Origin of the sequence: Salinivibrio sp. PR5 (assembly GCF_001996085.1) — a bacterium.
Taxonomy (GTDB): domain Bacteria; phylum Pseudomonadota; class Gammaproteobacteria; order Enterobacterales; family Vibrionaceae; genus Salinivibrio; species Salinivibrio proteolyticus.
Genome location: NZ_MUFK01000030.1, coordinates 1 through 57,671, shown reverse-complemented (window position 1 = coordinate 57,671; position 57,671 = coordinate 1). Strand labels below are relative to the sequence as shown.

General features: G+C 50.5%; 45 protein-coding genes (1 of these 45 running past the window's edge). 16 read left to right on the top strand and 29 right to left on the bottom strand.

Annotation, left to right across the window (positions count from 1 at the left end; translation table 11 throughout):
* The 4 genes from BZG82_RS11395 to BZG82_RS11380 form a co-directional block, all read right to left on the bottom strand.
* Nucleotides 1-30 carry part of the coding region annotated (locus tag BZG82_RS11395) for a transposase (RefSeq protein ID WP_158076005.1) on the bottom strand (this coding region is incomplete at its 3' end). Its footprint begins 87 nt before the window's first position, so 30 of the 117 annotated nt are shown.
* A gap of 185 nt (nt 31-215) precedes the next feature.
* Complete coding sequence (locus BZG82_RS11390) at nt 216-2,759, bottom strand: S8 family peptidase (RefSeq protein WP_077765879.1); 2,544 nt, start codon at nt 2,757-2,759, stop codon at nt 216-218.
* 11 nt (nt 2,760-2,770) lie between these two features.
* Nucleotides 2,771-3,751, bottom strand: coding sequence for an AAA family ATPase (locus BZG82_RS11385; RefSeq protein ID WP_046075173.1), 981 nt, complete (start codon nt 3,749-3,751; stop codon nt 2,771-2,773).
* Between the two features lie 155 nt (nt 3,752-3,906).
* On the bottom strand, nt 3,907-4,101 hold the full coding sequence (locus BZG82_RS11380) for an AlpA family transcriptional regulator (RefSeq protein WP_077673336.1): 195 nt from the start codon (nt 4,099-4,101) through the stop codon (nt 3,907-3,909).
* Between the two features lie 156 nt (nt 4,102-4,257).
* Here BZG82_RS11380 and radC point away from each other — a divergent pair, with 156 nt between their 5' ends.
* The 3 genes from radC (at nt 4,258) to dgt (ending at nt 8,007) form a co-directional block, all read left to right on the top strand.
* Nucleotides 4,258-4,761, top strand: a complete 504-nt coding sequence (radC, locus tag BZG82_RS11375; RefSeq protein ID WP_077676327.1) for a RadC family protein — start codon at nt 4,258-4,260, stop codon at nt 4,759-4,761.
* A gap of 305 nt (nt 4,762-5,066) precedes the next feature.
* Nucleotides 5,067-6,464, top strand: coding sequence for an alpha-amylase family protein (locus BZG82_RS11370; protein ID WP_077765878.1), 1,398 nt, complete (start codon nt 5,067-5,069; stop codon nt 6,462-6,464).
* 94 nt (nt 6,465-6,558) lie between these two features.
* A complete protein-coding gene (dgt, locus tag BZG82_RS11365; RefSeq protein WP_198928552.1) occupies nt 6,559-8,007 on the top strand; it encodes a dGTPase in 1,449 nt (482 codons plus the stop codon).
* A gap of 44 nt (nt 8,008-8,051) precedes the next feature.
* Here the strand turns inward: dgt and BZG82_RS11360 are convergent, their stop codons facing one another.
* The 3 genes from BZG82_RS11360 to BZG82_RS11350 form a co-directional block, all read right to left on the bottom strand.
* Nucleotides 8,052-9,296, bottom strand: coding sequence for a dicarboxylate/amino acid:cation symporter (locus tag BZG82_RS11360; protein ID WP_077640211.1), 1,245 nt, complete (start codon nt 9,294-9,296; stop codon nt 8,052-8,054).
* A gap of 248 nt (nt 9,297-9,544) precedes the next feature.
* The gene (locus tag BZG82_RS11355; protein ID WP_077765877.1) at nt 9,545-9,949 is read right to left on the bottom strand and encodes a hypothetical protein; all 405 of its coding nucleotides are present in this window, start codon (nt 9,947-9,949) and stop codon (nt 9,545-9,547) included.
* Between the two features lie 13 nt (nt 9,950-9,962).
* Nucleotides 9,963-11,858, bottom strand: coding sequence for a S8 family serine peptidase (locus BZG82_RS11350; protein ID WP_077765876.1), 1,896 nt, complete (start codon nt 11,856-11,858; stop codon nt 9,963-9,965).
* A gap of 453 nt (nt 11,859-12,311) precedes the next feature.
* Here BZG82_RS11350 and BZG82_RS11345 point away from each other — a divergent pair, with 453 nt between their 5' ends.
* The 3 genes from BZG82_RS11345 (at nt 12,312) to yjjX (ending at nt 14,819) form a co-directional block, all read left to right on the top strand.
* Nucleotides 12,312-13,241 (top strand): sensor domain-containing diguanylate cyclase, encoded by a 930-nt coding sequence (locus tag BZG82_RS11345; RefSeq protein ID WP_158076003.1) that lies wholly within the window; start codon nt 12,312-12,314, stop codon nt 13,239-13,241.
* 218 nt (nt 13,242-13,459) lie between these two features.
* Nucleotides 13,460-14,341, top strand: a complete 882-nt coding sequence (locus BZG82_RS11340) for a sterol desaturase family protein (protein ID WP_077765874.1) — start codon at nt 13,460-13,462, stop codon at nt 14,339-14,341.
* A complete protein-coding gene (gene yjjX, locus BZG82_RS11335) occupies nt 14,304-14,819 on the top strand; it encodes an inosine/xanthosine triphosphatase (RefSeq protein ID WP_077479908.1) in 516 nt (171 codons plus the stop codon). Before BZG82_RS11340 ends, yjjX begins: the two co-directional genes overlap by 38 nt.
* Before the next feature lie 58 nt (nt 14,820-14,877).
* On the opposite strand, the gene trpR is transcribed toward yjjX, so the two are convergent.
* Together trpR and sltY are read right to left on the bottom strand one after the other, a co-directional pair.
* A complete protein-coding gene (trpR, locus tag BZG82_RS11330) occupies nt 14,878-15,198 on the bottom strand; it encodes a trp operon repressor (protein WP_069589177.1) in 321 nt (106 codons plus the stop codon).
* Between the two features lie 41 nt (nt 15,199-15,239).
* A complete protein-coding gene (sltY, locus tag BZG82_RS11325) occupies nt 15,240-17,246 on the bottom strand; it encodes a murein transglycosylase (RefSeq protein WP_077765873.1) in 2,007 nt (668 codons plus the stop codon).
* 158 nt (nt 17,247-17,404) lie between these two features.
* Here sltY and ettA point away from each other — a divergent pair, with 158 nt between their 5' ends.
* The 3 genes from ettA (at nt 17,405) to BZG82_RS11310 (ending at nt 20,721) form a co-directional block, all read left to right on the top strand.
* Nucleotides 17,405-19,072 (top strand): energy-dependent translational throttle protein EttA, encoded by a 1,668-nt coding sequence (ettA, locus tag BZG82_RS11320; protein WP_077456225.1) that lies wholly within the window; start codon nt 17,405-17,407, stop codon nt 19,070-19,072.
* Between the two features lie 213 nt (nt 19,073-19,285).
* Nucleotides 19,286-19,666: a PilZ domain-containing protein gene (locus BZG82_RS11315; RefSeq protein ID WP_069589174.1), complete on the top strand. Its 381-nt coding sequence runs from the start codon at nt 19,286-19,288 to the stop codon at nt 19,664-19,666.
* Nucleotides 19,667-19,716: 50 nt separating this feature from the next.
* Entirely contained in the window at nt 19,717-20,721 is a 1,005-nt protein-coding gene (locus BZG82_RS11310) for a peptidoglycan DD-metalloendopeptidase family protein (protein WP_069589171.1), read from the top strand.
* Nucleotides 20,722-20,793: 72 nt separating this feature from the next.
* Here the strand turns inward: BZG82_RS11310 and radA are convergent, their stop codons facing one another.
* Nucleotides 20,794-22,170: a DNA repair protein RadA gene (gene radA, locus BZG82_RS11305; RefSeq protein ID WP_069589170.1), complete on the bottom strand. Its 1,377-nt coding sequence runs from the start codon at nt 22,168-22,170 to the stop codon at nt 20,794-20,796.
* 123 nt (nt 22,171-22,293) lie between these two features.
* Here radA and BZG82_RS11300 point away from each other — a divergent pair, with 123 nt between their 5' ends.
* Nucleotides 22,294-24,651, top strand: a complete 2,358-nt coding sequence (locus tag BZG82_RS11300) for a PilZ domain-containing protein (protein WP_077765872.1) — start codon at nt 22,294-22,296, stop codon at nt 24,649-24,651.
* Here BZG82_RS11300 and serB read toward each other — a convergent pair.
* Complete coding sequence (gene serB, locus BZG82_RS11295) at nt 24,648-25,619, bottom strand: phosphoserine phosphatase (RefSeq protein WP_077765871.1); 972 nt, start codon at nt 25,617-25,619, stop codon at nt 24,648-24,650. The genes BZG82_RS11300 and serB overlap by 4 nt on opposite strands.
* Before the next feature lie 130 nt (nt 25,620-25,749).
* Here serB and BZG82_RS11290 point away from each other — a divergent pair, with 130 nt between their 5' ends.
* Nucleotides 25,750-26,343: an AhpA/YtjB family protein gene (locus BZG82_RS11290; RefSeq protein ID WP_077479904.1), complete on the top strand. Its 594-nt coding sequence runs from the start codon at nt 25,750-25,752 to the stop codon at nt 26,341-26,343.
* Nucleotides 26,344-26,436: 93 nt separating this feature from the next.
* On the opposite strand, the gene BZG82_RS11285 is transcribed toward BZG82_RS11290, so the two are convergent.
* The 8 genes from BZG82_RS11285 to prfC form a co-directional block, all read right to left on the bottom strand.
* Entirely contained in the window at nt 26,437-27,657 is a 1,221-nt protein-coding gene (locus BZG82_RS11285) for a phosphopentomutase (RefSeq protein WP_077663308.1), read from the bottom strand.
* Nucleotides 27,658-27,668: 11 nt separating this feature from the next.
* A complete protein-coding gene (gene deoA, locus BZG82_RS11280) occupies nt 27,669-29,000 on the bottom strand; it encodes a thymidine phosphorylase (RefSeq protein WP_077765870.1) in 1,332 nt (443 codons plus the stop codon).
* A 64-nt stretch (nt 29,001-29,064) separates the two neighbouring features.
* Nucleotides 29,065-29,841, bottom strand: a complete 777-nt coding sequence (gene deoC / locus BZG82_RS11275) for a deoxyribose-phosphate aldolase (protein WP_077765869.1) — start codon at nt 29,839-29,841, stop codon at nt 29,065-29,067.
* 383 nt (nt 29,842-30,224) lie between these two features.
* Nucleotides 30,225-30,395, bottom strand: coding sequence for a XapX domain-containing protein (locus tag BZG82_RS11270; RefSeq protein WP_069589159.1), 171 nt, complete (start codon nt 30,393-30,395; stop codon nt 30,225-30,227).
* Between the two features lie 113 nt (nt 30,396-30,508).
* On the bottom strand, nt 30,509-31,795 hold the full coding sequence (locus BZG82_RS11265) for a NupC/NupG family nucleoside CNT transporter (protein ID WP_077479901.1): 1,287 nt from the start codon (nt 31,793-31,795) through the stop codon (nt 30,509-30,511).
* 209 nt (nt 31,796-32,004) lie between these two features.
* Nucleotides 32,005-32,775: a TatD family hydrolase gene (locus tag BZG82_RS11260; protein ID WP_077765868.1), complete on the bottom strand. Its 771-nt coding sequence runs from the start codon at nt 32,773-32,775 to the stop codon at nt 32,005-32,007.
* Nucleotides 32,768-32,911 carry a DUF5363 domain-containing protein gene (locus tag BZG82_RS16620; RefSeq protein ID WP_232112125.1) on the bottom strand — a complete coding sequence of 48 codons (144 nt, stop codon included), beginning with the start codon at nt 32,909-32,911 and terminating at the stop codon, nt 32,768-32,770. Before BZG82_RS16620 ends, BZG82_RS11260 begins: the two co-directional genes overlap by 8 nt.
* 148 nt (nt 32,912-33,059) lie before the next feature.
* A complete protein-coding gene (gene prfC, locus BZG82_RS11250) occupies nt 33,060-34,649 on the bottom strand; it encodes a peptide chain release factor 3 (RefSeq protein ID WP_077765867.1) in 1,590 nt (529 codons plus the stop codon).
* A gap of 419 nt (nt 34,650-35,068) precedes the next feature.
* On the opposite strand from prfC, the gene pnp reads away from it, so the two are divergent.
* Nucleotides 35,069-37,204 carry a polyribonucleotide nucleotidyltransferase gene (gene pnp / locus BZG82_RS11245; RefSeq protein WP_077479897.1) on the top strand — a complete coding sequence of 712 codons (2,136 nt, stop codon included), beginning with the start codon at nt 35,069-35,071 and terminating at the stop codon, nt 37,202-37,204.
* A 68-nt stretch (nt 37,205-37,272) separates the two neighbouring features.
* Nucleotides 37,273-38,145 carry a lipoprotein NlpI gene (gene nlpI, locus BZG82_RS11240; RefSeq protein ID WP_069589153.1) on the top strand — a complete coding sequence of 291 codons (873 nt, stop codon included), beginning with the start codon at nt 37,273-37,275 and terminating at the stop codon, nt 38,143-38,145.
* Between the two features lie 43 nt (nt 38,146-38,188).
* On the opposite strand, the gene BZG82_RS11235 is transcribed toward nlpI, so the two are convergent.
* Nucleotides 38,189-40,258, bottom strand: a complete 2,070-nt coding sequence (locus tag BZG82_RS11235) for a putative bifunctional diguanylate cyclase/phosphodiesterase (RefSeq protein ID WP_077765866.1) — start codon at nt 40,256-40,258, stop codon at nt 38,189-38,191.
* Nucleotides 40,259-40,600: 342 nt separating this feature from the next.
* On the opposite strand from BZG82_RS11235, the gene BZG82_RS11230 reads away from it, so the two are divergent.
* The 3 genes from BZG82_RS11230 to rimI are packed head-to-tail and all read left to right on the top strand — an operon-like array spanning nt 40,601 to nt 41,867.
* A complete protein-coding gene (locus BZG82_RS11230) occupies nt 40,601-41,002 on the top strand; it encodes a hypothetical protein (RefSeq protein WP_077640226.1) in 402 nt (133 codons plus the stop codon).
* A gap of 12 nt (nt 41,003-41,014) precedes the next feature.
* Complete coding sequence (locus BZG82_RS11225) at nt 41,015-41,407, top strand: DNA polymerase III subunit psi (protein ID WP_069589149.1); 393 nt, start codon at nt 41,015-41,017, stop codon at nt 41,405-41,407.
* Nucleotides 41,400-41,867: a ribosomal protein S18-alanine N-acetyltransferase gene (gene rimI / locus BZG82_RS11220; protein ID WP_158076002.1), complete on the top strand. Its 468-nt coding sequence runs from the start codon at nt 41,400-41,402 to the stop codon at nt 41,865-41,867. The genes BZG82_RS11225 and rimI overlap by 8 nt, the downstream gene beginning before the upstream one ends.
* On the opposite strand, the gene BZG82_RS11215 is transcribed toward rimI, so the two are convergent.
* The 9 genes from BZG82_RS11215 to BZG82_RS11175 all read right to left on the bottom strand — a co-directional run.
* Entirely contained in the window at nt 41,843-43,786 is a 1,944-nt protein-coding gene (locus tag BZG82_RS11215; RefSeq protein WP_077765864.1) for a bifunctional diguanylate cyclase/phosphodiesterase, read from the bottom strand. The genes rimI and BZG82_RS11215 overlap by 25 nt on opposite strands.
* A 22-nt stretch (nt 43,787-43,808) precedes the next feature.
* Nucleotides 43,809-44,414 (bottom strand): OmpA family protein, encoded by a 606-nt coding sequence (locus BZG82_RS11210; protein ID WP_077765863.1) that lies wholly within the window; start codon nt 44,412-44,414, stop codon nt 43,809-43,811.
* A complete protein-coding gene (locus tag BZG82_RS11205; protein ID WP_077479890.1) occupies nt 44,411-45,799 on the bottom strand; it encodes a TolC family outer membrane protein in 1,389 nt (462 codons plus the stop codon). The genes BZG82_RS11210 and BZG82_RS11205 overlap by 4 nt, the downstream gene beginning before the upstream one ends.
* Nucleotides 45,800-45,819: 20 nt before the next feature.
* Entirely contained in the window at nt 45,820-47,211 is a 1,392-nt protein-coding gene (locus tag BZG82_RS11200; protein WP_198536707.1) for an HlyD family type I secretion periplasmic adaptor subunit, read from the bottom strand.
* Nucleotides 47,211-49,376: a type I secretion system permease/ATPase gene (locus BZG82_RS11195; protein ID WP_077765862.1), complete on the bottom strand. Its 2,166-nt coding sequence runs from the start codon at nt 49,374-49,376 to the stop codon at nt 47,211-47,213. The genes BZG82_RS11200 and BZG82_RS11195 overlap by 1 nt, the downstream gene beginning before the upstream one ends.
* Nucleotides 49,377-49,439: 63 nt before the next feature.
* Nucleotides 49,440-53,267: a VCBS domain-containing protein gene (locus tag BZG82_RS16480; protein ID WP_077765861.1), complete on the bottom strand. Its 3,828-nt coding sequence runs from the start codon at nt 53,265-53,267 to the stop codon at nt 49,440-49,442.
* Nucleotides 53,177-53,848, bottom strand: coding sequence for a VCBS domain-containing protein (locus BZG82_RS16390; RefSeq protein ID WP_077765860.1), 672 nt, complete (start codon nt 53,846-53,848; stop codon nt 53,177-53,179). Before BZG82_RS16390 ends, BZG82_RS16480 begins: the two co-directional genes overlap by 91 nt.
* Complete coding sequence (locus tag BZG82_RS16325) at nt 53,751-54,509, bottom strand: Ig-like domain-containing protein (RefSeq protein WP_077765859.1); 759 nt, start codon at nt 54,507-54,509, stop codon at nt 53,751-53,753. Before BZG82_RS16325 ends, BZG82_RS16390 begins: the two co-directional genes overlap by 98 nt.
* On the bottom strand, nt 54,506-57,671 hold a 3,166-nt coding region (locus BZG82_RS11175), incomplete at its 5' end, for an Ig-like domain-containing protein (RefSeq protein ID WP_131826234.1). The genes BZG82_RS11175 and BZG82_RS16325, both read right to left, overlap by 4 nt.

Genomic DNA, 57,671 nt, shown 5'->3' with positions numbered 1-57,671 from the left:
TTGTGTTTCTGTGTAGCGTGATTTTTTCATCATGCGTTCTCCGTTTGTTTCAGTGTAAACGGAAAAACTCTAATTGCTAATGACCAGTTTTTTGGGGAGGGTTACAATTATTATACACTAGGTGATTGATTTTTTTCGATCGGTGTTGATTTTGAGATAATGGTACTAATGTTGAGAATTAGAGAAGGCCCTCAATAGGGCCCTCGAAGAGACATTTAGTTGACTACTTCCACCATAGTAGGGGTAGCAACCTCAGCCTCAATGATAGATTGCACTTCGCTATACAAATCCACATCAACCTCTGGAACAGAGAGTGACACTACTAACGCGTAGCGAGCTTTTGAATGGTACTTTTCATGAGCCGGTCGGGTCTTCCACCAGCCATTCGCAGGATAAACGGCTATCTTTCCTCGTGCAGCGAGATCTGCAGCACTACCTCGCCAAACATCTTTGTGAATTGATCCTCTATGACGTTGCTGCTTTCCCAGTAACCAATTTCCGTCGGCTAAGGATTCCGGTTTTTCACCCTCGGCCTTAGCATTAATCCTTAGCATGAACTGATGGTCAGATTCACCCTGGTGCTTAACGTCGAATCTTAACTGATGGCTGGCATAACTGTATTTGTCTAATGCATTGCGACTAGATGGATTTGGCTCAATAAAGTATGACAAAGTAATCGTGAGCTCTACATCCGCTTCACCAATTCTTTGCAGCTCATCAACGGGCCAAGGCAGGTCGTGTAGATGCATATCTTTAGTCTTGGCTTGTCCCGATTTAGGTCTTATGTATGGCTGCAGTTCATCCTGAACCACCATATATAACGAATTACTTGCACTGCTTAGTGCTTTGTCCAAATTGGGTACACCAAAGCCAACTTTGCGTACCAGCTTGGCCATATCAGTTTTTTTTATGTTGCCATTACCTCGCTCCGCAGAAATCAGTGAGTACATTTCATCCGTCCAATCGGCGGAGTGTACCGTTAGCGCCCTTACTGTTTCAGGCCAAAGCTTTGGATACTTCGATAGGATCTGAGCAGCAAACCTTGCAGCTAATGCAGTAGCAGCACTGGTTGCATTTGCACATCGAAAATGTCGTCTAGAGAAGTCATGATTGGTTGTGAGTAGCTCTAAATCTGGCATACCAGCACAACCAATATCGTCTCGCCCAATATTACCGCCCTCGAACACAATCTCTGGCTTAATCGGCGAATTTTTCCTTTCCCACTCAAGAGATGTAGTTGAATAGGGAGAAAGTCCCCCTTTGGGTGCCAATGGTTTATAGTCGCCTGGTTCTGTTATGACATCTTTCTCGGTATATGCGCCGACAGTTAACACATTCCAAGCTTGAGCAGGGTCATGTACATCGCTTAGATAATTACGCTGTGGATACTCAAAGCTTCCGACAGGGGCCGTATTCCCTGCACAAACAGTGAACAGCCTAGGAAGTGTCCCTTCGCCCAGAAAATCGACCGCAAGCATATCCATTGCACTCGACCACGATGACGCCCGGCCTCTATCCGTTCCTTTTCCTGATGACAGTGACATGGAATAAATTCGTGAACGTTCGGGTTCATAGATCTCTATTTCTGATACCGCATCTTCGGTTACTCTCCCCAGAGACTTCCCAGCATTATCACCATTAAATCTAATGGTTTTCACTGACTCTAGCCGATGGGTAATGGTTTCAGTATGTGTCGAGCTTAATTTATCAGTGAGATCTCCCCACATCGCTAAACCAGCCATACTTGTGCCATGACCTATCGCATCAGTAGGATCATCGTCATCTGTTATTGTTCTCTGATCTGGCAAATCAGCAAAGCAAGACAGCAATGGGTGCTCTACGTTCACGCCGGAGTCGATTATGCAAATATAAGGAGAGTCGGCTGTATAGGTATGATTTAGACGGTTAAGAAGCTCATCAGACCACATTCGCTGCTCTGTAGGCTCCATCGCATCAAAAAATTCCGCCGTGACCTTCGGGTAACGTATCTCTGATACCCTGAAGAGGAGTGTTGCATTTTCTTCAAGCTTTCTTTGACTAGCTTTTACTTGAACAACAGTGTGTTCAGGAAAACGAAGCTGAACTTCAGAGACCTCAATCTCAGCAAGATCCGCTAATCGAGAAAAATCAGAGACTATTTCAAGGTAGTGGTTATGGGTTTGTCGACTCTTCCTCGGTGTTGCTAACCATACTTCCCACCAAACATCCGCTTCTTTGTCTTCGGGCAGAAGACTGATATCGTCAGCCCATATAGCAGAGAAAGCAGCACGCTTGATAGATTTTATTGAATCAATCAGTTTTTGATGGTCAGCCGCGACACCATTCGAATTTTTTTTGTATTTTTCGTAATCATTCAGCTTTTTTTGATAGAAGCTTAACTTACCCTCTGGCACATACGCCGTCGCAAGAGTCGTATTCTGTCCATCTTGCTCCACTGTTTTAACATTGTGTAGCACAATACCTTGGGGATCATTAGCAAGACTCTGAACGGCCATGTCAACGTCTGGAAAGCTTTCAAACTCAACCTGAATACCAACGCCCATTGAGAGCTCCGATGCAGGAATGCTCCGTTTAAGGTCCGTTAAGTCAGTAGCAACATTTTGGATATCTTGGCGTAGCTTTTCGCTGTGAGAAGCCCTATCCTGAGCGGGAATCACTACCTTGTTTGAGCCTCCTTGGGAGCGAGACGTAAACTCATGAGGACTGCCGGAGGAGCTGAAAAAGAAGTGGGGTTTATCAAATTCGTTTTTTTTGGCCATTCAAAATCCTTTTACTCCATAAAGTGCTGGCTAATACTTTTCCTATCCTCAATGGCCTGCATCAGCATTTTAGTGCTAATTGAGCTGTAACCATGGATCAACATTTCTTTGATTGCATCATTTGCAGCTAAAGTTATCTCTGCATTGCTCAACCCTTGCGCAATCGTGGGAAGCCGCTTCCAAGAAAAATTCTTCGCTACGTATGGCTCTAAACGAGAACGAAACAGCTTTGTTATTTCGTCTTCCGACGGCAATTCATATCGAACCACATCATCAAAACGACGAAATAACGCATGATCTAGCGCTTCAATATGGTTTGTTGCGCAGACTATGACGCTATTGGAGTCATCTTGCTCAATCATCTGCAAAAAGCTATTCAGAATACGTCTGGCTTCACCAACATCATTGTTCGAACCACGATGCGACCCTAGGGCATCAAACTCATCAAAAAAGTAAACACCACGAACTTCTTTTATCGTATCAAATATTTGCCGAAGCTTAGCAGAAGACTCACCGAGATATTTTGTAATCACAGCATCTAAACGAACCTCGAAAAGAGGGAAGTCTAGTTCTCCAGCTAAAACTGACGCAGTGAACGTTTTCCCTGTACCAGGCTTCCCTGCCAGCAGGAGCTTTCTCCTGGGAGAGAGGCCGTGGTTCTTGAGCGTTGTTAGATGCTTTTGTTCCTTAACCAACCGCTCTAATCGCCCTTTAACGGCGCTAGATACAATTAAGTCAGAGAAGCGCAATTGAGGATGAGTTGTAACCAGTAAGCCAGAAGCATCTTTAACACCAGATGCAATGGAAACCGGTAAATTGCTCGCGCTTCTCTTCTTCGCTTTTTCAACTAGTCCTTTCAGCTCTTGCGCAAGCTTGCCATGACCATTCCTAGCTTCATGAGCAGCTACCTGGAGCGCAACAGAAACGAACCGGTCGTCATCTCTGTCAATATGTGATTGCAGCAAAGCTTTGATATGGTTGGAGCTAGCCATAGGTTATTCGCAATAGTGAAAAGTGATTACAGTATAATGATACATTGAAACCCCTTTTTCTTCTATAGACTAGGCGTCTCAAGGGGCGTCAAAGCTGGCAATATTTAGCGCAAGGTGAGGTACCCAGTTTACTCTTTGACTCTAAAATGCCCTAGTCAGAAGTCCACCGCGCTATCCCTCTCCGCTATCCTTGCCATCATCCACTCTTCGACTTCACTTTCTACCCACGCAACCGCTCTGCCTCCCAGGGGCACACTTTTCGGAAAGGTGCCGTCTTTCATCAGGTTGTAGATGGTTGAACGGCCAAGGCCTGTCATGTGTTTTACTTCGCTCAGTTTAATTAATCTCATGATATTACTCCGTTATTGGACTCATGAGATTTCCGCGCACGTAAAGATTTACCGGTTTCACCCTCCCCTCTTGCACCCACTCTCCTAACCAACCTGATTTCAGATATATGTCATCGATACGCATAGCCACATCAATCACTTAAAAGGAGACTCCCTATGCGTACATCACACACTCCCCTGTTTACCCCTGCAGATAACTATCCTGCCCACCAGCCATCTGATTTGAATCAGCTCTTAGAGCACGCGGCAGAAGCGCTGGCCCAAAAGTACAAACGCGAAGGCACCTTCACGAGCCCTAACAACGTGATGGAGTACTTAAAGCTCAAACTCGGCGCGTACGATCGTGAAGTGTTTGCGTTGATGCTGCTGGATAACCAACATCGGCTGATCCAGTTCGATATCCTGTTCTTTGGCACCATTGATGCCGCGTCTATCTATCCACGCGAAGTGGCGAAAGCGGCACTGAGTCACAATGCTGCGGCCGTTATCTTTGCCCACAACCATCCCTCAGGGATTGCTGAGCCGTCACAGGCAGACCGTCACATCACTGACAAGTTGATCAAAGCGTTGGGCCTCATCGATGTTCGCGTTTTAGATCATGTGGTTGTTGGTGAAGACTGTGTGTCTTTCGCCGAGCGAGGCTGGATCCCAGTCGTGTAGAGGCTTCACAGGCCATTTTTACACGCCACACAAGCACATAGGCAGCGATACCTTTCCCTGCTTCTCATTATGTTAAAACGGGAAGCAGCCAACCTAGGCGTAACAAGGGTCTGGCTATCTCTGTCGTCACAATGTACACGACGTGTTAGCTCGGGGCCCCCGACCTTACTTTTGATAAATACTTCAATATTTGAGTATTTTGTCCCCTACAGACCGTGACCATTCTTCCTAWTCATCCCAGCCTCTCTTCTTAAAAACAAATATATTAATAGCATTAAAGGGAATCCAATAACGAGGCCCTTATAATGAAAAGAAACTATCCATTCGCATTAGCAATCAGCCTGTTTATCTGTTCAGCGACAGCACATGCAGAGGCTATTCTCCATGCTTTTAATTGGCCGTATCAGCTTGTAGAAGCAAGAGCAGAGCACATTGCTGAAGCTGGTTACAAGAAGGTGTTAGTGGCGCCAGCTATGAAGTCGTCTGGCACAGAGTGGTGGGCACGCTATCAGCCTCAAGATCTGCGTGTTATCGACTCTCCATTAGGCAATAAGCAAGACTTTCAAGCCATGATTGCAGCCCTCGGCCAGCATGGTGTGGCTGTTTATGCCGATGTGGTGCTCAACCATATGGCGAATGAAAGCGGATTACGCGACGATCTTAATTACCCCAGCGCACAGGTCTTAGAACACTATGCGCAAAACCAAGAAGCGTTCGAGCAGCAAACACTTTTTGGGCAGCTCTCGCAGCATTTGTTTTCCAGCACGGACTTTCATCCAGAAGGCTGTATCACTCAGTGGCATGACCCAGGCCATGTGCAATATTGGCGTTTGTGCGGTGGAGAGGGAGATCTAGGCTTACCCGATTTAGACCCGAATCAGTGGGTGGTTGAGCAACAGCGTGCGTATCTATCGGCGCTAAAAGCCATGGGTGTGAAAGGGTTTCGGGTCGATGCAGTCAAACACATGAGCATGTATCACATCAATCAGGTCTTTACGGATGCCATTCGTGAAGGCATGCATATTTTTGGCGAAGTGATCACCAGTGGTGGGGCCGGCGACCAAAGCTATGAGGCGTTTCTTTTGCCTTATTTACAACAAACCACCCATAGCGCTTATGACTTTCCTTTATTTTCACAAATGCGTCGCGCGTTTTCGTTCCAAGGTAGCCTCACTCAGTTGCATCATCCTGAAAGTGTTGGTCAAGCGCTGGATAAACACCGAGCGATCACCTTTACCATTACCCACGACATACCGACTAACGATGGCTTTCGCTACCAAATCATGGATCCCACTGATGAAGCGCTCGCCTATGCCTATATTCTTGGCAAAGATGGAGGGAGTCCGCTGATCTATAGTGATGAGCTTTCTGCAGGCGAAGACAAAGATAACGGCCGGTGGCAAGGCGTATGGAAGCAGCCTGCAATGAAGGCCATGCTCCGCTTTCATAATGCAATGCACGGCAAGCCAATGACGGTGATTGGCAGCACCCAATGTCTGCTGTTATTTAAGCGCGACCAAGCCGGTATTGTGGCGATCAATAAGTGTGGTGAGCCTCAATCTTATACCATGGATACACGCGAATACCCACTTAACTGGTATCGCCCTTATTATGATGTGTTAAGTGATGCGACCACTACCATCTCATCGGATTTTCACACTATCAACATTCCTGCTCGCTCGGCGCAGATGTATATGCATTAATCTATGTCGCCGCCGTCTTGCTATGCCAAGCGGCGGATTGACAGTCAGTGAAATCCGCCGCACTCTATCTTAAAAAGTGGACAAGCTGGGTGTCATGATGACTGTGAATTTTGAGCAAAAAATCCGTCCAGATCGGCCTTTTAGAACGCACACGAACGGCGATTTAATGAAGCAGTTTGAAAGCGATCGTGGACGGATCATTAACTCTGCCGCCGTACGCCGTTTGCAACAAAAAACTCAGGTTTTTCCACTTGAACGCAATGCCGCGGTGCGCAGCCGCCTCACCCACTCTTTAGAGGTCCAGCAAGTCGGGCGCTATATCAGTCAACTGATTGCCGACAAACTGTCTGCCTCGCAACTCGCTCCCCCGCTCGACCGCTGCTTGGAAACCTTGGTTGAGATGGCTTGCCTGATGCACGACATAGGTAACCCACCGTTCGGACACTTTGGCGAGCAAGCGCTCAGTGATTGGCTCAGTGAGCAGGTCCCGTCTATCTACCGCCAACATTTTAATGACGAACTGCCTGAGGAGGTACAACGCGATCTCTGTCATTTTGAAGGCAACGCACAAGGCATACGGCTGATCCATACCTTACAACAGCTGAACCTCACCTATTCGCAAGTCTCCGGCATTCTTAAATACACTCGGTGTGGTAGTGAGCCGAAACCTGCAGATGACGACACGCGCGCTTACCTGAAAAAGAAGGTCGGCTATTTTCTCAGTGAACAAGCATACATCGGCGATTTACAAGAAACGCTCGCCATCTCGCCCGGCTGTCGTGCCCCAGTCAGTTACATCATGGAAGCGGCCGACGATATTTCTTATGGCATTGCCGATTTAGAAGACGCCGTTGAAAAAGGTGTACTGACTCTCGCGGATTTGAAAGCGGCTCTAAAGGCAACTTTTGTCAAGCTTACCCAAGCCAGTGAAGGGCATGACGCCAACACCATGGCAACCATGTTAGAGAATGCGGAAAAGCGCAGCCACGGCAGTGATAGTCAGTTTTTTGTCTTCTTGCGTGTGGAGGTCAATAAACGCTTGCCTCGCCATGCCGCCCAACGCTTTATCGACCATTTACCCGCTGTCATTGATGGCACCTTTAATCACGCGCTAATTGAAGATAACAGCGTCAATCATTTACTTGTACAAACCTTTAAAAACGTCGCTAAAGCGCATGCCTTTTGTCACCCTGAAGTGGAACGCCGCGAGCTACAAGGCTACCGCGTCATCCATGGCTTGATGAGCATCTATCGTCCACTCCTCACCTTGCCCAGTGAGGTGTTTACGGCTTTAGTCAACGGTGATCCGGTCAAGCCACAAGCGTCGATATACACCCAGCGACTATTTAAAAAACTGCCTGAAAAACATAAAAAAGCCTATCGTGACGGGGTGCAAAAACAGGCCCTGGCGGAGCAAATCCCTTCTGCCACTGCGCGTGAATTCTATTTTCGTACTCGCCTGCTAATTGACTATATCAGCGGTATGACGGACCAATACGCATTCGACGAATACCGCGCTTTTCATGTGATTGAAGAAGGCTAAAAAAACCGCTCCGTGGTTAGGGGCGGTTTTTTGCGATATAGCCATTAGCCAAAGCGCTTTTGCCACTTATCAATCACCGTGGCACCAATCAAATCGCCTTGTACATTGACCGCAGTACGGAAGGTGTCGAGTGGGCGCTCAATGATCAGCAAAATAGCAATGGCCTCCAGTGGGATCCCCGCAGCCAGCAACACCAACTGCATACCCGACATCGAGCCCGACGGCATGCCCGGCGCGCCTACCGACGAAACCATCGCCATAATAAAGATCATCACAATGCCGGTCGTCGACAGGTCAATCCCGAACAGTTGTGCCAAGAACACTGCAGCAATGCCTTCAAATAACGCGGTGCCATCCATGTTCATCACCGCGCCCAACGGCAAGACCATGCTCGCGGTCGACGGAGTGACCTTGAGCTCTTCTTTGGCAGCCTGCATCGAAACGGGCAGTGTCGCAGCACTGGATGAAGTGGCAAACGCCATCGCCAGTGGTGCAGAAATGGCGCGAAACAGACTCACAAAGCCAATACCACCAGCAACGCGTGCAATAAGCGGCAACACGATCAGTGCATGAACCATCGTCAGTCCAAACACCAAGGCGGCGAAGCTAAATAGCTGGCCGAATAGATCGTTATCCCCTTTATGGGAGAATTGGAAAACAATCGCAAACACAGCAAACGGCGCCAGCTTGATAATGCCTGCCACCATGGTGTTAATACCTTTATTCAGCCCACGAATGGTCTCGAATAATGGGTGCGACTCTGGCAGCGCGACAATCAGCGAAATGCCGAACAAAATGGTGAACACCACAATCGCCAACAGGTTACCCTGAGTCACCGCGGCAAACGGATTCACCAACGCCATATTGATAAGTTTGGTGGCAATGGCTCCGGCTCCCGCAGCATCTTGGTTGATAAAGCTAATGCTCTCATCGACTGGCGGTGCATTGGTGAGCGGTTGCCATTCGGGCATCATCAGCGCTGCGCCAAGACCAATGGTGATCGCGATGGTGGTGGTAAAGCCGTAAAACAAAAGTGTTGCACCACCTAAGCGCTTAAGGCGAACCACATTGCCAATATTACTGATCCCCTCCAGCAACGAGAGCAATACCATCACGCCGACCACGGCTTTGAGTAGACCGATATAACTGACCTTGGCAAGCATAAGCAATGGATACCAAGTGGTCTGTTCTGCGTTTTCAATGGGGCCGAATACCGTGCCCACCAGCCAAGCCAGTGCGGCCGCCACCGCAATTTGCAATGGCAAAGAATGTCTAAGGGTTTTCCACATTGTCTTTTCCCTAATCACAGCGTCATAGCTGCATAATGATGATTTATCTGCATTTTTGTAGCGAATTGGCGACAAATCATAGCAAGTAGCGGAATTCAGCTCATGTAAAAGTTATGAACAATCTGGAATAACTAGTAACAAAATGGTTGGTTGGCGAATGAGGCCACACTTTTCACTGCAAATACCAAGAAAACGCATGATAAAAAAAAGCCCGCCATGACAGCGGGCTAGGGCTCACCACAAAGCCATTATTGGGGGCGTTGGTTTTGTGGGTTGAGCTCTAAGTTGACGGGGGTATCTAGCTCTTGGTTCAAGGCTTTTTCGAGTTCTGCCACATTGGTGCCCGGTGTGGCTTCAAGAAGAGCAACGCCCTCTAGGTAACTTACCAAACTTAAACCGTATTTTTGAGCCAGCTCACTCGCGTGCGCTTCGTTCGCTTTTACCAAAATAGAGCCAGTAACAGTCAAAGGCGTGCTTTGCGCGGATACAGCGACCTTATCGCCAACCATCACGCCCATTTGTTCACCGCTCATGCTGCGAGCGCTGTTGGCCGTATCCACCACCACGTAGTCTTGACCGTTCAATTGCACGCTACCTGCGCTAACACTCAAGCTAAAGCCCATGATAGCGAGTGCTGAGATCATCTTTTTCATACTTCGTCTCCTATTAACCACGGTGACCGATGACACGCAGTGACCATTGGGTCAGTTTCCCATCATCGCGGTTGTTGGGCATGGATTTAACCTCGCCACCTAAGGTGTACTGGCGTGTATCACCGTCAGTATCCGTGACATAGAGCGTCCACTGACCTTGCGATGCTTCACCATTAAATTTGTGCGATAGCATTAAATGGTCGGTAAAACCTTCTGGATAGGTAGGATCCAAGGTGTTTGAAAGCATACTGTTACGTGGTGACATCAATACGCTCCGAGTCCCTGCGGGCGACTCTAACTCAATGAGCAAATCAGACATACGGCTGTGCTCAATTGAGGTACGCACTTGTACCGCCTCAATAGTGAGGTTATCGGCCACTTGCACACTGTCTGCTGTCGCTACCGCCCCAGCATCGGCTATCGCAAGTCCAGTTTCACCCTCTTGGTTGTGATAAGACCACGCCCAATCCGTGAACACTTGTGCAGGAAGTGGCTGATATGTCTTCGCCGCATCGAGTACCGCATTGACATCAATCAAACCAAACCCGTAGGTTGGGCTATACCAACGCCCCGCAGCATTTTGTTTCCAGCCTTCTAGGCCAGTCACCGTGCGCTCACCACCACGTGCTGTTTGATAGGTTAAAAGAACATCAGCATCGTCTGCATCCACCCGTGTCGCGGTCGTCGCTAATAGGTGACGAATATCGCGCTGCGATAGGTTCGGGTAGGCTGACATCATCAACGCAAATGCCCCTGAGGTATTTGGCGCCGCCGAGGAGGTCCCGTTCATCACGCTGTTGAAATCACAGGTGTTGTCTATCTCCGTGCCACCGTGCAGGTCGTGCGAATCGTAAGGAATACGATCGTCGCGGTTATAGCCCATGGTACAACCGGTGAGGTCCGTGGTGATATGAGCGGGTTTATTGGTGCCATACTCCCCACCCGGTGCAGTCAGGAACACATTGCTCCCGACCGACGAGTAGGAAGAACGTTCGCCGTCTGCATTGAGCGCGCTGACCGTGACGTTCCAATAATTCGCATTATCAGACGATTGGTTGCTGTTCTGCCAAGGCAACCCGTGGTTCCCGTCGACAGGACCGAAGCGCTCACGATTAAATGAGGTACGCTTATAACCATTTCCCGCTGATTTGATGAATATCGCCCCCAGTCCGCCAAAAGCTTCCGTGCTCATTTTTTTGTATTGGGCATTCTGGCGACCATCATAGCTCATTGGGTCATCGCTGTAGGGATAGCTGCGAACCCCGGGACCACCATAGCTTTGGTTGAATATACGGACATCATCCGAATAGCCTTCACGGCCATGGCTAATCTCCCATGCATTCTGGCTTTGATATGCTAGGTAGTTATACCCTTGCAGGTTGGCAAGCGGCGCAACCCCCATACCGCCAAGGCCGTTATCTCGCACTGCGGCGATGATGCCAGCCACCGAAGTACCATGTGCGGTGTTACGATTACTCCAGCCTTCTGGCGTCGGATCATTGTCACGATTGACAAAATCGTAAGATTTACCTGCTCGGACATTGGCCGCCAAATCTGGGTGACCAATCTCCAACCCATCATCCACAACAGCGACATTGACGTTTTGGCCCAGAATAGCCTGTCGGTGAGCCCACCAAAGGTTTAGGTCGTTCCCCGCTTGCCCACCTTCGCGGGCAAAGGCTTTCTGACCACTATTGAGTAGGTGCCACTGCTGCGCTGTAAATGGGTCATCACCCGGCAAACAGCGCTCTGCACTGGTGCGGCCAATATCAACAGGCTCATTGCCCGTTAACGCCACACAAGCCTGTGGATCGGGCTCGACAGGCTCAGGCACTTTTGCCATTGCCCACGCCCCGGAGGTGTGGAAAAGCGCGCCGATAATCAACGCAAGAGAGCTGTGTTTGTGCATTTATCATTCCTTTTTACACTAACTAGACGTGTCTCGATTCTGAGAGACCCATCATTAGTAAAAAGAAATAACCTAATGATAAACAAGCAATTAAATAAGATGTGATCTTGTGCCTAGCTTTTAAACAAAAATCATCTAAAAAACTGACCACACCCCGCATCTGTTAACATTTAATTCACGTAAAAAATCAAATATTGCGACAAAAAAGGCAATATAAAAACGTAATAAATCACAGAATTATTTAAGAAATGATCTAAACGCTTCACCTCGACGCACTCCGACAAATCGGCTATTCGCCGTGTCCCCCCTTTATCAGCCCGTAAACCAAAGAGTCATTGACCCATCGACGAGGGAGAGAGATGACGTCGAAGACGGGTAAATCATCTACACTCATTAATGATAGATAAATCAATAAAGCAAGCGGATATTAATGGGAATAGTAAGGCGGATACCTTGAGTAAAGCGTCACTTGATCAGTTTAAACAGTACTTTTTTGATGCGCTGGATATCGTGCCATTGCCCTTATTGATATCGGAAGGGATTGTGACTGATGAAATTGGCAATAACAATCGCGTCCATATTTTCTTTAATCAAGCCTTCCGACAAGAACTCGGCTATACCCTAGATAGTATGCCAGACATCTACCAATGGTTTGAAAAAGCCTATCCGGATCCTACCTATCGGCAAGATGTCATTAACCAGTGGCATCTAGCCGTGCACGAGGCGCAAGCACGCGGTGAACGTACCGTTGAACTTCCGGCATTAATCACCCATGCCAATGGAGAGCAGCGTTGGTATGCGGTCACGGCACAAGTCGATGTCACGCCAAACCCAGATTGGCACATCGTTGTATTTCGAGATATCCATCAACTCAAGACTTCACTCGATGAGACGACGCACGCCTCTCTGACGGACAGTCTGACCCAACTAACAAACCGGCGAGGCCTTTCAGAATGGTTTGAGCAATATGCTCATCACACTGCACTCGGCACTATCGTGTTAGACATCGACCGATTTAAGCAGGTCAACGATAGCTTAGGGCATATTGCGGGGGACCGGTTGTTGGTCCAGATCGCAAGCCAACTTACGCAGTTTTCACCGTCGAAAGCATGCTGTGCCCGCTGGGGAGGCGAAGAGTTTGTTATCATCATACCGGGCTGTACATACCAAGACGTGGTCCAGCTAGCCAACACCCTTTGTCATCATGTTTACCAAGAAGGGTTCTTGTGGCATGCCACTCGCCATCAGGTTAGCGTCAGCGCAGGCATTAGCTATACAGAAGCGGGCCACCATTCACTGGATGAGGTTGTTGCGCGCGCGGACCGGGCAATGTATGCCGCCAAACAGCGTGGCCGTAATCAAGTATGCGATGATCTCCCATAAGTTGCCAATCACTTAGCCACTATTGTATTGGCAATGCGGTCTCTACCCCTAGTGAACGGCGCGCCAAGTACACATCATGCAAACTTGGGTCATCGGCCTCTCCTTTCACTGCATTGTCATTTTGACAGCCTAGATCTCAAATGCGACTTCATCCAACTCCGTTCGATGGGCGAGTGCTGCCGTTATCACGTATCATAAATCAACCCTAAGGAGCTTTTATGAGTTGGATTGAAACAAACGAGGCCATCTTCCGGCTGAGTGTGTTTGTCGCCGTGCTGGCGGTGATGCTACTCGCTGAGTGGCGCAGGCCAAAACGCCCCCTTACCAGAACACGGCGAGAACGCTGGCGTGGCAATATTAGTTTGACGGTGTTTAACACCCTAACGCTACGCTTGTTTGCCCCGCTAACAGCGGTCGGTACTGCGGCTTGGGCTCAAACCCATCATGTGGGCGTGTTCAATGTCCTCGCTCTGCCCGAGGCATTCGCGGTAATAGTGACACTGGTGCTGATGGATTTGGCCATTTGGTATCAACACAAGCTATTCCATCAATGGCCTTGGCTATGGCGTTTGCACCTTGTCCACCACGCGGACATGGACATTGATGTCACCACAGGAGCACGTTTCCATACCGTAGAAATTTGGCTTTCCATGCTGATTAAATGTTTAGTTGTCATGATGGTCGGTGCGCCTGTGATGGGGGTGATCCTTTTTGAGACCTTGCTAAGCGGCATGGCCATGTTTAATCACAGCAATGTCGCCGTGCCCAAACAGATAGATGAGTGGTTACGCCGCGTTATCGTTACCCCCGACATGCACCGGGTGCACCACTCGACCCGTTTTCATGAGTGCAATGCCAACTATGGTTTCAATCTGTCTTGCTGGGACCGCTGGTTTGGCACCTATGTGCCACAACCGCGTAAAGGCCATAAAGGGATGCGTATCGGCTTAGCCGAAGTCAGCCAAGCCACTGACGCCAGTCATATTTTGGGGATGCTGCGTTTGCCTTTGCGTTGGCATATACTTCAGCGCGCCTATCAAAATAACAAGGAGACGCAGGCGCATGAGCCAAGTCATCGTCACATCCAAAAACCCCGCTAAAATCGCCGCCGTTGAAGCTGCCTTTCGTGATGTTTTTCCTGAACACCCCTTTACGTTTACCGGTGTCGCGGTCCCCAGCGACGTGCCAGACCAACCCATGACAGAGAAAGAAACCTATGCCGGTGCCTGCAACCGTGTTCAGCATGCCAAAGCAAAATACGAAGGGGATTTTTACGTCGGGGTAGAGGCCGGATTAGACCACCAGCATACCTTTGCATGGATGGTAATCGACGATGGGACGACACGCGGTGAAGCGCGCTCAGCCTCTCTACCGCTGCCACCAGAGGCACTGCGCGCATTACACCATGGCGAGGAGCTGGGTGATGTGATGGATCGTATGTTCAGCGAGCAGAACGTGAAGCAAAAAGGCGGTGCGATTGGTATGCTCACCGGGCATCGCTTAACGCGCTCAAGCGTTTACCATCAGGCACTTATCTTAGCCTTGATTCCTTTTCTGCACCCTCACCTATACCGCTGATAAACCAAGAAAAAACGGAGCCCGAAGGCTCCGTTATCAATAAAATAGTGGCGTTCCGCTAGTCGGTATGCGCTTTCTGCTCTGCTTCGCTTTTGAGTAAACGCGCCAGCCACGCTTTACTGTCATCATCAAGGCGTTTGAGCTCATTGGAGCCGCGCGTCACGGTAGCGATGCCAACCCCCAGCAACTGACTCAGTTGGCGCTGGCTCATTTTACCTTCCAATAGCTCGTGTAAAATATTGATCCTTGCGACCAAGGTATCACGCTCATCTGGCGTCAGTAGCGCCGTCAGCAACGCATCATCATGGCCATCTTGTCCGGCACGACGCACTAAAGCGATAACATCTTGCCACCCTGAAAATGCAGGTGATTGCGACATGGTTTCCTCTCACGGTTAACGTCAGTGCGGCAAGTGTACCATTAATAACGTTTCGCTAACTCGTTGGCCCGTAAAAATTGAACCGGCTCCCCCAATAGCTGACGGTAATAGATTTCAAACATCAGCACATTTTGTACATAATGACGGGTTTCATAAAACGGGATCGACTCGATAAAAGCAATCGCATCCATATGGCCTTGCGATCGTTCTAACCAGCGCGATACCCGATGCGGCCCCGCATTATAGGCAGCAAAGGCTAAGATGCGATTGCTCTCAAAGCGATCTAGCATCATTTTTAGATAGCCACTGCCAAGACGAATGTTCACCCCAGGATCGCTTAAACTCGCCGGCCCTTCGTAGTCATAACCAAGCTCCCGCGACGTTTCTCGCGCCGTCCGCGGCATGAGCTGCATTAAGCCTCGCGCGCCAACATGAGACACCGCATGGGTGAAGAAGGCGCTCTCTTGCCGCGACAACGCCATTAACGTGGTTTTATCCACCCCTCGCTCACGGCTGAAAAACTCAAACCACCACTGATGGGCAAGCGGGAAACGCAACGATAAGTGATCCCACATTTTTCCGGCGATCGTTGCCTGCACCGCCAAGTGATACCAGTGCTTTTTACTGGCGTATGCCGCCAATAACGCAATTTGCGCATCGCTGGCACGGTTGAGGACGTAATACCATTCACGTTTCGCGGCATAGATTTTGTTCAGCGCAATCAGCTCATCCACTCGCGCTAACACATCTTTCACTGGCATCAGCCCCTCTTCTTTGAGGACCGCTGATCGGGAAGGAATATGAATAGCTTGATCCAAATGCTGCGCCGCAGCGACACTGTAGAAGTTGCGCTCTCCCACCATATTGGCGAAGGCGCGATTGGCTTGCTCACTATCCCCTAACTCGAGCTGAATGCGCGCATCCCAATAGCGCCACTTCAGCGATTGCTTCTCGGTATCACTGAGTAGCGACAGCCACGCATTGAGCGCGTGCCAATCATTGTCCAATAACGCCAATCGAAAGCGTCGCTCAATCAAGCCATCGTTGTGGGTATTGCGCAGCATGCGATCGCGCCACCCCGCAAGAGCAGGATCGTCATCATTCATCAATTGGCTGATCAGGTAATCGGCAATTTCTTGGCGTTCACGCTTATCATAATGTTGCCCTTCAACCGTACGACGAAACTGACGAATGGCTTGCGCTTCGTCTTTACGCGACAAGCGTTCAAATGCCAGTCGGGTTAGCTTTTGGTTAAAAGGCGTCACCTGACTGCGCTTGGAAAAATCAGCGACGTTCTCAGGCTCATCATAAAGCGCCAGTACCTGCTCGCCTTGTGGCTGATAAGACGCCGGTAATTGGCGATTTAAATACCGCATCAGGCTACGGTTACGTGCTTCAAAGGTTAGTAGCATCCGCTGTAATATCAGCTCTCCGGTTAAGAGTTTTTGCTCAGATAAAAAACCGAATAAGGGATCGCAAGCGCTGTCTACCGACTGACCCGAGAGATAAAGCGATTTCGCCCCACTGCGTGCTAATGCGCGGTTACCAGCCTGACTGTGGGCGTAATAGTACTGACACTGATAACGCTCACCACGCGGGACATCGGTCTGGAAAGACACCAAGGTTTTCCATTCCCCTCGATCGGCAAGCAAGGTCAAATAGTCGGCCCGCAAACTGTTTACAAAAGGCAACGAACTGTAGCGGTTGATAAAGTTAGTGACCGACTTGTGCGACTTTAATGACAAATTGCGAGTAAAGTCACGATAGTCCAAATAGGGATAAAGCGGGTAATCGCGAAGCTGGCCCTTTAAGGTACGAAAGCGCTTGAGATCACCACGCTCGATGGCGTCGATTGCGGCCTCATATTGGCGCTGTTGCGGGGTCAACTCGGTGCCGTCTGGGGTGGATGAGGCCAACACCGCCGGCGCGGCAAAGCTGGATGTCACTAATACGCCTGACACTAAAGGGCGTGAGAAGGCACGGACACAGACGACAGCGAGACGATACGCTGCGCCATATGGCCGGGAGAAGGCAGTGAGTAATTCCATGTCAACGGTTGCTCCTGTGTTCCTAACATCGAGTAGACAACAGCCTGGAAGGCAAATTCCCTCGATGTTAACGCCTGAATATGACGATCACTGTTAAACTTGGCAAAGTTAACGTTAGAATAGCGTCTTTCACTCCACAACTATTAACGCGAGCAGAAATGGCTGAGTACGTATATACCATGTCGCGGGTGAGCAAGATCGTGCCACCTAAGCGCCAAATTCTGAAAGATATTTCTCTATGTTTCTTCCCCGGCGCCAAGATCGGTGTGTTGGGTCTAAACGGTGCGGGTAAATCGACCCTATTGCGCATCATGGCCGGTATCGATACCGACATTGAGGGTGAAGCCCGTGCGCAACCAGGCTTAAAAGTGGGTTATCTGCCCCAAGAGCCGGTATTGGACGAAGACAAAACGGTTCGTGAAACCGTCGAAGAAGCGGTTGCCGATGTTAAAGACGCATTGAACCGACTCGATGCAGTTTACGCGGCTTACGCTGATCCAGATGCAGATTTTGACGCCTTGGCGCAAGAGCAAGGCGAACTGGAAGCCTTGATCCAAGCAAAAGACGGTCACAACCTCGACAACGCCCTTGAGCGCGCCGCTGATGCCTTGCGTCTGCCTGAGTGGGATGCACAAATTAAGCACCTTTCGGGTGGTGAGCGCCGTCGTGTCGCCATTTGTCGCTTGCTCCTTGAGAAACCAGATATGCTGCTTCTTGATGAGCCAACCAACCACTTGGATGCCGAATCTGTTGCATGGCTTGAGCGCTTCTTGGTCGATTACACCGGTACTGTGGTGGCGATTACCCACGACCGCTATTTCTTGGATAACGCTGCTGGCTGGATTCTGGAGCTTGACCGTGGTGAAGGTATTCCTTGGGAAGGTAACTATACCTCTTGGCTGGAACAGAAAGACGTTCGCTTGAAGCAAGAAGCGTCACAAGAAAAAGCACGTCAAAAAACCATCGAGAAAGAGCTCGAGTGGGTGCGTCAGAATCCAAAAGGACGTCAGGCCAAATCTAAAGCGCGTATGGCGCGTTTCGAAGAGCTTAATACGTCAGATTATCAACGCCGTAACGAGACCAATGAGCTGTTTATCCCGCCGGGTCCACGCTTAGGCGACAAGGTTATTGAGGTGAACAACCTCACCAAATCCTTTGGGGATCGTGTCTTGATTGACGATCTGTCGTTCAGTGTGCCTAAAGGGGCCATCGTCGGTATTATCGGTCCAAACGGTGCGGGTAAATCTACGCTGTTTAAGATGCTAAGTGGCACTGAGCAACCAGACTCAGGCACCGTGGAAGTAGGTGACACCGTCCAATTGGCATCGGTGGATCAGTTCCGTGACAGCATGGATGACAATAACACTGTCTACGACGAGATCTCAGAAGGGGCGGACATTATTCGCATTAACAACTTTGAGTTGCCAGCGCGCGCCTATGTGTCACGTTTCAACTTTAAAGGGAGCGATCAGCAAAAACGCATCGGTGAGCTTTCCGGTGGTGAGCGTAACCGTGTCCACCTTGCCAAACTGCTTAAAGCAGGCGGCAACGTGCTCCTTCTCGACGAACCGACTAACGACCTTGACGTAGAAACCTTGCGTGCACTCGAAGAAGCCCTGCTTGAATTCCCAGGCTGTGCCATGGTGATCTCGCACGATCGCTGGTTCTTAGACCGTATTGCAACCCATATTCTTGACTATCGTGACGAAGGCCAAGTGAACTTCTTCGAAGGTAACTTTGCTGAGTACACCGATTGGTTGAAGAAAACCTTGGGTGCGCAAGCTGCTGAGCCGCATCGTATCAAGTACAAGCGCGTCGCCAAGTAATTGCCGCACGACAGCCCTGCTAGGAGGGCTGAGGTGGCTATCTACCATCTCAGCCCCAGCGGGGCTTTTTATGCGTCCTAAACCGTATTGTCTCCGGTACATAGCGCAATAAAGGTAACCAAACGTTGCAAAAGTGAGACAAAACGTCTAATTCCCGTGCCATCTGCACCCCATTGCCTACACTGAAAACAGACATCTATAGGAGATGCTGTCATGTCAGAGCGTAGAAAATATTCCCGCGTGATGTATCGTGCTCCCGCGATACTCAAACAGGATGGTCGTGAATGGCACGCACACGTACTCGATTTATCCCTAAAAGGCGTGCTACTCAGTTTGCCCAACAATTGGGAATCTGACCCTGAGCGTAAAGAGTTCGACTTGGTCTTTTTTCTCCATGATTCAGAGATAGAATTAGACATGGAGTGCATTCTCGTGAACAACTGCGCGAATTACTTACATCTTTATATCGATCACATTGACATTGATAGTGCCAGTCATTTAAAAAGGCTCGTTGAACTTAACGTCGGCAACGATGAACTTCTCCATCGCGAGCTCGCACAACTGACTGACCACATGGCGGAGCCACAAGCTTAGTGTCCGCGCGGTCATGGACGGTATTAGATGCAGGCCAGCAGTAGCCAGTCATGACAGATCACATTCATATCGCCGTCACGCACCCTAATGGCGTGAAGCACTTTACCCTCTGCCCCACTCGTAAAAAGGTGGTGCAGACGCTTGCGCTTGTGTTGCTCGCACTGCTCACCGTCACCTTTGCCAGCTTGTACTTTCTCTCTGCACGCTCAACAGAGGCCGAAGCAGCCGTGGAACGTTTGCGGGATGAACGGGCTGCGCTAAATGCGGAATTAGCGGTCCTGCAACAAAAACGGGATGAGTTAACCGCAACCATTGAAAATAAAGACGTTGAGCTTACTGCGCTCACGCAACGCGTGGTGACCGTCGAAGATATGCTGGGGTTAAACTCGGTCGCTAAAGACGCCTCACTCACTCACCGTTTAGACGTCGCGGCCATTAACTCTGCAGTGCGGTACACCATGTTGCAGCTCATTCCCAACGGCAAGCCGATTGAAAGTTATCGGCGCTCATCCGGATTTGGTTCACGCACACATCCAGTCACCGGCAAAGCCAAATTTCATATGGGATTAGATTTGACCGCAGACAAGGGCACGCCTGTTTATGCACCTGCAGATGGCGTGGTGGAATACGTACGCCCGAGTCGCAAAAAAGGCTATGGCAACTTTGTCAAAATCGACCATGCTTTCGGCTTTATGACCTTGTACGCACACCTCGATAAGTTCAATGTGCGCAGTGGTCAGTTCGTGAAAAAAGGCGATCTGATTGCTTGGTCCGGCAACACTGGCTTATCGACAGGTCCTCACCTGCACTATGAAGTCCGTTTTTTGGGACGTGCGCTGGACCCGCGCCGCTTTATTAAATGGAGCGCTGAGAACTTTGATACCTTGCTGGAAAAAGAAAAACGTGTGGGTTGGGGCCATTTAGTTTCGGTAGTAGAAAACTTGGTAGAAACTCAGGTTCAGGTCGCCAATATGCCCGACCCCGAGCCACCGCTAAGTACCGCGCAACAGCGCGAGGCGGATTTAGACGTGACGCCTACCAACGTCTCGATGTAGTCACTCAACAAAGCTCACAGAGATCGACTCCCGGGCAGCAAGACACGTGAGCTTTGTTGTTTATCACTGCGGTTAGAGGTCTTCCAACACATCCAACGCATCAGACAGCTTGCTTACCCCAAAGACTTGCATGCCCTCAAGCGGCTGCTTTGGCATATTCGCTTTCGGGACGACCGCTTTTTTAAAGCCGTGTTTCGCCGCTTCCATCAAGCGCTCTTGACCACTCGGCACAGGGCGAATTTCACCGGCCAAGCCAACTTCACCAAAGACCACCAAATCGCGGGGTAAAGGTCGGTCGCGAAAGCTTGAGATCAGTGCCAACAACAAGGCGAGATCGGCACTGGTTTCGGTCACTTTGACGCCCCCCACCACATTGACGAACACGTCTTGATCCGACATTTGCAGCCCGCCATGCTTGTGCAACACCGCCAACAATAACGCCAGTCGGTTTTGTTCTAAGCCCACAGCGACACGACGAGGATTGGCTAACTGCGAATAGTCGACCAGCGCTTGTAGCTCTACCAACAAAGGCCGTGTCCCTTCCCATACCACCATTACCGAGCTTCCCGACGTCTGCTCCTCGCCACGCGAAAGAAAAATCGCCGAAGGGTTGCTGACTTCTTTCAGCCCTTGCCCGGTCATCGCAAATACACCCAATTCATTTACCGCCCCAAAGCGGTTCTTGTGGCTGCGTAAGGTTCTAAAGCGACTATCACTTGAACCATCGAGTAGAATCGAACAGTCAATGCAGTGCTCGAGCACTTTCGGGCCGGCCAAGGTGCCGTCTTTGGTCACATGGCCGACCATAAATATCGCCACATTGTGCTGTTTCGCGTAGCGCGTTAAAGCGGCGGCTGACTCTCTCACTTGAGAAACGCTACCCGGTGCCGATTGCACATCACCAACATGCATCACTTGAATGGAGTCGATGACCATGATTTTAGGTTGCTCTTTCTTAGCAACCTGACAAATGGTTTCTACACTGGTTTCGGACAATAGCTTGAGTTTATCTTTGGGAAGCCCAAGTCGGTCAGCACGCATCGCAACCTGTTGGAGTGACTCTTCACCGGTGATGTATAACGTCGGTAAGTGCTGCGCCAAACCCACCATGGTTTGTAATAGCAAAGTACTTTTACCGGCGCCCGGGTTGCCCCCAATCAAAATGGCCGCGCCAGGCACAATCCCACCACCTAGGACACGGTCTAGCTCTTTAAAACCACTGCTCAGGCGTGGCACTTCTTGCAAGTCAATCTCTTGCAACGTCTGTACTTTACCTTCAGCACTCCCCGCGTAGCCGGCATATTTTTCGTTGCGCGCGACTTGAGGGGACGCGGCAAGGCGTACTTCTGTGATGGTATTCCACGCACCGCACGCTGAGCATTGCCCTTGCCAGCGGGGAAAATCAGCGCCACAGTCATTGCACACGTAGGCCCGTTTTGTTTTTGCCATTCGCACTCCAATACGTATGATGTCAGCTAATTCACAAAATGATTGCTATCTTATTAATTATTCCCAAACTTTTTTGATAGCGTGCCGCTACAAAAGCAGGCCAATACTTTAACAGACTTTGCCATGAAGCAGGATGATTACCAGGGACTGATTGAGCAACTGCTTCCTCTTTCCCAAACCCCAAAATTTGAGGTGCTGCTCGACAAGCTAACGGCTAACGAGCCGAACTCTGCCAAGCTGCTGATCAAAATGGAGATCAGGCGGCTGATGGCGCCGTGCAATCGCACCATTGATTTGCGTGGAAAAGTCGATGGCGAATGTCACGAATATGACTTGCATGGCAAGAAACATTGGTTGGACGACGTCGCCATTAACTATTACTACGAGCGCTTGCCACTTTATAATGGACAACTGACCCAAGGGTTATGGGAAGATCTACACAACACCCCAAATAACTTTCGCGTCCAACACGAGAAAGCCAAGCAGAACCAGCAAAAAGGGCAAGGCCCTGTCACCGATAGTGCCCAAACGGCGTTATTACCCGAGAAGCTGACCTTTGGCAGCTATCTGTCACGCAGCGAAAGTCGCATTCACTATGCTACGCAAGTCTTGATCACCTTGCAGTCGGGTCAGGAAGTTCACGGGACCACCAGCGACTTATCAAACTCAGGCTGCCGCGTGCGCGTCCCCGCCGCCTTTGACTACCCGCCAAGCTCAGAAGTCACTGTCCGGTTTGCGGCGTTAGCAAAGAAGTATCTCGACCCTGATCTTGAAGATGGCTTGAGCTACCGCATTATTGGTGTGGACCAAAACAATGATAGTACGAGCAATGCTTGGTTACGCCTGCGTCTTGATACCAGCAGTGACGCCATCAAACGGGCATTGGAGTCAGAGATGGCATCGCCAGACTTTCGCGGTAAACAAGATGGGGAAGATAAACTGCTGACCCTCAAGCTGCAAAGCTATGAGCAGTCTTTTTTGCATCACACCAGCGTACTGCCGCTCTATTTTTCGCAAGATAAAATGGCGTACGTGCTTAAAACGCGGCAAAACCACAGCCTTTGGGATTACTGGCATGATGAACGCAACCAGCCTGTGATCAATCACCTTTTCGACCCACAACGCCTTTCATTATTACAAGTCGAAGGGGCGGCCAATAGCCAGCTACTGCTTTACTGTTTTTATGTTGAAAAAAATAAACGTCGCTTTTTCTACTCAGCCTCCCCCAGTGAGATGAGTGTGGAAGAGCGCCAGCTGTTTTGGAAATTAGGGGCTAAGCGGGCATCTTGGCGGGCATTTAAAGTGACCATGTCAGCCATCACGGCTGCCGATATCGAACGACTGCAGGATGTATCGCCAGACTGGCTCAACAAATTGAAGACATTGACGCACGTGGCGCTGGTACAGGATGTAACACATCATGATGCGCAGCAGGCCTACTTAAGTCACCCCAAACCCGAACGCTCAAGCCAAGCACTGCGCCGCTTTTTACATGAGCGTAACCCTGTGAGCCAAGCCAGCTTAATTTCCTCCGATATGCAGCCGCAGCGCCGTGAGCCACGTTATCAATACCGCTCTAAGGTCTCTTTAGTGCATGCTGAACAGGGGTTTATGGAAGGCGCGCTGTTGGATTTTTCCTCGGGTGGACTGAATGTCGCACTCAAGCAGCCCTTTCAAGGGGCAAAAGACGATCTGATCTCTGTCTCTCTCGATGCCTTTGTGAAGATAGACCGCCGCGCGCCTTTGGTAGATATGCCTTATCAGGTTATCCGAGTCAGCCCTAAACGCAATAATATCCAGCTAAAGCTGGTCAACGAAGCCCCGAATACTCGCCGACGCCAATACTTACGCCGTTTGATTGAGCACAACCAAGAAAAACTCACCGTGTTGGATGAGATCTTACCCGATCCGCCACTGGTGCGAGCCATGCACCAACTATTGCTGACCCGGCTCACCGTACAGCCTTACTTTATACGCCGAGACAATGGCGTACTCTCGGTATCCGCGGTCGGCATTAACCTACCACCGAGCCGGTTGCACCGATTACTGGAGCGCGCAGGTGGAGGGCGGCAGATTTCCTTCTACCCCTTGTTTGGCGACAAAATTCATACGCGCACGCATGAGGTTTCTCGTCCCTCTCAACCGCAAAAAGAACTGATCCGCGAATACTATGTCTGGATGGACATGCAAGATGAAGTCGTACGCAGAGTGCATACCTTCGCGGATAGCGAGTTTGAGTCCGACGATGCCCGCCGCAAGTTTATTGAGCTGGCTCAGCGCGGTGGTCTATTTGCCGTACTGCGCAACCGCATGGCGCCGCTTGCTCATGCGGAACAAGAAATCAATCCCGAAAAACTCGCGGCATTGTTAAAACGCGATACCCACAAAGCGCGCCAGCTCGAGGATGAGTTTGCCGCACTGTGCGCGTATGGCGAGCTGGTCGATGTCACCGATGAGGTGCTGATGCGCCTTGGCTGTTAGCGGGTCTGCCAACTGATACGTCCCTCGCGCAAGCTTGCCGACAGGATACAAAGCACACCGCCTAGCCAAGCGTGTTTCACCGCCGCTTGCGCTTGGGCGTTGACCATCGGCTTGGCATGGTAGGCAACACCAAGCCCGGCGGCGTTCATCATGGGTAAGTCGTTGGCACCATCCCCGACCGCAAGGGTATTTTCTGCTGCAATATCATATTGTTGTGCCAGCATCGTCAGCACGTCTGCCTTTCGCTGGGCATCGACCACCTGCCCTTCCACTTCTCCCGTCAGCTTTCCGTGCGCTATCGAGAGTTGGTTGGACTCGGCATAATCTAGTGACAGCGTGTCTTTAAGGTGATCAGAAAAATAGGTAAAGCCACCAGAGGCAATTGCCACCTTCCAGCCATGCGCACGCAAACTGGCGACTAAACGCGCCATATCCGGCATCAACGGCAACGTGGATTTCACTGACGCTAGGATTTGGCTGTCCGCGCCTCTCAGCGCGACAACACGCTCGCGTAAACTGGCTTCAAAGTCTAGCTCACCCAGCATGGCACGTTCTGTCACCGCGGAGACCGCATCCCCGACCCCCGCTAACGCAGCTATTTCATCAATACATTCGATTTGAATCGCGGTTGAATCCATATCAAACACCGCAAGACCCGGCTGACTGAGATCTGGCAACCCGTGCACGTCCGCACAATCCAAGCCAAGCAAATGGATAATGGTTTGATGCGCATCGGTTAATGGCCCTGCCATTAATAAGACTTCATAAGGCCCTACCCGCCAGCCATCAATCGGTGTCACCGCTTCGCCGGTAAAAAAACCAATATCATCAAGCTGGCGCGGGTCTAACAGCTCACCAAAGAGCACCCATCCACCTTGACGTCGGGTATAGCGACTGTAGGTCGACAACGATGGGAAACGTTGATAAAGCGTTGGGGTGCGGTAAATTTTAAAGGGCGTCGCGTCCATGGTTGTAGGCGTCCTTGCGGCCAAAGCCGTCGATTGAATAGTGAATGAATCGTATTGAGGCTGTGATACCATAAAACCAGCACTGAGCTCCAGTGCAATTTATTCTGGCGGTTTAGCTTTTGAGGTGGCTATGTTTACGGTTTCGCGACAAGCACTGCGACGCGTGGTGAAATGGGGGATCTTGTTCAGTGCGATCGCTGCAATTGCGGCGTTGATGCTTTACAGCACGACATTAAGCCAGCGCCAATATCAAGCTCTCTACCAACAAACGGATGAACTGGCACAACTGATGACCCGTCAGATTGGCGCACAAGCCTACGACGCCTTGGTGGATAAGAACTATCAGCCATTACAAACTATGGCCGACGCCTTGGTCAAAGAGCCTCTGATCCGCGATGCGAGTTTCTACCGCCTAAACGGTCAGGCCGTGGTGCACTCGGCTAATGCCCTGCCACTCGAAACGGCGGTTGGATTGACCACGCCGCTTGGGTTAGAGAGCCGCGGCCGTCAGCAACTCATGGCTCCCATTAGCCGAGAGGGCGATGTAGCAGGCTTTCTCCGCCTCACGCTAGAACATCAGGCGGTCACAGAAAAAGCCCATCACCAATTGCAAGAAAACATGAATCAGTTTCGTACGCTGTTAGTGCTCGCGATTCTGTTGGGGGCATTGCTGGTTGGCATGCTTAAGCGTCGCGACGGCCAAACTCCATTACTTCCTTGGTAATCCAACTCAGATACACACGAGGGCGCCTCAAACCTCACCCATAAAAAAAAGATGGCCTAAGCCATCTCTTTCATGGGTTAATCCCCGTCATCCTTACAGGAAGGATTGTCCATAGTCCATCGGCGACGTGCCAAAGTAAGTCGCCAGCGATTGGCCGATATCGGCAAAGGTTTCACGGCGACCTAATGATCCCGCAGGTACCTTGCTGCCATAAACCAGAGCAGGAATGTGCTCACGGGTATGGTCAGTGCCCGGCCAAGTCGGATCACAGCCGTGGTCGGCAGTGAGGATCAAGACATCATCTTCTTCCAGCATGGCCATGATTTCTGGCAAACGCGCATCGAAGTATTCCAAGGCCGCAGCGTAACCAGCCACATTACGGCGATGACCATATGCAGAGTCAAAATCAACAAAGTTGGTAAAGACTAAGCTGTTATCACCCGCATCTTTGATCGCGTCTTTGGTCGCGTCAAACAGCGCTTCAAGGCCTGTCGCTTTGATCTTTTTGGTGATCCCGCAATGGGCGTAGATGTCAGCAATCTTACCAATCGAAATCACGTCACCGCCTTTCTCGTCCACGATTTTTTGCAATACCGTGGCCGATGGTGGCTCAACTGACAAATCACGACGGTTACCCGTACGCTCAAATTGGCCTTTGCCTGGGCCCACAAATGGACGCGCAATCACACGACCAATGTTGTAGTCTTCCAGCTCTTCACGCACGATTTGGCACAGCTCGTACAGATTATCGAGGCCATAGGTTTCCTCGTGACATGCGATTTGGAACACAGAATCTGCAGAGGTGTAGAAAATCGGCTTACCGGTTTTCATGTGCTCTTCGCCCAAATCGTCCAGCACTTGAGTGCCTGACGCATGACAGTTACCCAAATAGCCCGGCAGCTTGGCACGCTCGACAATACGATCCAGCAGCGCTTGCGGGAAGCTATTGGTCTGATCAGTGAAGTAACCCCAATCAAATAGTACGGGTACACCGGCAATTTCCCAGTGACCAGACGGGGTGTCTTTGCCAGATGACAACTCTTTCGCGTGCGCATAGGCACCGATGATCTCTGCGTTGGCATCTAGCCCTTCAGGGAAGTAACCCGATGATTCTTCACATGCCTTACCTAGACCTAATTTGGTGAGGTTTGGCAATGAAAGTGGGCCGCTGCGGTCGGCATTATCCGCTTCGCCTTTGGCACACGCTTGAGCAATGTGGCCCAAGGTATTAGCACCTTGGTCACCGAATTTAACTGCGTCTTCAGTGGCACCAATACCAAATGAATCTAAAACTAATACTATTGCGCGTTTCATGATCGCCTCCGTTAGACGTCTTCTAGGCTGATGCGACGGTAAACGTCTGGCGTCGCACTTGGCGCCGTATCAGCCACTTTTACTGCGGCTCGCACCGCATTCGCCGCTTGTTGCCATTGCTCTTCAGTTTGAGCATGGAGCATGGCGAGCGGTGTTTGCCCGTCCACGTGTTGCCCCAGACGAATCATTTCGTTCAGCCCAACGGCATAATCAATTTTATCGCTAGCAACCCGACGGCCGCCACCTATTTCTACCATAGCCATGCCCAATGCTCGGGTATCCATGGCACTGACTATACCTGAATCCGTCGCGTAGACTGGCTTAATGATAGCGGCGGTAGAAAGATAGCGCTCCGGCGACTCAACAAAGTCACGCGGACCACCCAGTCCAGCCACCATTTTGGCAAAGCACTCAGCCGCACGGCCACTGTCTAGTGCTTCATCCAGTTTCTGTTTTGCGCCGTTCACATCGTCTGCAAGCCCGCTAATCACCAGCATATCCGCACACAGTGCCATAGTGACATTGTACAAGCGTGGATTGCGGTATCGACCGGTCAGAAAATCAACCGCTTCTTTAACTTCCAGCGCATTGCCGGCAGAGGATGCCAATACTTGGTTCATGTCGGTTAACAAAGCGCTCGTTTTCGTACCAGCGCCATTGGCAACCGCCACAATCGATTTGGCAAGCGCCTCGGAATCTTCATACGTGGGCATAAATGCCCCCGACCCCACTTTGACATCCATCACCAATGCATCTAACCCTGCCGCCAGTTTTTTCGACAAGATAGAAGCGGTGATCAGAGAAATGTTGTCTACGGTTGCCGTGACATCGCGGGTCGCATAAACGCGTTTGTCCGCAGGCGCCAAAGACCCGGTTTGACCGATAATCGCAACGCCGGCATCGCGAGTAACATCACCAAACACTTGGTTACTCGGCATAATGTTATAGCCGGGAATCGATTCCAGTTTATCTAGCGTTCCCCCCGTGTGTCCTAAACCTCGGCCGGAAATCATGGGAACATAACCGCCACATGCTGCTACCATAGGGCCAAGCATTAATGAGGTCACATCACCGACACCACCGGTCGAATGTTTATCCACCACTGGACCATCAAAATTCATATGTGACCAATCGATGGTCATTCCCGAGTCGCGCATTGCACATGTCAGAGCAACACGCTCATCCATGGTCATGTCGTTGAAGTAAATCGCCATCGCAAAGGCGGCAATTTGCCCCTCTGAGACCGACTCGTCGGCCACCCCTTGGATAAAGGTATAAATTTCTTCTTTGCTTAACGCGATGTTGTCACGTTTCTTACGAATAATTTCCTGAGGTAAGATCATCCATCCTCCTTACCGGCAAGACAGGACAAGCAGTCACTTGCCCTGCGAATCTCATCACTAAGGATTAGTAGCCGCCTTGCGCTGCTTTTTCACCTTCACCCAGCGTATGTAATAAGTTCGCTAACAAGCTTGAGGCGCCAAAGCGATAGTGACGGCTGTCTGCCCAGGTCTCGCCCAAGATACGATCCGCCATCGCGAGGTATTGCTGCGCATCCTCAGCAGTGCGTACGCCACCGGCTGGCTTAAAGCCCACTTTATCCGCGACACCTTTGTCTTTAATCACGTTCAGCATAATTTCTGCCGCTTCTGGCGTAGCATTCACCGCCACTTTACCGGTCGAGGTTTTGATAAAGTCAGCGCCCGCATCAATTGAGATTTCAGACGCACGCTTGATAAGCGCGTCTGTTTTCAGTTCACCGCTTTCGATGATGACTTTTAGCAGCGCTTGATCGCCACAGGCAGCTTTGCATTGTTTGACCAATTCAAAACCGATCTCTTCGTTACCCGCCATCAATGCACGATAGGGGAAAACAACGTCAACTTCATCGGCGCCATAGGCAACGGCCGCCTTGGTTTCAGCCACGGCAATATCGATATCATCATTGCCGTGAGGGAAGTTAGTAACGGTGGCGATGCGCACCTCAGGGGTGCCTTGCTCACGCAGCGCTTTTTTTGCCACCGGAATGAAACGTGGATAGATGCAGATCGCAGCCGTGTTACCAACTGGTGATTTCGCGTTCTGACACAAAGCGATCACTTTTTCATCCGTGTCATCATCATTCAGTGTGGTTAGATCCATTAATTTCAGTGCGCGTAGGGCTGCGGTTTGTAATTCGTTCATGGGTATCTCCAGTCCTCATTCTTTTGCCAAACAGTTATGGGTTGGCCACTGTGTAAACAACCTATTAGCAGGTTGCCGTTCAGCGGACTTGGCTCCTTGAAGTTTGAGGCTGGACATCTCGCCGCCTTCAACCAACCATCCTTGTTGCCGCGTGCAAACGTGATGTGTTTGCGTATTCCGCCGTTGGACGTTCTAGATTGGGGCTAGCCACACCTTGTTGCTAACCATAAGAGGAAAATAAGGGATTGTGGCACCCTCAAACTATGACGGTGTTCACTTATTTTACCAACGCCATCCAAGCAAAACTAGATTTTACCGTTTCTGTTGAAATACACACTGTTGCCCACCAGCACCAATCGCAAAGATGGAGAATATTTAGCCGGTTAAGAAAAGAAACGCTCCACCACCCACTGGTAACCAACGCCTCCCAAATAGACACCGACAATCCCCATTATTCCTGATAACACCGGTGGCGCGGGGATAGGGAGTTTAATCGCACTGAATAACACCCCGACCAAAAAACCTGCCACAAGTGCCAGTAAGACTTCCTGCATAGTGTTTCCTTATTTTGTTGATAGATATCGCACTAACTAAGTATGGCCACCAAAAATAAAAACGCCACACAGTCTCCTGCGTGGCGTTTTTGATGACACATGGTTAGGGGAAATTAACCCATCATGGTCAAGGTTAGGAACAGACCAGCAATAGTTGCAGACATCAGGTTAGATAGCGTACCTGCCGCAACGGCTTTCATACCAAAGCGTGCAATGTCTGGACGACGGTTTGGCGCAAGGCCACCCAGACCACCCAGCAGGATGGCTACCGATGACAAGTTTGCAAAGCCACACAATGCGAATGAAATGATCGCTTGTGTTTTCTCTGTCATCAGTGCACCTGTTTGCGCGACTAACTGACCGTTTTCACCTAGGTACTGGGTGAAGTTCAAGTAAGCGACGAATTCGTTCACAACCAGTTTCTGACCGATGAAAGAGCCGGCAACGATGGCTTCTTCCCATGGCACACCAATCAAGAAGGCAAGTGGAGCGAAGACATAACCTAGGATTAGCTCAAGCGTGATGTCTGGATAACCGAACCAGCCACCGATGCCGCCTAGCATGCCGTTAATCAGTGCAATCAAGCCGATGAATGCCAGTAGCATCGCGCCCACGTTTAGCGCCAGTTGCATACCTGATGATGCACCCGCTGCGGCCGCGTCAATCACGTTCGCTGGCTTATCAACACCTTCAGCAGTTGCATCTGCCATTTGCTCGACAGGCTCTTCCGTTTCAGGCTTGATGATTTTCGCAAACAGAAGACCACCCGGTGCCGCCATAAAGGATGCCGCGATGAGGTACTCAAGTGGCACACCCATTGATGCATAACCGGCCAGTACACCACCAGCAACAGAGGCAAGACCACCACACATGACGGCGAACAGCTCAGATTGAGTCATACGCGGTACGAATGGACGAATCACCAATGGCGCTTCAGTTTGACCCACAAAGATGTTAGCGGTTGCTGACATAGACTCGGCACGTGATGTACCTAGTGCTTTTTGTAGGCCACCACCCAGTACGTTGATCACAACCTGCATGATACCTAGGTAGTAAAGTACGCTGATCAGTGATGAGAAGAAGACGATGACAGGCAGAACTTTCAGCGCGAAGACGAAACCGCCACCGCCGAACAATTCAAACATTTTGCCAGAAACCAGCCCACCGAAGATAAAGCTGATCCCTTCATCGCCATAGGCGATGACGTTGGCAACGTATTGTGATGCACCGTACAAGATGTCACGACCCACGTCGACATACAGTACGAAGGCACCGAAAAAGAGTTGGATAGCGAATGCGCCACCCACGGTACGGAGGTTAATCGCTTTGCGGTTATCGGAGAGAAGGACTGCAATCCCCAGCAGCACCATCATCCCTACCACGCTCATCAGCAGGCTCATAGTTTTGGCATCCTCAAAAATAAAAATTGGCGTCTCGACAAAGTGGAATTTGGTTTCCGGGGGGGATTATACGCATGCAAATCACATTAAAGTAATATTCCAGTCACAGTTCGCTGTAAAACTATTCTGTAATGCATCAATAAGTATGACTTTGATCTACTTTTGTGAGCTTATACGAGTGCAAACGTTTGGCTTTAGACGATAGCGGCTTATTTAAGACTAAACAATCGCTCAGCATTGCCTGATGTTTCAGTCAATAGACGATCTTTATCACAGTCTTTTAACTCACAGAGAACGTCTGCCACCCGAGAAACCTGTGCTGGGGTATTGGCTTTTCCTTGAAATCCTGCCAAAGGCATATCCGGCGCATCGGTTTCCAGTAACAGGTGTGAGAGGGGTAAATGTTGAATCGCTTGACGGGTCTTATTGGCACGCGGATAGGTAATGGTTCCGCCCACGCCCAACATCAAACCCGCATCGATAAATTGTTTGCCTTGCTGCGCGCTACCACTAAAGGCATGAAGCACGCCGCGAACCCCAGGATACGCTTTAATCACACGCAATAATTGGTTATGGGATTGGCGACTGTGCAAAATAATGGGTAAGTCATAACGGCGAGCCAGCCATAATTGCCCTTCTAGCAAGGCGTGCTGGCGCTGCTTCATCTCAGCGGTATTCGCGACAAAATAGTCCAAGCCGGCTTCACCAACCGCCACGCAAGATAGCGGCCGTGACACCAGCGCGTCTTCTAATGCGGTAAGACTCGAGTCGGTGTGCGTATCGACAAAACAAGGATGCAGCCCAAGCCCGGCATAGATGCCAGCAAAGCGCTCCGTCAACGCTAACACCGCCTGCCAGTTTTGTTCACTCACGCTGGGCACTATCATCCGCGTGACGCCCACCTCACGTGCCGCTTGCCAATATTGCGCGGGCGCTTGGTTAAACGGAGAAAAATCAAAATGACAATGGGTATCAATCATGCTTGTCAGTGCGATTTATCTGAGTATGTGATTCGCGTTTCACCGGCACGCAACTGCGCCGGTTCTCAGGAGTGAGCCCCATGCGTTGGCACCAAGCATCATAACGCGCTATCCACCTTTTGATGGCCAAAGCTATCTTCATCGCTGTCCTCTTAAAAGTAAAATGCCGCCCTATACAGACGGCATTATAGAAGGTTTGCCCCTCATCCGCAGGGAGCCTCACCCGCAGGGAACGAGCTAGCTCCCCTCCATGAGTGCGATGCCTTTGGCATCAACCCGCTTACTTAGTGCTCACGCGTTGCCCGCAATTGAATGTCTGGGAAGCGCTCTTGGGTCAGGTTGAGGTTGACCATGGTCGGTGCGATATAGGTAAGATTGTCACCACCATCCAGCGCGAGGTTAGCTTGGTTTTTACGCTGGAAGTCGTCGAGTTTTTTCTCATCCTCACATTCGACCCAACGTGCCGTCGCCACGTTAATCGACTCATAAATCGCATCAACGTTGTATTCCGCTTTCAAGCGTGCCACCACCACATCAAACTGCAGCACACCAACCGCACCAACGATAAGATCGTTCGATTGTAGCGGACGGAAGACCTGTACCGCACCTTCTTCCGATAGTTGGACCAGACCTTTAAGCAGCTGTTTTTGACGCAAAGGATCACGCAAGCGAATACGGCGGAACAGTTCAGGCGCAAAGTTAGGGATCCCAGAAAATTTCAGATCTTCGCCTTGTGTAAAGGTGTCCCCAATTTGGATAGTGCCATGATTGTGCAAACCGATAATATCGCCAGCGTAAGCATCTTCGGCTCGCGCGCGATCACCCGCCATAAAGGTCACGGCATCAGAGATATTAATCTGTTTGCCCAAGCGCACATGTTTTAACTTCATGCCTTGCTGGTACTTACCGGATACCACACGAACAAAGGCAATTCGGTCACGGTGACGGGGATCCATGTTGGCCTGAATCTTAAAGACGAAGCCGGTGAATTTTTCTTCGTCGGCATTAACGACACGATCCGGCGTCGGACGAGAGAGTGGTTTCGGCGCCCAAGCCGTCAACCCATCCAACATATGATCGACACCAAAGTTACCCAGTGCCGTACCAAAAAAGACCGGTGTTAAGTCGCCACTGAGAAACAGATCGCGATCAAATTCGTGCGACGCGCCCATGACCAGTTCGAGCTCATCACGCAAGTCTTGCGCAATAACTGCACCAATTGCCTCATCCAATTCAGGGTTATCCAACCCTTTAATGATGCGAGTTTCTTGAATGGTGTGGCCTTGGCCAGACTGATACAAGATGCTTTCATCGCGATGAATGTGATACACCCCTTTAAACCCTTTACCACAACCAATTGGCCATGACACTGGCGCACAGGCAATATTGAGCTCACTTTCTACTTCATCCAGCAGCTCCATCGGATCGCGAATATCACGGTCCAATTTGTTCATAAAGGTAATGATCGGGGTATCGCGCAAACGCGTAACTTCCATCAACTTACGAGTACGATCCTCAACACCTTTTGCTGCATCAATCACCATCAAACAAGAGTCAACCGCGGTGAGGGTTCGATAGGTATCTTCCGAGAAATCCTCGTGCCCTGGGGTATCAAGCAGGTTGACCAAACAGTCATTGTACGGGAACTGCATCACCGACGTGGTCACGGAGATCCCCCGCTCTTTCTCCATATCCATCCAGTCAGATTTTGCATGGTGGTTAGAGCCGCGCCCTTTGACCGTCCCGGCGGTTTGGATCGCACGTCCGAATAGCAGGACTTTTTCAGTAATCGTGGTTTTACCCGCATCCGGGTGCGAGATAATCGCAAAGGTGCGTCGTTTATCAACTTCCTGTTGCAGCGGTGTATTAGACATAGCAAGTTATCTTCTTGATTGATTCAGGCGGCAATCAGGCGCCAACTGAGGGGGTTAATCACAAAGGGAACGTATTTTCGCTGATCTTGTAGCCAGCTTCAATTCACAAATCTGACTTGGCACTGTTATCTGTATTCGTTAGGGTCAAGATTGCTTGCCAAACACATCACAAATGTTGCCAATTGAACGCCGCGTGGTGTCGTTATTGGTGAAGCACGTGTATAATTAGCGCCACTTTCAGTTGTGACACAGTCAACGAAGTCGACCATCCGGTCGCGGCTATTGACAACACATTGCACGTCCGCCCGCGGGACAAGCCCGCAGTGTGTTGCCATTAGTCGCGATGGTGAACAGCTGAAAGCTTACATTTAGCTCGATAAATCGGATGATTTATCTCCTCAGCAACAAGGAAACATTCTGTGAATCCAATCGTAAAAACATTCCAATACGGCAACCATACCGTGACGTTGGAAACCGGTGTGATGGCACGCCAAGCCACCGGTGCGGTAATGGCAAGCATGGACGATACCTCGGTATTCGTCTCTGTCGTCGGTAAAAAAGAAGCGGCAGAAGGCCAGGGCTTTTTCCCACTGACCGTGAACTACCAAGAGCGAACTTACGCGGCAGGTAAAATCCCAGGTGGTTTCTTCAAGCGTGAAGGTCGTCCTTCAGAGTCAGAAACCCTGACAGCACGTTTGATTGACCGCCCTATTCGTCCGCTTTTCCCTGACTCGTTCAAAAACGAAGTTCAAGTGATTGCGACCGTAGTATCGGTAAACCCAGCTGTTAGCCCAGATGTGGTTGCCATGCTAGGAACCTCTGCGGCACTAGCGATTTCTGGTATCCCATTCAATGGCCCAATCGGTGCGGCACGTGTTGGTTATATCAACGATGAGCTGGTATTGAACCCAAGCGAAGCAGAGCTGGACAACAGCCGTCTTGACCTTGTGGTAGCCGGTACTGAAGGCGCGGTGCTGATGGTTGAATCTGAAGCCGATCGCCTAAGCGAAGAACAAATGCTGCAAGCGGTGATGTTTGGTCATGACCAACAACAAGTCGCTATCAACGCTATTAAAGAGTTCGCCGCGGAAGTTGGCACCCCAGCGTGGGATTGGCAAGCACCAGAAGTGAATGCTGCCCTGCAAGCGCGTGTCGCAGAAATGGCGCAAGGCCCACTCGCACAAGCGTACCAAATCACTGAAAAAATGGCGCGTTATGAGCAAGTCGGTAACGTGAAGCAAGAGGTGGTTGCCGCTCTGCTTGAGCAAGACGAGACCCTCGACGAGCGTGAAATCCTCGATATGCTTGGCGATCTAGAGAAGAAAGTCGTGCGTAGCCGCATCATTGCCGGTGAACCACGTATCGATGGTCGCGAAAAAGACATGGTTCGTGCGCTAGACGTACGTACCGGTGTGCTGCCTCGCACACACGGCAGCGCGTTGTTTACGCGTGGTGAAACGCAGGCGCTGGTGACCGCCACACTGGGTACCCAACGTGATGCACAGATCATCGACTCAATCATGGGTGAGCGTCAGGACAGCTTCATGCTGCACTACAACTTCCCTCCATACTGTGTCGGTGAAACCGGTTTTGTCGGTTCACCAAAGCGTCGTGAAATCGGCCATGGCCGTCTTGCAAAACGTGGTATTGCTGCGGTAATGCCAAGCCAAGACGAATTCCCATACACCGTCCGTGTGGTCTCTGAGATCACTGAGTCAAACGGCTCATCGTCAATGGCGTCGGTATGTGGTACCTCTCTGGCACTGATGGACGCCGGTGTACCGGTGAAAAAATCAGTCGCGGGTATCGCGATGGGTCTGGTTAAAGAAGGGGACGATTTTGTCGTACTTTCTGACATCCTCGGTGATGAAGACCACCTTGGCGACATGGACTTTAAAGTCGCAGGTACCGATGACGGTGTGACTGCACTGCAGATGGACATCAAAATCGAAGGTATCACCAAAGAGATCATGCAAATCGCCCTGAACCAAGCAAAAGGTGCGCGTCTGCATATCTTGGATGTGATGGATCAAGCGATTGGTTCAGCACGTGATGATATCTCTGAGTTTGCTCCACGTATTCACACCATCAGCATCAACCCAGATAAGATCCGTGATGTGATCGGTAAAGGTGGCGCAGTGATCCGTCAGCTAACCGAAGAAACCGGTACCACAATCGAAATCGATGACGATGGTACAGTGAAAATTGCTGCAACTGACGGCGCGGCGGCACAAGATGCGATTTCTCGTATCGAAGCTTTAACCGCTGAAGTGGAAGTGGGCCGCATCTACACGGGTAAAGTCCAGCGTATCGTTGATTTCGGTGCATTCGTGTCTGTGATCGGTGGTAAAGATGGTCTGGTACACATCTCACAAATCGCGGATCAGCGTGTTGAGAAAGTCTCTGACTTCCTCGAAATCGGCCAAGAAGTTGAAGTGAAAGTGCTAGAGATCGACCGCCAAGGTCGTATCCGTCTAAGCATGAAAGAAGCAGCTTCGGATAAGGCAGCCACTGACGCTGCACCTGCCGATGACGCACCTGCAACTGACGCTTAGAGTCTGATTGTAATTCATGCTATAAAGGGGGGCCGTGGCCCCCTTTTTTTATATGGAGACGCACCGTCATGACCGTTTTTTTGAAGTCGCTGGTCATTGCAGGCCTTTTACTACTCACAGGCTGCACCAGTCAGTGGACTTTCCCGCCCATGGCCGTGCCATTGCAACCCACGTTGCAACAGGAAGTGCATCTTGCTCGTATTGACCAACTACTCGCTCGCGACGATCTGAGCGACGATGCGCGCGCCCAACTCCACTATGAGCGCGGTTTGCTGCACGACAGCCTCGGAATGCGCGATCTGGCACGGCTCGATTTTAATCAGTCACTCTCATTAAAGCCGGATCAACCCGATGTGTTTAATATTCTGGGCGTCTATTTCACCCAAACCGGCCACTACGATGCCGCATATGAAGCGTTTGACTCTACCTTAGAGCTAGATAACACACACACATATGCCGAGCGTAATCGTGGTATCGCGCTTTACTATGGTGGACGCTACCGCCTCGCCTATCAGGATCTTCTCACCCATTACCAAGACGACGTGGACGATCCGTATCGTGTGATTTGGCTGTACTTGGTGGAACGCGATTGGAAAGGCGATGACGCGGCCAAAACACATTTAGCCGAGCGGATAGAAAACAGCGACCAACTGGATTGGGGATGGCAACTGGCGCGGATGTTTTTGGGCAAGGTGAGCGAGCGAGAGTTGCTGGAGCAGTTGGCCACTCAAGCGAGTGATAACCAAGTGCTGGCGGAGCGTTTATGCGAAGCCTATTTTTATCTGGCTAAACACTATCAACATCTTGGCAATCAAGACAAAGCGGTTGCACTGTATAAGTTGGCCATGTCTGGCAATGTGTATGCCTTTGTCGAACACCGCTATGCCCTACTGGAGCTCAATCGTATTGCCTATCACCAATCTCAGCAAAACGACGAATAGCGCAAACCAATAACCGCCTTGTAGAGGCGGTTATTTGATCTGATTAGTCTGTCGGAGCTGGCACTGTCTGGGGTGGCTGCTTACGGGGCTTACTTTTTTGTAATAGCTTTTCAAATTCTCGCCGCGGCATGGGCGAGTGAAAATAATATCCCTGAATGGTGTCACAGTTTAAATTGGTCAGCACCGACGCTTGCTGGCGCGTTTCTACCCCTTCTGCTACCACCGTCATCTCCATGGCTCGCCCAAGGTTGATAATGCTTTCCACCAAGGTCACTTGCTTACTCAACGCATCCATATCGTGAATAAACGCGCGATCGATTTTCAATTCATCCAGCGGAAAACGCGCTAAGTAGGATAACGAGGAATATCCGGTTCCGAAATCATCGATAGACAAAGCAAAACCCAGCTCTTTGATTGCATTGAGCATTTGCATGGCATGGGTATCGTCGTTCATCACCGCACTTTCTGTAAGCTCAAACGTGATATCTTCGGGATTTGCACCGGTTGCGCGCAGCAGCTTTTCCATATGCTCGGTCAGTTTAGGATTACGAAACTGCTCCGGAGAAAGGTTGATGGCGACGCGGCCGGGCAAAACATCATGAAGACGCCAACGACGCACATTTTGAAACACCTCTCGCATTACATTGCGGCCCAGTTGCTCAATCAAGCCACACCGCTCTGCGACCGGAATAAATCGCGCAGGACTGATATATCCTTCGACTGGATGCTTCCAACGCACCAGGGCCTCCGCCCCGTTGACGCGATAATCGCTCGTGTTGACTTTTGGCTGATACCACACCTCTAAACCATTATTTTGTAATGCTTTTTGCAGTTCAATCTCAAGCCAAAGCCGCATCCGAGCTTCTTTGCTCATTTGGTCGTCATAGGCGACGACGCGGTTTCGGCCGCGCTCTTTCGCCTCATACATGGCAGTATCGGCATTTTGCAGTAAACTGCGTGCATCTTTGCCATCTTCTGGATAGCGTACCAACCCAACCGAACACGCCAAGTACTTACTAAAATGGTGCAGCTCAAACGGCTGGCTGATCACAGAGACCACTTTTTCCGCCAGCTGGTCAGGTGCATCATCGGTCGCCGGTTTTGGCAGAATAATTGCAAATTCGTCGCCCCCCAGATGACCCACAATGGTGTCTGGTGACAGTAAACGGCGTAAGCGTTGGGCAATATCTTGTAATACCCGATCGCCAATATGGTGACCTAATGAGTCGTTGATATTTTTAAAGTTATCTACGTCAAGGTACAGCATGGCTAACGGTGTCCCGCTGGCTATCAAACCATCCAGCTCACGACTAAAGCCATGACGGTTATACAACCCAGTTAACGCATCCGTGTACGCCGAATGGAGCATCGCCGCAGGCTGAGGCTCAGCCACGACAGCCTGTGCATGCAAACGCACCATATGCGCGTTTTTACCTAAGATGTGAATAGGTGCACAAGACACCTCGATGGATGCCCCCGTGTTGGCAAGCACACACGAGGTGCTTTGATTGCCTCCAGGCTGTGAAAGCATGGCGACGAGAGATTGATTAGAATCTGCGGGACGCAGGAAGGTCGATAGCGACTCGCCCAATAAGGCGTCTGTGCTGTCAACACCGAGGCGTTCCACTGCCATAGGATTTGCAGAAAGGATCAGCTCATCTTCTACCAAACAGCAGCCGTCATCAATCAATTCACTCAAGCGGTAAAATTTTTCTTCGGCTTCTTCAAGCGCACTTGCAAGCACCTGCCGCTCTGATGTGTCAGCAGCATGAATGACTACATAAGGCAGCCCTTTACTGTCTCGATGCTCATTAAGCGGGGCGACACTAAAATGAAAGCTGGTACTGTGATAGCCACCAGACACCACCACTTCTCCTTCAGTGCTTTGCCCTCGCCGTGCTGACTCGTAATGCGGCTTTACAGCTGCATAAAACTGTTCCCCGAGCGTTTGCCGGTCGTTCGCCCCCACCAAGGCACCCAATGCGACTCCAGTTATATCCGCATATCGCTGATTAGCATAGAGGTAACAATCGTCACTATCGAGAATGGCAAAAAGAAACGGACTGCTGTCGGTTAAGCGGTAAAACCAATCGGTTAACTGCGAAATTGGCATGGATGGCTCACATCTTCCTCGGTACAGGTGCCGACCAACGTGTCGTGGCGAAAAATTCGTCTCACATGTTAGACACTTTCTATCAGCTTGTCAGTAGCACTCTATGTGGTGCTGCTTTAGCGTTCAAGCTTTTAACACTATATACCGTACGTCAACCCGTAAAAATAGATAAGGTGCTCAAAATCAGTCATTGGTGTTGAGTTTGCAGCGAAAGTGCGCAATTTATTACTCAACAATACAGGCTGTGAGCGTCGATATACTGAAACCTTGTTCGCACAGTGCTTGCACCGGATCGGGAATCCGTTATCCTGAGCGCATCATTTGTCATCTAGGCTTTTCGCTATGTTAATCCGCTCAGAAGCGCCCGCCGATTTGGTTCGCCTCGATCAATGGTGGCGAGATACACTCGCTAACCCTCAGCAAGCTGATCAGTTGCAACAATGGCGAGAGCAAGGGCTGATCACACTGTCATTGGTCGCCACGGATGATATGGGTAGCACGCTAGGACACATTGCCGTCGTGGATGCACAATCCGAGGATAATGCGCAACTTATCGCGGTTTGGTTTAGCCCCGACCCTGAATTGATTGCTCCCCTTTTAGATGAGGCAGAATCCGTCTTGTTTGAACTTGGCTATTGTCAGCTTAAGATTGCGCCGAGCCCTCAAGCGGCCAATGCTGAATTTGCGCCGATTTCGACCGACAAGCATTGGTGGTACAAGCAACTCGCTGCCGCCACCGTTTAACGAGCACTCGATATGCTGACCGATATTCAACGTTTACAAGCCATGGGTTTATCCGTCTGGCAACTCCGCCATCCTGAGCTTTACGGCCGTGAACAGGAAGTTATCCAACTTCCCGAAAACTGCCAGCTATTGCTGGTTTGCGACGATCCTCTCAGCGAGCAAGATGCGTGGTTATTTGGCAATATCTTAAAAAGTATGAAGCTTGACGCTGATAAGGCGAGGCAACTGCCCCACGCCGCGCTCGCAGCACTCGGCGATCACCACTTGGTCTGGTGTTGGTATATTGGTGAGCCGGAAGTCGTGATTGACGGTGTGCGCACACTCCGCTCTCTCCCCTTGGCACAGATGCATGATAACCCTGCGGCAAAACGCGATTTATGGCGTCAGATCTGCCAGTATGACTGATTACACGCTTCAACCCATCGACGATAAGCACCTGAGCGATATCGTACGTATTGAACAAACCGTGCATATTGCGCCTTGGTCCAAGACACAGCTTGCACCGGCTCAGGGGCGCTTCGATCACCACTATGCGTTAGTCAACCAAAATAATCAGATCATCGGTTATTTTTACACGCGTTGCGTCGCTGGCGAAGCAGAGCTTTTAAACATTGCCGTTGACCGGCCTTTTCAAGGTAAAGGCGTCGGTCACCAGCTGCTCACCTTGCTAAAAAAGACACTCGTTGCTGCAGGCGCGAACACCTTGTGGTTGGAAGTGCGACAAAGTAACCGTGGTGCACGAGCGCTGTATCAAAAACAGGGATTTGAGCTGATAAGCCGCCGAGCAGGCTATTACCCCTGCCCGGATGGCACCACGGAAGACGCACTTATTATGCGTGCTCAGCTTGGCAATGGCGCTGACTGAGCAAGATTGCCCAGTTGAACCGGTGGCAAGATATAGCCTTGGTAACCATGGCAGCCCAATTGATGAAAATATTGGTGCTGGTCAGATTGCTCAATGCCCGTGGCAATGACGCGTATCTCTTGCGCCGCGGCAATATTGATCAGCATACGGATAAAGACATCATCAACATCACTCGACGGCTGTCCAAAGCCAATGTCGAGTTTGACATAATCGGGCTCAATATCGTGGATATAATTCACGTTGTCCATATCACGGCCAAAATGGTCAATCCCCACTTCAAACCCATGCTCTCGGATCATCTTAAACAGGGTTTGGCATGCCGCAATGTCAACCTGCACCGCTTCCTCTGCAACCTCGAACGCAAGCTTATCTGACAAGTAGGTTTTTAATAAGTAGTTGGCTAACCAGTCATAGAACGCGGTGCTTCTCACACTCTCTACCGTCAAGTTAATGGCAAGTTTGTCCGAGTCTGGATGTGCTTTTATATACTGATCGGCGCGTGTCAGCACATGACGGTCAAACTCTTCACCCAGCGCGTACATTTCAATACGATTGAGCAGCTGCCCAGCAGACAACCAAGCCTCATCCACCCACAAATGGGCATAGACCTCTTGGTGCCAGTTAGTTTGATTATCACGATGTCTCACTGGCTGAGCATAAAGGGTGAGCGGATTTTTATTGAGGGCATCAAGCAAAATATTGCGCCACTGTTCACGGGTTCGACTATCGGCATTCGCATGGCTAGGCCAATGGTAAACCTCACTGCGTCGCTTCGCTTGCTGCAAGGCGTTATCCGCTTTGGCCAATAACGAGGCCGCATCATCGTCTTGGGTTTTCGCCACACCAATATGGAAACCTTGATTAGCTGGCAAGGAAATGTTTTCCAGCTCTTGGTTTATCATACGCAGTAAGCGCTGTAGATAAGGACGAATATCCCCCTCATCAATACTGGTCAGGAGAATGGCAACTTCATTGTGGCTTAGACGAGCAACCAGTTTGTGTCGCTCAGCTAACTCACCGTGACTCAAGGCTTCACCCAGCAACCGCCAACATTGATCGCGATACTGATAACCATAACGCGCGCGCAGGCGAGATAACCATTCGGTCTCAATTAATAATAAGGTGCAGTTCACATCGTCTTTAATAAAACTTTGCAACTGATGTTGGAAGTAGCCTCGATTCGGTAAACGAGAGACGGGATCGATCATCAATTTATCGCGTAAACGCGATAGCTCTTCTTGCTGACTTTTGTGGACCCGAGCTACCTGCTGACCCGCGAGGTTAAATGCCTGCAACAAGGCTTGCAGATCCTTAACGCGGGTTCTCGACTTAGCGGGTTGATAATCACCTCGCCCTAACGCGTTTAAGCGCGTATCCAGTTCCGCCAAAGGAGTAGTCACGCGCCGAAACATGAAGGATGCGGCAAAAGGGATCACCGCACACATGGCCGCTAGCAGCGTCACCAGTTGCGACATGCGATTCCAAAGCGCCTCAACGGCAGGGAGTGGGCTGACCGCCACCGTGACCCTGGCCAATTGGGTCCAGCCATTACTGACTGATACCGTTTTCGACGCTGACTCAATGCCAGATAAATGCACAAACCAACTAGGCGTTGCGATCGCTCTTGCATCCGCCTGCCAAAGCTGTCGTTGACCAGAAAGCATCGGCATCACCGATACCGACTTAACTTGGGGAGCCGCCATAAAATGCGCCACGAGCTGATTGAGCCGCTCGTTGTCGCTTTGCTCAATAATAGGTGGCAGTGCCTCGGCTATCGCTGCACTGAGTAAACTGACTTGCTGTTGCTGTTCACTTTTCAGTTGGGTTATACCGAGCTGAAAAGCGACCGCCGCCGTCGCTAACGCAGTTAGCAAAGCGGCGGCGACAACAAACAGGACAACACGTTGATGTAATGTCATGCTTTCTCTTTTAGATCATTCTCTAAGGCGTCTGCTCTGAAGAATAAATTGTCCAGCGCATTTGGGTTGAGCCATGCTCACCGGTAACATGAGCAATCACTCTTCGGTTCACTTCATTAGCGTAGTCGTTTTCTTGGTCAATCAACGGACGCGACTCACCATAGCCGATAGCCTCAATACGCGCAGCAGGAATCGCAAACTGTCGCGTCAATACGTCCGCAATAGCTTGAGCACGACGTTGTGAGAGTGCGAGGTTGTACTCTGCCGACCCGACTTTACTGGCATGCCCCTCAATCACCACCTGAGTATTCGGGTAGCGCTGCATAAAGTCAGCTAAGGTTTGGATATCGCCATATTGTGAGACATCCACATCGGCGGAATCCGTGTCAAAACGCACGTTTAACTCGAACGACTCACTGGTTTGCAATTGCTCAGGACAGCCGTTGTTGTCAACCTGAGCACCGTTTGGCGTTTGCTCGCACTGCTCACGAGCAGAAATCACACCATCGTAGTCTGCGTCGCTCAAATCTTGGCTTTGCGCAATGGTAGTTGGCATAGTATCCACCGCTTGCGGTGCACAGCCGGCAAGAAGCATGACGGCAAATCCCGCGATATAAAAGTGTTTCATTGGCTGTCCTCCTGCTTCAGTGACGCAGTATTCCAAATAGCAGGGGTATCAACACGCAATGACGCTAAAAGACGACCGGTTGCATTTAAAATTCGGTATTGCGCGTAAAGCTCATCCGCCTCTTTGCTCAAGTATTCACGACGTGCCTCAAAAAGCTCGTTCTGAGAGTCCAATACATCCAACAATGTTCTCGCATTTAAGCGAAATTCCTCACGATAGGCATCGCGGGTATCGGTGGCCGCTTCAACATGTTGGCGCATAAAATCACGTTGCTGCTCAAGGTACGTACGCGCGTTCCAAGCAAGGGTTGCCCCTTCAATCACGTCCCGATGCGTCATTTCATTAATCTCTCGCGCTTCAATGGTTTGATACGCCGTTTGCCGTTCACGCGCTCGATCCGCGCCCCCATTAAACAGGTTATAGCGCATGCGTAACATCGCTTGGACGTTATTGTTCTCTGGGCCCACGTCAGGCGGGCCCGCCCCATCTTCCCCACCAACGTTTTCGTTCCAATTTGCCGCCACTTCAACATTTAAAGTCGGCAAATACGCAGCGCGCGAACCATCTCGCGCAGCATTGGCCGCCGCAATATCGGATTGCGCAGCATGAATACGTGGGTGCTGTTCAAGGGCAATATCTAGCATGGCTTCTAGCGTGCGCGGCAGCAACTCAGCATCAGGCATCGGCAGACGCAATGCTTCTGGAGACTCGCCAACCATTTTGGTAAAGCGACTTTGTGCATCAGCAAGATTGTTACGAGCTGACATCAGGTTTGCATTGGCTCTCGCTAAACGCCCAGTAACTTGAGAGAGGTCACTGGCTTTAGCAAATCCGCCCGCATTGCTCTCCGCAATAGCATCATAGATTTCTTGATGGTTTTGTAAGTTCTTCTCTGCCAAAGTCACTACTTGCTCTGCAACCAACACATCAAGGTAAACGCGAGAGACCTCTAAGGCTTTATCCTCGGCAGTAGCGACCATTGCCCACTGCTCCGCCGTCGCTTCGTTTTGGGTGCGATCGACTTCGTTTTGGGTACGAAAACCGTCAAATAGCATTTGCTGAAGAGAGACACCCAGCTCACGACGCGTTAGGTCCACTTCATCATCGGTGGTGGTATCACGCCGTGTCGCGGGAGAGTCGGTACGCTCCCAACCGATCCCCGCCGTCGCATCGAGCTTGGGGTAATAACCGGCTTTCGCTTGATCAATGGCTTGCTCACTGGCTTTATAGCGGGCAAACGCTTGGCGGATCTGAGGGTGTGATTCGAGCGACTGGGCAACCGCTTGCTCCAGTGTCTGTGATAAAACAGCAGGCGAACTTAGCCCTAACATCAAGGCTATGGCAGTCACACGCTTTTTAAATACCACGTGTGGTAAGTGCAGCATGTTGTTTCTCCTATTTTTAATTAGCGCTCGCGGAGCGCATTTTCTTTTGCTCGCAGTATCGGGTTAAGTAAGTACTCAATCACCGTCCGCTTGCCGGTTATAATATCCACTGACGTTAACATGCCTGGTATGATGGGCATGGGTGTCCCATCTTTCTTAGTGAGATGGGAAGAATCCGTGCGTATTCTCACTAAGTAAAAACTGTTGCCTTCTTCATCTTGCGTTGTGTCGGCGCTAATGTGCTCGACAGTCCCGTCCAATCCGCCGTAACGGGTAAAATCATAGGCTGTGACTTTCACGACAGCAGGTAAGCCGGGATGCAAAAAGGCGATATCTTTTGGCAAGATTTTCACCTCAACCAGTAATTGGTCTTCGGTAGGGACAATTTCAATCACGTCTTCACCGGGTTGCACCACACCACCGAGGGTATTGATATGCACCGTCTTTACCGTGCCGTTCACCGGTGAGGTAATCACCGCTTTATCCACTTTGTCTTGCGCACCAACGGTCGCTTCCGTCAACCGAGACAGCCGTGCTTCCATTTCGCTCAGCTTGCCACGTGTTTCGCTGATAAACTGAAGTGCTGCTTCTCGTCGTTTTAGTATTGCCTCATCCAACGCTGCTTTGATTTTAGGTCGGGACAGCTTCAGGTTTGTTAACTCACCTTCCATATCATTGATCTGTCGCTGGAGTTTGAGAAGTTCCACTTCTGAGACAATGCGCTTTTCGACCAGTGGACGTGTGATATTGATCTCACGTTGCATAATCGTCATGCTATTGTTAAGCGTTTTGATCTTCGAGGCGACTTCTTGAAGCTCTTGGCCTTTTTGGACAATCTGGCGTGCCTGTATCTCTAACTGGTTACTCAAGCTATCTAATCGGCTGCGATATTCAGACTTTTGGCGAGCCACCAAATTGGGTTTTCGGCTGGTGAGGGTATCGGGGAAAGTGATCGTTCTGGGTTCAATCACAATTTGCTGTTGCCAAGGCTGGCTAGCGGGCAATAGCGATACGCTATCGAGCTCGTGATACATCCGAGTCACCGCCGCACGAAGGCTATCCACTTCTTGCTCTTGTTGGGCAAGATCTGAGCGGAATCGGGTATCATCAATCCGCGCCAACGGCATGCCCTTCTCAACGAGCTGGCCTTCATCAACGAACATGGCCTGAAGGATCCCTCCATCCAAGCTTTGAATCAGTTGAACATGAGACGACGGGATCACTTTACCACTGCCACGAGTAACGCGATCCAGCTCAGCAAAAGACGCCCAAACGATAAAACTCGCGACCAACAGGAGTGCTCCCCATACCACCGCGCGATAACGCAATGGTGCATCTGTCATCATCGCCCCATAGACATCATCGATCATATCTAGATCGGTATGACGGTCTTTTTTAATTAACCGCTTGATCATGATGCATTTCCTTTATTGAGCTTACTGAGCACCTGATCTCTGGGTCCATCCATGACCACGCGCCCTTTATCCATCACAATCACACGCTTAGCCAGTTTGAGCAGCGCCATATTATGCGTCACCATGATCAGTGTTCGCCCACGCGCCGCCACCTGCATGGCTTTAATGAACTGGTTTTCAGCATGGGCATCTAGGCTCGCAGTCGGCTCATCCATAATCAACATCGGTGGCTCATTGAGCAGCGCTCTTGCTAAGGAGACCGCTTGGCGTTGACCTCGGGACAGCCGCTCGCCTCGCTCACCGACTTGTTTGTCTAGCCCTTCATGATCTTGGGCGGTAAATAGGCTCACACCAGAAAGCTGCACAGCACGCATCAACTGGTGTTCCGTCACTTGCCGCGTACCAAACATTATGTTTTCACGGATAGTGCCATGAAACAGAGCCACATCCTGTGCGAGATACCCGACGTTTCGACGTAGATCAGCGGGGTGTATTTGCCGGCTATCGACCCCGTCAAAGCGTAAGCTCCCTTGCTGCGGCTGAAATAGGCCAGCTAATAGTTTGAGTAAGGTTGTTTTCCCTGAGCCGTTTTTACCCAAAATCGCGATCACTTCCCCAGGTTGAATACGGAAGTTTAATGGATAGAGTGCTGGACGTTCTGATTCGGGGTAATTAAACGCCAAGTTGTCAGCACTGATCTCACCTTTTAAGCGTTTGCGACTAACGAGATGGCCTTTTTCTGCAAACTCATCTTCTTGCTCCATCATGGCATTAAGCTGACGAAGCGAGGAACTGGTTTGATTCCAGCGACTGAGCAGGCTCGCCATCTGTGCCATCGGCGACACGGCGCGGCTTGAAAGCATCACCGCGGCAATAATTCCGCCCATGGAAATATCACCATCAGCAACACGATACACCCCTAAAATCACCACCGCGATAGCCATCATTTGGGTCACAAATGTCGCGGTATAGGAGATGCTGTTGGTGATTTGCTTAACTTTAAAGTTCCAGTTGGCCGTGTGTGCAGTCATTTGTTGCCAGCTACGCTGCACAATACCTTCAGCAACATTAGACTTAATCCCTTCTAACGCCGAAAGGCTTTCGATTAAGTGTCCGTGTCGCTCTGATGCATACTTGTTGCTCTCTTCGATGGCCGCTTTTAGTTTGGGCTGAACCGAAATGGTGTAAGCCAATATGATAAAGCCTGCAAGCACCGGCACTATCGCTAAATCCCCTGCAACGAGATAAATCACCGTAATAAAAAATACCGCAAAGGGAAGATCGACAAGCGTGGTTATCGTGGCTGAGGTCAACATATCTCGCACAGCATCAAACTCACCCAGCTGTTTTGCGGTTGCCCCCACGCTGGCTCCTCGATTGACCAAAGGGGTTCCCATCAGCCGCGCAAATAAACGAGATGACACAATGATATCGACTTTTTTCCCCGCAACATCAATCATGTAAGAGCGAAGTTTTCGCATTAAAAAGTCAAAACAATACGCTAGCGTCGCACCGCTTGCGAGCACCCACAGAGACTCAAACGCAAGGTTAGGAACCACTTTGTCATAGACATTCATGACAAATAAAGGAGAGACAAGCGCAAAAAGGTTTACCAAGATGGAGGCTAGTAACGCATCTCGATAGATAGGTGCCGCGTCTTTTACCGTCTGCCAAAACCAATGGATCTTGGTGTCGTGCAAATGCAGATCCACAGACTGATCACCGCGATACTGACGTTTAATCAGAAAACAGTAACCAACGTACATGGCCTCAAGCGCCTCAAGCGCAATGGTCTCTTCGCCTGCATTTTCAGGTAGTTGAATAAGTGCCGTGCCCGCATCACTATCTATTTCACGCAATACACAGGCTTTTTGGTCAGAGAGCAACAGGACACAGGGCAACAAGAGCGCGCCGACATTATCCAGATTACGTCGAGACAACCGAGCAGCCAGACCCGCTCGACCCGCGGCTTGTGGAAACATGTCCGGGGTAAGCAAGGCATTAGTCATCGGTAGTCCCGCGACCAAAGCATCACCAGAGCAAGGGGTGCCATAGTGCTCAGTCAATAACACTAAGCAATCAAGCAAAGGATCGTCTGTGGGTTGCTCACCGGGCGCAATTCGCCATTGTGAAGTTTGATTATTGTTAGAAGGGTCAGTCACTTACGTCTCTCTTTTGACCGAAAATGAGCAGGCAGCGACATGATAGCCGCTGCCTGGTAGGGATTACCAGTCGGTATTGTCGACTTTTATCTCTAAATCTAGATTACTCCCGATAGAAAGATCAGCGTGATCATCACCTCTCGTTAATGTGAGCTCTCCGGCTTGACCGTCGATCAATGTATTAATCACCACCTCTTGTTGGCCATTCGTTGTGACAATACTTAAGCTCTCAATATCGATTTGCTGATCAATATGACTATCGCCATCCGCATCAATTCCAATGGTTAACGTTCCCTCTTGTTCACCATTATTTGTGGTTTGCCAAGAAATGGATACCTGACCATCTTTAATAAGTTGTGTTAAATCATCAACAAATTCCAAGGTGTCTTGTGAGCTACCTTGATTATCGAAGTCAACAATCACATCGGTTTCAGCAGCATCACCGTTAGCAGATGATGGCATATCATCCAATGACCATTGGAACTTATCACTACCAGTCCCTCCGATAAGGGTATCCTCACCTCGCCCACCAATGAGTGTGTCATCACCGCCTTGGCCGTAGAGAATATCATTACCCTCTCCGCCTTCGAGAGTATCGTCGCCACCTCGGGTATCACCCTCGACATTAAATAACGCGTGATTATCTTTAATGTACTGATACAGCTCGATATCAGAAGGAGCTGCGCCATTTTTCATTTCAAGGAATGTAGTCAACGCCTCCACGCCCGACCCATCTGGTAGCGATTCTGGCCGTGTCAGACCATTTTCATCCCAAGGTAGATTGTCAGTGTTAATGGTATCACCGAAGAGTATATCGTCACCGGCATTACCGATTACCTCATCATCACCGACCGGAAGCATATTGATCTCTTTAGCGCCTTCATCGAGTGCTGCACTCAGATCATTGGCTGTATTAACGATTTCAACATCCCCAGTTGGCGCAGTTACTGTCCGTCCCCAATAATCACTCCACGTTCCTGAGCCAGACACATTGGTATTGTCAAAAAATCTGAGGGTATCAGCATTGACACCATCTCCTATACCAATTGCACGCATTGACGACAAACTCGATAGCGTCTCGAATGACTTAACAGCATCATTGAGATCGTGGTACCCCATTACAGAGCCGTCATTCCAATATGGATGGCTATTTGAGAGCGTCGGCTCTCCATCGGTCAAGAAGAAAGACAAGTTTTCACTGTTTGCATCTGAGTGCGTATTAAACCATGAAGACGCCTTATCAAAAGCAGCTTCATAGTTAGTTCCTCCGTCAGATCGAAGAGAGTCTATAGCGTCATCAACATACCAATCATGCTCCCGGGTAAAGTTATCGATATTGATTTTTAAACTTGCTGATGAGTCAAAGTCTACCAATGCCAGATTGATCGTGCCTGGATGTTCAGAAATACTCTCCAACATCGACTTCAACGACGTTTTCAACACATCTAGTCTCGATGCAAAACTTCCCGGCTCTAGTGGATCTCCCATACTTTTTGATGTATCAACAATCAACGCAATATTGTAGTTTGTTGGCTCGGTTGAGTTAACTTCCACCCCACCAATATCACCAAGCAACACATCATCGCCTGAGCCGCCCTCAACCGTGTTATCACCATTAGGATTGTTAGGTGGAATCACTGCGATCCCTGGTTGCGTGGTGGCATACTCAGGTAAATCGACAGGATTGCCGTTTTCATCAACTTCTGTCGCACCAACAGTCACGGATAAATCAGGCGCACTTCCTTCAGGCAACTCAAGCGTGACAGAGAAACCAGCATCTGAGCCTGGGTTAGGCTGCAGTGCATCAATCGGCACTTGCCAATCACCTGAATCAAGCTGCTCTCCCCCTGAAACACTGCCGCCTTCCGGGATTCCCGATATAATCACTGATGTGATTTGTTCAGAGCCGTCGCTATCGTTTAGTGAAACATCCACATCTAGCTGTACAATGTCCGCAACTTTGGTCAATTCACCATCGTCAACGACATACTTACCATCCGCAAAATAGACAGTGTCGATACTGTATAGATCATGATTAGCATTTTGCGTGTGGTCATCTTGGTAAACCAAGCGAACCGCGTCGCTAAAACCGTTAAAAGTCTCTATTTGATAATCGTCACGGTTTCCTTGGAGATAGACAGTGTCATCACCACTTCCTCCATAATAAGCTGTTGAGGCAGCACTCGCATTGCGTGATACAAAGACATCATCACCATCATTTCCACGCAGCGCATATGAACCATCGCCAGTACCACCAACAATAAGATCATCGCCATTGCCCGTATTTACACCAACAGCACCTGAGCTACTATCACCAACGCTAACTATTTGATCATAATGGTCAGATGACTCACCATTATGCTGTTCTGCGTAATCGATAATCTCATTTGCCGAGTGGTTATCGTCTGAATACGACAACGAAGCAGAGACCGACAAACCGTTCGAGATCGGCAGTACAGAAATTGGAATATCTTCCGTAACGCTAGCCGTATCGCCATTACCATTCTCCGTGCTGGTTGCCTTGACTTGAAGGTTAACCTCGCCCTCAAATTGCTCAGGCACCGAGATAGAAAGGTTAGACAAGTCCCACCCTTTGATAGAGATAGAGCCATTTTCGACAATCACTTCCTGATTACCATCGGACAATGTCGATCCCGCAGGAATATCATCTAACGTGAGAGTCAGCTTCTCAGAGCCATCTTGATCCACTAGGCTGGCATTGATGACAGGTAGCTTAATCGGCTCACCCGCCTGCCCTTCTCCTGGCTCATTGAGGGTGTAATAACCACCGTTTCCATCACCGTGATACCCCTTAACACCTAAACCACCATCTTCTAACGCATCGGCATTTGGCGCGAGATTAAAATTGCTCGCGTTTAGGTTAATAGCCGAGCCATTACCCACGGCGACTTCAATATCAAAGCCACCAGGACCATTTTGGTTGTGGGTATAAATGTCTAACGAATAGTAGCCACTTTCTGATGGCGTAAATTCGCCGCTGAATCGGCCGCTTCCACTTACGCCACCAGGGGAGGTACCTTGACTACCATATCGTCCCTCGGCAATCACTTCGCCACCAATGACGATTGCAGCACTATCATCTGCATACCCGCCAAAGCTGTAGCTTTTACTTGCCTCTAGATAGATTAACCCTGAGGTCACCATGGCCTGACCACCGCCTAAACCTGAGCCGGTATCAACGGCGACGTCTTCGGTTGTCGATGTAGCATCTGCGTCCCCGGCACTGTTCACCGCCCTTATCAGAGCTTCAGAATCAACTCCCTGGCCATCGCCATTAGGCGTACCAACATCAACTGAATCCCACGTTGAGACATTAAGATTCGTGGACACAAAGTCCAGTTCAAGCGTACCCAGTGAGAGCTCAGGAGCATCAGCCACAGGCGTCACACTGATATCGAGCGTTGCCTCCGTGGTATCGCCGTATTCATCTTGAACGACGTAGGTAATATCCGGAACCTCACCACTCCAATGCTCTTCTGGCGTGAAGGTATACTTACCATTTGTGCCAATCGTAATTTCACCGACATCAGCGACCGTGACTGACTCACCAGCAGCGTGGGTTTGACCGTTAATGGTGAAGGTAGTGACGGTGAGGCCGCCCTCTTCATCTGAATCATTGGTAAGCACATTGCCACTCTGCGTCTTATCTTCTATATCCGAAACGATATCGTCTCTTGCAATTGGCGCATCGTTCGCACCATTGATGGTGATGGTCACCACCTCATCCGTGCCGTCTGCCGATTTCACCGTGAAGGTTTCAGTCAGTGTCTCGTCCACGTTCAACGCATCGACCGTCTCGTTGCCGTTATCCAGCACGTAGGTCCACTTGCCGTTCGCATCCACACTGAACGTGCCGTAATCGCCCGACACATCACTTCATCCAGCACGTAGGTCCACTTGCCGTTCGCATCCACACTGAACGTGCCGTAATCGCCCGACACATCACTTTGCGCCTGGAACACGTTGTCTGTGTTGTCCACGTCGCTTGCGAGCAAGGTGCCCGTCGCGGTGTTCTCCGCCGCGTCTTCGGTCACGCTGCCGCTATCATCGCCGGTGATGGTCGCGCCGTCGTTCGCACCATTGATGGTGATGGTCACCACCTCATCCGTGCCGTCTGCCGATTTCACCGTGAAGGTTTCAGTCAGTGTCTCGTCCACGTTCAACGCATCGACCGTCTCGTTGCCGTTATCCAGCACGTAGGTCCACTTGCCGTTCGCATCCACACTGAACGTGCCGTAATCGCCCGACACATCACTTTGCGCCTGGAACACGTTGTCTGTGTTGTCCACGTCGCTTGCGAGCAAGGTGCCCGTCGCGGTGTTCTCCGCCGCGTCTTCGGTCACGCTGCCGCTATCATCGCCGGTGATGGTCGCGCCGTCGTTCGCTATCCAGCACGTAGGTCCACTTGCCGTTCGCATCCACACTGAACGTGCCGTAATCGCCCGACACATCACTTTGCGCCTGGAACACGTTGTCTGTGTTGTCCACGTCGCTTGCGAGCAAGGTGCCCGTCGCGGTGTTCTCCGCCGCGTCTTCGGTCACGCTGCCGCTATCATCGCCGGTGATGGTCGCGCCGTCGTTCGCTGCTTCAATAGTGACAGTGACATTAGCAGTATCAGTAGTAACTCCATCGCTAACGGTATAGCTGAGCGTGGCCTCGCCATTAAAATTACTTGCTGGAGTGAACTCTAGCTTTCCATTTACAATGTCTACAGTGCCTTGCTCCGCTGGCACAGTAGCGTTCGTAATGGTTAACGTTCCGCCATCGGGATCAATATCGTTCTCTAAGACGTCGATAACGATAGCGCCACTATCTTCTAAACCTGTAGCCGTATCGTCCGTCGCCATTGGGCCAACAAAGTGCATAGAGGTCGTGGTACTTTCCACCGTGTTTCCAAATTCATCCGACGAGCTCACTGTGACTTCAAACTCGGTGTCCGCGGCCAGATCGGCACCCGCCACATCCACTGTCCAGTTGCCACTGCCATCCACGGTGGTGGTGTACTCGGTACCATTGATGGTCATGGTCACCACATCGCCTTCGCTGATGTCGCCACCTTTCGCCGTACCGGTCACCGCGATGGTTTGTCCGCTTTCGGCTTTGTTAATCACGTCATCGGCTGTGCATCCACTGTCCAGTTGCCACTGCCATCCACGGTGGTGGTGTACTCGGTACCATTGATGGTCATGGTCACCACATCGCCTTCGCTGATGTCGCCACCTTTCGCCGTACCGGTCACCGCGATGGTTTGTCCGCTTTCGGCTTTGTTAATCACGTCATCGGCTGTGATGTTATCTACGCTGACCGTGCCAGCTTCTGCGCTRGTATCAATTGTTRCACTATCACTGCCCGGYGCGGAGGTGTTRCCRGAGGTRTCGGTAATGGTGGCKTCTACGGTGAGGGTTTCACCTTCCGCAGGGGCATCGAACGAGGTTGCTACGCGGCCGTTGTCGATGTCGGCCTCGGCCAACACGATCTCGTTGGTCGTGGTGCCATCGCTGACACGGATGGTGTCGCCCACAGAGGCCCCAAGAGGCAGACCGACAATCACATCAACGTCACCATTCAGTTCATTGGCAGTGATAACGCCATCATCGTTAGCGTCTTCACTAATAGTCACTGTTGGCGTAAAGAGTTCATCAATATGTTTTTCATCACCATCAATATTGATTGTCTCAAAATCACGCAGCTCGATACGATCTCCGGTATCACTGTTTTCGACGATGAGATAACCATTGCTGTCTTTACTAAAAGACAAATGATCAACACGAGTATTGAACACAGCTTTATCAGTACCCGCCCCACCATCAATCACCAATTGATCGTTCGCATCATCGGTAATGATATTGACCGTATCGTTACCTTCACCGGTTAGGACATAATCATCTCCTGCTTCGGTATTTGCATTCGCCCAACTACCGTGCCAGTAATGCACTGCATCCGACGGTTCACTTTGATTACCGGCAGCATCACTTTGTACTGCCTCTAGACGAACATTTTCGTTAATGCCAATACTGGCAATGTCCTCTAGAGCAACAGTCCACGAACCGTCTGTATCCACGGTTGCCTGGACAAGAGGCGTTCCACTCTCGCCTTCGAAATAAATCGAAATGGTTGCTCCAGGTTCACCCGTACCGTGCATAGTGACGTCGCTGTAATCACTACCCGCTGAGTCATCAGTAATATTGGTGATGATTGGAGGGTTGGGGGCAACAATATCAACCTCGTAGTCGCCATCTTTATTCTCACCACTCGGACTTGTCGTCGCCGTGAACGGGTTGCCCGCCTTATCGGTGCCAGTCACACTCGCAACAATCGCGCTGTCTGCATCCGATACCAACGCACTCCCCGGGACATTGATGCTATAAGTACCATCATCTTTGACGATACCTGTGTATGTTGTCACATCATCTCCGGCGGCTTGCAGCGTCAATGTCACCGTATCACCCGGTTTCGCATCGCCGCCTACAGCGCCAGTCACTGTCACGTCGCCAGAGGCTTCTTGCTCGTTAACAACGTCATCATCCGCTATCGTATCAATTGTGATCGTCGCTGAAGCTGATGTATCAATTGTGACCTGTAGCCCATCGGATATGTCACTATTACCTGCACTGTCCGTCACCTGCACCGTAAAGTTATACGCACCCGCAGAGAGCAACTTCTGAGGCGTAAACATCCAGTTATCGTTTGAATCTTTTCCAGCAAAGCCCAGTGACGTGCTGCCGAGGAACACTTCCACTCTCACAGCATCACTGTCGATATTGCCCAGTGCGAACGTCGGCGTCGTATCGTTGGTCAGGTTGTCTGTGGCGCTGTCGCCGCTGTCGCTCGACGCAACCAGATCGATGGTCGGTTTGGAGACATTGGTGTCTTTCGCAACCGTGTCGGCTGCGGTCTCTACGTTGCCATCTTGGTCGGTGAACGTCGCGTCCACAGTCAAGGTGCCATCTTTCAGGCTGCTCACGTCCACGTTTTCAAGCGTGAAGTTGCCATCGCTGTCCACGCTGACGTTTGACCACTCAAGCTTATTGCCTGCACTGTCGGTCAGTACCAGATCCACAGTCGCTGCGTCGGTTTCACCGATGTTGCCGCTGATGTTCGCGGTTTCGTCGCCCGTGATTTCATCATCACCGTCGTCAGCTGTGCTGTCGGTGATGAGCACGCTTGGTGCCGTGATGGTATCGCCATCATCGTCGCCGTCTTCGCCGTACTCGGTGTCTTTCGCAACCGTGTCGTCTGCGGTCTCTACGTTGCCATCTTGGTCAGTGAACGTCGCGTTCGCCGTTACGGTGCCATCACCGTCGTCAGCTGTGCTGTCGGTGATGAGCACGCTTGGTGCCGTGATGGTATCGCCATCATCGTCGCCGTCTTCGCCGTACTCGGTGTCTTTCGCAACCGTGTCGTCTGCGGTCTCTACGTTGCCATCTTGGTCAGTGAACGTCGCGTTCGCCGTTACGGTGCCATTCGACAGGCCGCTGACGTCCACACCTGTGATGGTGTAGTTGCCGTCTGCATCTGCCTCGATCGTGCTGCCGTCATACGTCAGCGTGCCATCCGCATTCAAGGTAACGTCTAACGTCACTGTCGCGTCGTTATCTGCATCGCTATCGCTGATGACCACTTGCGCTGAGCCTGAGCTCACGCCCTCGCCGAAGTTCACCATGATGGTCGCGGTTTCGTCGCCCGTGATTTCATCATCACCGTCGTCAGCTGTGCTGTCGGTGATGAGCACGCTTGGTGCCGTGATGGTATCGCCATCATCGTCGCCGTCTTCGCCGTAAGTGGTGTCTTTAGCAACCGTGTCGTCTGCGGTCTCTACGTTGCCATCTTGGTCAGTGAACGTCGCGTTCGCCGTTACGGTGCCATTCGATAGGCCGCTGACGTCCACACCTGTGATGGTGTAGTTGCCGCCTGCATCTGCCTCGATCGTGCTGCCGTCATACGTCAGCGTGCCATCCGCATTCAAGGTAACGTCTAACGTCACTGTCGCGTCGTTATCTGCATCGCTATCGCTGATGACCACTTGCGCTGAGCCTGAGCTCACGCCCTCGCCGAAGTTCACCGTGATGGTCGCGGTTTCGTCGCCCGTGATTTCATCATCACCGTCGTCAGCTGTGCTGTCGGTGATGAGCACGCTTGGTGCCGTGATGGTATCGCCATCATCGTCGCCGTCTTCGCCGTACTCGGTGTCTTTCGCAACCGTGTCGTCTGCGGTCTCTACGTTGCCATCTTGGTCAGTGAAGTGAACGTCGCGTTCGCCGTTACGGTGCCAT

Bases quoted from the DNA above. Each gene is read 5' to 3' on its own strand.
- BZG82_RS11390 (WP_077765879.1), bottom strand. From the start codon at position 2,759: ATGGCCAAAAAAAACGAATTTGATAAACCCCACTTCTTTTTCAGCTCC.
- BZG82_RS11385 (WP_046075173.1), bottom strand. From the start codon at position 3,751: ATGGCTAGCTCCAACCATATCAAAGCTTTGCTGCAATCACATATTGAC.
- BZG82_RS11380 (WP_077673336.1), bottom strand. From the start codon at position 4,101: ATGAGATTAATTAAACTGAGCGAAGTAAAACACATGACAGGCCTTGGC.
- radC (WP_077676327.1), top strand. From the start codon at position 4,258: ATGCGTACATCACACACTCCCCTGTTTACCCCTGCAGATAACTATCCT.
- BZG82_RS11370 (WP_077765878.1), top strand. From the start codon at position 5,067: ATGAAAAGAAACTATCCATTCGCATTAGCAATCAGCCTGTTTATCTGT.
- dgt (WP_198928552.1), top strand. From the start codon at position 6,559: ATGATGACTGTGAATTTTGAGCAAAAAATCCGTCCAGATCGGCCTTTT.
- BZG82_RS11360 (WP_077640211.1), bottom strand. From the start codon at position 9,296: ATGTGGAAAACCCTTAGACATTCTTTGCCATTGCAAATTGCGGTGGCG.
- BZG82_RS11355 (WP_077765877.1), bottom strand. From the start codon at position 9,949: ATGAAAAAGATGATCTCAGCACTCGCTATCATGGGCTTTAGCTTGAGT.
- BZG82_RS11350 (WP_077765876.1), bottom strand. From the start codon at position 11,858: ATGCACAAACACAGCTCTCTTGCGTTGATTATCGGCGCGCTTTTCCAC.
- BZG82_RS11340 (WP_077765874.1), top strand. From the start codon at position 13,460: ATGAGTTGGATTGAAACAAACGAGGCCATCTTCCGGCTGAGTGTGTTT.
- yjjX (WP_077479908.1), top strand. From the start codon at position 14,304: ATGAGCCAAGTCATCGTCACATCCAAAAACCCCGCTAAAATCGCCGCC.
- trpR (WP_069589177.1), bottom strand. From the start codon at position 15,198: ATGTCGCAATCACCTGCATTTTCAGGGTGGCAAGATGTTATCGCTTTA.
- sltY (WP_077765873.1), bottom strand. From the start codon at position 17,246: ATGGAATTACTCACTGCCTTCTCCCGGCCATATGGCGCAGCGTATCGT.
- ettA (WP_077456225.1), top strand. From the start codon at position 17,405: ATGGCTGAGTACGTATATACCATGTCGCGGGTGAGCAAGATCGTGCCA.
- BZG82_RS11315 (WP_069589174.1), top strand. From the start codon at position 19,286: ATGTCAGAGCGTAGAAAATATTCCCGCGTGATGTATCGTGCTCCCGCG.
- BZG82_RS11310 (WP_069589171.1), top strand. From the start codon at position 19,717: ATGACAGATCACATTCATATCGCCGTCACGCACCCTAATGGCGTGAAG.
- radA (WP_069589170.1), bottom strand. From the start codon at position 22,170: ATGGCAAAAACAAAACGGGCCTACGTGTGCAATGACTGTGGCGCTGAT.
- BZG82_RS11300 (WP_077765872.1), top strand. From the start codon at position 22,294: ATGAAGCAGGATGATTACCAGGGACTGATTGAGCAACTGCTTCCTCTT.
- serB (WP_077765871.1), bottom strand. From the start codon at position 25,619: ATGGACGCGACGCCCTTTAAAATTTACCGCACCCCAACGCTTTATCAA.
- BZG82_RS11290 (WP_077479904.1), top strand. From the start codon at position 25,750: ATGTTTACGGTTTCGCGACAAGCACTGCGACGCGTGGTGAAATGGGGG.
- BZG82_RS11285 (WP_077663308.1), bottom strand. From the start codon at position 27,657: ATGAAACGCGCAATAGTATTAGTTTTAGATTCATTTGGTATTGGTGCC.
- deoA (WP_077765870.1), bottom strand. From the start codon at position 29,000: ATGATCTTACCTCAGGAAATTATTCGTAAGAAACGTGACAACATCGCG.
- deoC (WP_077765869.1), bottom strand. From the start codon at position 29,841: ATGAACGAATTACAAACCGCAGCCCTACGCGCACTGAAATTAATGGAT.
- BZG82_RS11270 (WP_069589159.1), bottom strand. From the start codon at position 30,395: ATGCAGGAAGTCTTACTGGCACTTGTGGCAGGTTTTTTGGTCGGGGTG.
- BZG82_RS11265 (WP_077479901.1), bottom strand. From the start codon at position 31,795: ATGAGCCTGCTGATGAGCGTGGTAGGGATGATGGTGCTGCTGGGGATT.
- BZG82_RS11260 (WP_077765868.1), bottom strand. From the start codon at position 32,775: ATGATTGATACCCATTGTCATTTTGATTTTTCTCCGTTTAACCAAGCG.
- prfC (WP_077765867.1), bottom strand. From the start codon at position 34,649: ATGTCTAATACACCGCTGCAACAGGAAGTTGATAAACGACGCACCTTT.
- nlpI (WP_069589153.1), top strand. From the start codon at position 37,273: ATGACCGTTTTTTTGAAGTCGCTGGTCATTGCAGGCCTTTTACTACTC.
- BZG82_RS11235 (WP_077765866.1), bottom strand. From the start codon at position 40,258: ATGCCAATTTCGCAGTTAACCGATTGGTTTTACCGCTTAACCGACAGC.
- BZG82_RS11230 (WP_077640226.1), top strand. From the start codon at position 40,601: ATGTTAATCCGCTCAGAAGCGCCCGCCGATTTGGTTCGCCTCGATCAA.
- BZG82_RS11225 (WP_069589149.1), top strand. From the start codon at position 41,015: ATGCTGACCGATATTCAACGTTTACAAGCCATGGGTTTATCCGTCTGG.
- rimI (WP_158076002.1), top strand. From the start codon at position 41,400: ATGACTGATTACACGCTTCAACCCATCGACGATAAGCACCTGAGCGAT.
- BZG82_RS11215 (WP_077765864.1), bottom strand. From the start codon at position 43,786: ATGACATTACATCAACGTGTTGTCCTGTTTGTTGTCGCCGCCGCTTTG.
- BZG82_RS11210 (WP_077765863.1), bottom strand. From the start codon at position 44,414: ATGAAACACTTTTATATCGCGGGATTTGCCGTCATGCTTCTTGCCGGC.
- BZG82_RS11205 (WP_077479890.1), bottom strand. From the start codon at position 45,799: ATGCTGCACTTACCACACGTGGTATTTAAAAAGCGTGTGACTGCCATA.
- BZG82_RS16390 (WP_077765860.1), bottom strand. From the start codon at position 53,848: ATGTGTCGGGCGATTACGGCACGTTCAGTGTGGATGCGAACGGCAAGT.